We start from the raw sequence: 55,662 nt of genomic DNA, 5'->3' as shown, positions 1-55,662 counted from the left end.
CGAATTCCTGACGGAGACAGCCATGCAGCCATCCACGCTGGGTCCCGCCGCCGTGCGCGACCTGACCCTCGCCCAGCGCCCGCTCTCGGTCGTCGTGCTCGGCGCCGGCAAGATCGGCCGCGTCATCGCCACGATGCTGGCCGACACCGGCGACTACCGCGTCTGCCTGGTCGACCATGACGCCCACCGGCTGGACGGCCTGCCGCGCGGCATCGCGGTGCGCGCGGGCGATCCGACCGAGCCGGGCACCTGCGCCGCGCTGCTGGCCGGCGCCGACGCGGTGCTCAACGCGCTGCCGTTCCACGCGGCCATCCACGTGGCGACGGTGGCCGCGCGGCTGGGCGTGCACTACTTCGACCTGACCGAGGACGTGGCGGCCACCCACACCATCCGCGCGCTGGCGGCCAACGCGCGGTCGGTGCTGATGCCGCAGTGCGGGCTGGCGCCGGGGTTCATCGGCGTGGTGGGGCATGACCTCGCGCAGCGCTTCCTGCAGGGCGGCGGCGAGCTGCTGGACCTGCGCATGCGCGTGGGCGCGCTGCCGCGCTATCCCAGCAACGCGCTCAAGTACAACCTGACGTGGAGCACCGAGGGGCTGATCAACGAGTACTGCAACCCGTGCGAGGCCATCGTCGACGGCCGGCGCGTGGAACTGCCCGCGCTGGAGGGGCAGGAGACGTTTGCGCTGGACGGCGTCGAGTACGAAGCCTTTAATACATCGGGCGGCCTGGGCACGTTGCCGGACACGCTGGCGGGCCGCGCGCGGCAGGTGGACTACAAGTCGATCCGCTACCCGGGCCACTGCGCGCAGATGAAGCTGCTGCTGAACGACCTGCGGCTGCGCGAGCGGCGCGACTGGCTGCGCGAGATCTTCGAGCACGCCATTCCCGTGACCGCACAGGACGTGGTGGTCGTGTTCGCCAGCGCCACGGGCCACCCGCCCGGCGTGCGCGGCGAAGGCCGGCGCGGGCCGCTGACGCAGGCGTCGTTCTCGGCCCGGATTGGCGGCGTCGACAACTTTGCCGGCATCGGCCACGTGAACGCGATCCAGCTCACCACGGCGGCCGGCATCTGCACCGCGCTGGACCTCGTGGCCACTGGCGTGCTGCCGCAGGCCGGCTTTGTCCGGCAGGAAGCCATGCCGCTGGACCGCTTCCTGGCCAACCGCTTCGGCCAGCATTACGCCCGGCACCCGCTACAGGAGACGCTTGCATGAACGCGCAACCCTTTGCATCGACATTCGCCGCCTGCTGGCAGGACCTGGGCCTGGCCGCGCCGCCGTGGACCGCCGCCGCGCCGGGCGGGGCCGGCACGCTGGCCGTGCGCTCGCCCATCGACGGCGAGGTCTTCGGCCAGTTGCCGGTCTGTTCGCCAGCCGATGCCGACGCGCGCATCGCCCGCGCCCACGCGGCGCAAAGCCTCTGGGCGCTGACGCCGGCGCCGGCGCGCGGCGAGCTGGTGCGCCGGCTTGGCGAGGCGCTGCGCACGCACAAGGCCGCGCTGGGGCGGCTGGTGTCGATGGAGGCCGGCAAGATCCTGCAGGAAGGGTTGGGCGAGGTGCAGGAGATGATCGACATCTGTGACTTCGCGGTGGGGCTGTCGCGGCAACTGCATGGGCTGACGATCGCGTCCGAGCGGCCGTCGCATGCGATGCGCGAGACCTGGCATCCGTACGGCCTGTGCGGGGTGATTTCCGCGTTCAACTTCCCGGTGGCCGTGTGGGCGTGGAACGCCGCGCTGGCGCTGGTCTGCGGCAATGGCGTGGTGTGGAAGCCGTCGGAGAAGACCCCGCTCTGCGCGCTGGCCGTGCAGGGCCTGCTCGATCGCGTGATCGCCGACCATGCGCCGCAGTTTGCCGGGCTGGCCTGCGTGCTGACCGGCGGGCGGCAACTGGGCCAGGCGCTGGTCCAGCATCCGTCGGTGCGGCTGGTCAGCGCCACCGGCTCCACGCGCATGGGCCGCGAGGTGGGCATGGCCTGCGCCGCGCATTTCAAGCGGACGATCCTGGAACTGGGCGGCAACAACGCGGCCATCGTGGCGCCGTCGGCCGACCTGGAGTTGACGATCCGCGCGATGACGTTCGCGGCGGCCGGCACGGCGGGCCAGCGCTGCACCACGCTGCGCCGCGCGTTCGTCCACGCGGACCGGATCGAGACCGTCGCGCAGCGGCTGCGGCAGGTGTATGCGCGGCTGCCGGTGGGCGATCCGCTGCAGGACGGCACGCTGGTCGGGCCGCTGATCGACGCGGCCGCCGGTGATGCCATGGCCAACGCGCTGGCCAGTTGCCGCGCGCAGGGCAACGTCGTGCACGGCGGCGAACGGCTGCTGGCCGACCGCTTTCCGCGCGCCTGCTACGTGCGGCCGGCGCTGGTGCTGACCGACACCCAGCACGACACGATGCTGACCGAAACCTTCGCGCCGATCCTCTACCTGATGCCGTACACGTCGCTGGACGAGGCCATCGCGCTGAACAACGCGGCGTCGCATGGGCTGTCGTCGTGCATCTTCACCGAATCGCTGCGCGAGGCCGAGCGGTTCCTGTCGGCGGCGGGCAGCGACTGCGGCATCGCCAACGTCAACATCGGCACCAGCGGCGCCGAGATCGGCGGCGCGTTCGGCGGGGAAAAGGCCACCGGCGGCGGGCGGGAATCGGGCTCCGATGCGTGGAAGGGCTACATGCGGCGCGCCACCAATACCGTCAACTACGGCGACACGCTGCCGCTGGCGCAAGGCATCCGTTTCGACGTCTGAGCGGCCGGCCGACTTACATCCACGCAGGCGTTGCGAATCGTAACAAGGGTTACAGCGCCTTGACGCTGTATTACCAGACCCGCCCGTATAACGTTCTCAAGAACAGTGCATTGCCAGCGTCAATGCCGAACAAGGAAACTGCAATGAGAACGAGATCGATTGTCCTGGGTCTGGCCGTGACCGGCGCCGCCATGCTGGGCGGCTGCGCGGTCTACCCCACGCCATACGGCCCCGCCGTGGCCCCCGCGCCCGTCGCCGTGGCCCCGGCCCCGGTCTACGTGCCGCCGCCCACCGTGGTGGTGCGGCCGGCGTACGGGTACTACGGCGGGTACTACGGCCGGCGGTATTACAGGCATTGGTGAGGGGGAGCGGGAGAGCCAAGGCGCGCAGCAAAGAGCCGCGGGGCAGCGCGCGCCCCAAACTGGCTCCCCTCTCCCGCTGGCGGGAGAGGGGTTGGGGGAGAGGGCGATGCGGTTCAAATTGCGGCAAGTCGCCGTTTGGCCGCCGGCCCTCTCCCCCCGGCCCCTCTCCCGCTGCGCGGGAGAGGGGAACTTTCTGCTGGGAGCGTCGGTTCAGTTCCCACCCCCATTCAACCCCATCCACCCCGGCGCCAGCCGTTCGCCCACGTCGCGCAGGTCCACCAGGTCGAGCACGCGGCCGATCGTGTGGTCGACCAGTTCGTCGATGGTCTGCGGTTTCTGGTAGAAGCCCGGGACGGGCGGGAAGACGATGCCGCCCATCTCGGTGACGGCGGTCATGTTGCGCAGGTGGGCCAGGTTCAGCGGGGTTTCGCGGACCATCAGCACCAGCTTGCGGCGCTCCTTGAGCGTGACATCGGCGGCGCGCGTGATCAGGTTGTCCGAGAGGCCGTGGGCCACGGCGGCCAGGGTGCGCATGGAGCAGGGCGCCACGATCATTGCGTCGGCGCGGAACGACCCGCTGGCAATCGTCGCGCCGATGTCGCGCACGTTGTGCACCACGTCGGCCAGCGCTTCCACGTCCGCGCGGCCGACGTCGAGTTCGTGCTGCAGGTTCATGACGCCGGCGGGCGACATCAGCAGGTGCGTTTCCACCGTCGCCACGTCGCGCAGCACCTGCAGCAGCCGGACGCCGTAGATGGCGCCGGTGGCGCCCGTGATGGCGACGATCAGCCGTTGCGGCGCGCCGCCCTGGTTCACAGGCATGATGGGTCCGGCCGTGTTCAGGCCTTGAGCAGCGACTGCAGTTCGCCGTTCTGGTACATCTCCATCATGATGTCCGAGCCGCCGATGAACTCGCCGTTCACGTAGAGCTGCGGAATCGTCGGCCAGTTGGCGTATTCCTTGATGCCCTGGCGGATGCCCTCGTCCTCGAGCACGTTGACCGTGGTCGGCGCGTCCACGCCGCAGGCCTTCAGGATCTGGATCGCGCGGCCCGAGAAACCGCACATCGGGAACTGCGCGGTGCCCTTCATGAACAGCACCACGGGGCTGCCCTTCACGATCTGGTCGATCTTCTGTTGTACGTCACTCATGATGAAAACGTTCCGGTTGCATGGGGATGGGCGGATTTTACCGGAATCGCGCCCCGGCATCAGGGCGCGGCTCAGGCCGGCAGCCGGCCGCCGCTGCACCGCTCGTTGCCGCCCAGATCGCGTGCGGTAAAGACCTCGGCAAAGCCGGCCGACGTCAGCAGGTGCCGCGTGGCGTAGCCCTGGTCGTAGCCGTGCTCCATCAGCAGCCAGCCGCCCGGCACCAGGTGCGCCGGGGCGCCGGCCACCAGGGTGCGCAGGTCGGCCAGGCCGTCTTCGTGGTCGGTCAGCGCGTCGATGGGCTCGAAGCGCAGGTCGCCTTCGGCCAGATGGGGATCGCCCGCGGCGATGTACGGCGGGTTGCTGACGATCAGGTGGAAGTGCTGCGCCGGTGGCAGCCCCTGGTACCAGTCGGATACCAGGAAGCGGATGTTGTCGGCCTGCAGCGCGCGCGCGTTGTCCTGCGCCACCATCAGCGCGCCGCGCGAGATGTCGGTGGCCCAGACCTCGGCGTCGGGCCGCTCGCGGGCGATGGTCACGGCCAGCACGCCCGAACCGGTGCCCATGTCCAGCACGCGCGGCCCCGGCACGCCGGCCAGCCGGGCCAGCGCGGCCTCGGCGGCCACCTCGGTGTCGGGGCGGGGAATCAGCACGTCGGGCGTCACGCGGAACGTGCGGCCGAAGAATTCGCGCTCGCCCAGCAGGTAGGCCATCGGCTCGCCCGACAGCCGCCGCGCCAGCAGCGTGGAGAATGCATCACGTTGTGCGTCATTGAGGTGCTCTGCGTCGCGCGTGATCAACTGCGTGCGCGTGTAGCCGGTGACGTGGGACAGCAGCATGCGGCCCTCCAGCATCGGCAGGCCGGCCATCGCAGCCAGCGACAGCGCCTCGCGCAGCGTGGGAGTGGAGGGGAGGGGCGGCGGGTCGCCCGGTGCATTCGAGGACATCGGCGGTACTGGCGGTACGTCTGGGATTTCCGGCCATTCGCAAAAAACCCCGCCGGGCGGGAGCCAGACGGGGTTCTTGCGCGGCGCTGCATTCAGGCGCCAGTGTAAGCCGTTTTCAGCGGCCGGCGCTGGCGCGCGAGCGATTACTTGTTGACGGCGTCCTTGGCCTTGTCGGCCGTGGTGTTGACGGCGTCCTTGGTCGCTTCCTTGGCGTTGGCCATGGCGTTGCCGGCGTCGATGCGGGCCTTCTCGGCGGCGGCCGAGACGTCCGAGGCGACACCGCTGGCGGCGGCCTTGGCGGCGTCGGCGGCATTCGCGGCGGCGGCAGCGGCGTCGCTGGCGGCGGCCTTGGCCGATTCGGCGGCGCTTTGCATCGCGCTGTCGGCATTGGTTTGCGGAGCCTCTTCCTTCTTGCCGCAGGCGGCGACGGAAATGGCGGCGGTGAGCATCAGCACGGCGAGCAGCTTGTTCATGATTTCATCCTTAGTGTCTGTTGGAGGAGTGGACATCCAATCCAGACTTCGAGGCCCCCGGGCGTCCGACACCGGAAAGTGACGTATCGGGGTGGTCTGGTCGAAATCGATTATAGACAGCGCGTCATGGCAGGCCAGTGCTGTTTCAAGCATTTACCTCGGTTACAAAGTCGCCCGTTCAGCCCTCGTCGCCCAGCGCGGCAAGCTGGTCGGCCTGGTGCTCGGCGGCCAGCGTAGACACCAGTTCGTCGAGATCGCCGTCCATGATCATGTCGATCTTGTACAGCGTCAGGTTGATGCGATGGTCGGTCACGCGGCCCTGCGGGAAGTTGTACGTGCGGATGCGGTCGCTGCGGTCGCCCGAGCCGATCAGGTTGCGCCGCGTGCTGGCCTCCTTGGCCTGCGCCGCGCGAAGCTGCCCGTCCTTGATGCGCGCGGCCAGCACCTTCATGGCCTTTTCCTTGTTGCGATGCTGGCTGCGGTCGTCCTGGCATTCGACGACGATGCCGGTCGGCAGGTGGGTCAGGCGCACGGCCGAATCGGTCTTGTTGACGTGCTGCCCGCCGGCGCCGGACGCGCGGAAGGTGTCGACGCGCAGGTCCGACGGATTGATCTCCACCTCGCCCACCTCGTCGGCCTCGGGCATCACGGCCACGGTGCAGGCCGACGTATGGATGCGGCCCTGCGCCTCGGTGGCCGGCACGCGCTGCACGCGGTGGCCGCCCGATTCGAACTTGAGCTTCGAGAACGCGGCGGCGCCGGCAATGCGGACGATCACCTCCTTGTAGCCGCCCAGGTCCGAGCCCGATTCGCTCATGATTTCCACCTGCCAGCGCTGGCGTTCCGCATACCGCGTGTACATGCGCAGCAGGTCGGCCGCGAACAGCGCGCTTTCCTCGCCGCCGGTGCCGGCGCGGATTTCCAGCAGCAGGTTGCGGTCGTCGTTGGGGTCTTTGGGCAGCAGCAGCGTCTGCAGCGACGTTTCCAGCGTCTCCAGCCGGGCGCGCGCGGCGCCGATCTCGTCGGCTGCGAAGTCTTTCATTTCGGGGTCATCCAGCAGCGCCTGCGCGGTGGCCAGGTCTTCCTGCGCCTGGCGATACTGGCCGTACTGCTCGGCCACCGGCGACAGCTCGGCATGCTCGCGCGACAGCCGGCGGTACTGGCCCATGTCCGACGCCGCCTTTTCGCTGGCGAGCAGGGCGCTGACTTCGTCGAGTCGCTCGGCCAACTGGTCGAGCTTGTGGAGCATGCTGGGTTTCATCGGTAGCGGAATCGGGATGCTGGGGCGCCGGTGGCGGGGCCGGGGCGCCGGAACGGGGGACGGGCGGAGACGACAGCCCGGCGCTGGCAGGCCAGCGCGGCAGCGACGGCGCGGCTAGCGCTCGGAGTGGCTGCTGTGGCGGAACAGACCGGGCACCAGGCGCAGCAGCGCCTCGCGGTCTTCGCCCTGGGTGTGGTTCAGCGCGTGCGTGGGGCCGTGCAGGAACTTGCGCGTCAGCGCGCCGGACAGCGCCTCCAGCACGGCGGCGGGGTCGTCGCCCCGGGCCAGCATTTTGCGTGCGCGTTCCAGCTCGGCCTGGCGGATGGCCTCGCCGCTGGACTGCAGTTCGCGGATCACCGGCACCACGCTGCGCGTTTCCAGCCAGTGCATGAAGTTCTGCACGCGCGATTCGATGATGGCCTCGGCCTGGGCCACGGCGGCCTGGCGCAGCGCGTTGCCCTCGCGGACCACGGCGCCGAGGTCGTCGACGGTGTACAGGAAGACGTCGTTCAGCCGGGCGACTTCGGGCTCCACGTCGCGCGGCACGGCCAGGTCGACCATCATGATCGGGCGGTGCTTGCGGCGCTTGACCGCGCGCTCCACGGCGCCCAGGCCGATGATCGGCAGCGAACTGGCCGTGCACGACACGACGATGTCGAACTCGTGCAGCCGCTCGCCCAGGTCCTGCAGGCGGATGGCCTGCGTGGTCAGGCCCTGCTCGGCCAGTTGTTCCGCCAGTTTCTCGCCGCGTTCGACGGTGCGGTTGGCCACCACCACCTGGCGCGGCTTCTGCGCGGCAAAATGCGTGGCGCACAGCTCGATCATCTCGCCGGCGCCGATGAACAGCACCCGCTGCGTGGACACGCTTTCGAAAATCCGCTGCGCCAGCCGGACCGCCGCGGCGGCCATCGACACCGAATGCGCGCCGATCTCGGTCTGGCCGCGCACTTCCTTGGCCACCGCGAACGTGCGCTGGAAGAGCTGGTTCAGGTACGTGCCCAGCGCGCCGGCCTCGCCAGCGGTGCGCACGGCGTCCTTCAACTGGCCGAGAATCTGGGTTTCGCCCAGCACCATCGAGTCGAGCCCGCTGGCTACGCGGAACGCATGGCGCACGGCTTCGGACTGGGGCAGGGCGTACAAATGCGGGGCCAGTTCACCGGCAGGCACGTTGTGATGCTGGGCCAGCCAGCGCAGCGTGTGCTCGAAACCGTCCTGGCCCGGCTGCAGCACGTCGGTGGCGCAGTAGATCTCGGTACGGTTGCAGGTGGACAGGATGGCGGCCTCGGTGCCGCTGCGGCCCGCCAGATGGGTACGCAGCGTACCCAGGGCCGGTTTGATCTGCTCAAGCGGAAACGCCACACGTTCGCGGAGCGAGACGGGTGCCGTGGTGTGATTGATACCGATCGCGAGCAGTTGCATTTGTGGGGTTGGGTTGCCATCCGGAACGGTGCCGGAAGCGATGGCCATTATACCGCCCCGTTACAAAGTTGCAGGGAACCGCGGCACCCGGAGCGCGGTGCAGTATCGTTACGACCGGTCCACATTTGCGGTGGATCAAACGACACGGGAGGAAGGATGTTCGGATTGGTTTTTGTCGGCGCCGTGGTGGGCCTGGCCGGCCGATGGTTGCACCCGGCCGGCCGCGTCGTGACCGTGCCGGCCGCGCTGGGCCTGGGGATCGGCGGCGCGGTGGTCGCGTTCTACGCCGGGCGCACGGCCCATCTGTTCACCGACGGCCAGATCGTCGGATGGGGCGCGGCCATTGCCGGCGCGGCGCTGGCCGTGGGCATCTACGGCGTTGTGCGGCCGCGACGGTAACGGCAAAACTGCATAAAAATCAGCAATCTGCGATGCGCCGGCGCGCCTGATCGTCGAGGAATCGCGCCAGGATCGCGCTGGAATAGTGGCTGGCGATGTCCCGAAGGAAGGCCGGGAAGTCGACGTGTGCCGTATCGTCCGCCCGGTCGGACACGGTGCGCAGCAGCGCATAGGGCACGCCGTATTCGTGGCAGATCTGCGCCAGTGCCGCGCCTTCCATCTCCACGGCCTGCACGCCAGGCAGCGCCTGCCGCAGCGCGGCCACCTCGGACGGGCAATCGATGAACTGGTCGCCGCTGGCGATCATCCCGACATGCAGCCGGGGCGTCTCGATGCCGAAGCGGGCCAGCACGCTGGCCGGCACCTCGGTGGCCAGGTCGTCACGCAGGAAATCGGCCGCCGCTGTCTGCAGGGTGGCCGTCAGGGCCGGGTCGGCCGGAAACGTGGCGCGGCCCAGCAGCGGCACCTCGTGGCGCGGAAACAGCGGCCGGGCGTCCATGTCGTGCTGGATGGCCTGGTCGGCCACGACGATGTCGCCGACCCGCACGCCGTCGCCGACGCCACCGGCCAGCCCGGTGAAGACAATCCCATCCACCCCGAACTCGCGGATCAGCGTCACCGTGGTGGCCGCCGCGGCCACCTTGCCCACGCGCGACAGCACCAGCACCACCGGCTGGCCGTGCAGCGTGCCGCGGTAGTAGTCGCGCATGCCGATGGTGGTGCAGGTGGCGCGGGCGTCTTCATGGCGCATGGCGGCGATCAGGCCGTCCACTTCGTCGTGCAGCGCGGCAAGGATGCCAAGGGTCATGGTGCTGGGGGCGGGATGCGGAAAGGCCGCCAGCATACCGGCGCGCCGGGCGCGGCGAAAGTCGGCCGCCACTGTGGGAAACGCGCGACAGATTACTTACAACCGTGACCAATTGTGTTGTCAGCAATACAAGACGCTACAATCTCGCTCTTTATTGAAATGCGAGTCATTCGCATTCCCGTTTCCAAAAGCAAGAGAGAGAAGAGATCCATGTCTGTCCGCGCCCGGGGCCGCATCCGCCGCTCGCACGCCATTCCGTTGACCACGCTCGTCCTGAGCCTGCAAGCCGCCAGCCTGGCCAGCGCCCAGGAACAGCCGCCCGCCGGCGAGGCCGCCCACCACAGCCTGCCGGTGGTCACGGTCAGCGGCAGCAATGCGCCGGAATCGCCCACCGGGCCGGTCCATGGCTTTGTCGCCCGGCAGGCCGTGACGGCCACCAAGACCGACACGCCGATCGTCGAGACGCCGCAGTCCATCACGGTCATCACGCGCGACCGCATCGAGATGCTGGGCGCGCAGTCGGTGGCGCAGGCGTCCGGCTACACGGCTGGCGTGACGACGGCCGGGTTTGCCAACGACAACCGGACCGACACGATCAAGATTCGCGGCACCGATTCCACCCAGTACCTGGACGGCCTGCTCAACGCCGTGAGCTTCTACAACAACACGCGCCCCGACCCGTACTCGCTGGAGCGCATGGAAATCCTGAAGGGCCCGTCCGGCATGCTGTACGGGCAGGGCGCGGTGGGCGGCATCGTGAACCTCGTGTCCAAGCGCCCGCAGGCCGAGGCGGCGCGCGAGATCGGCGTGAGCTTTGGCAACTACAACCGCAAGCAGATCCAGGCCGACTTCACGGGCCCGATCGACGCCGACGGCAAGTGGCTGTACCGCTTCGTGGCGATGGCGCGCGACAGCGACACCTCGGTGGACTACGCCAAGGACAACCGCTACTTCATCGCCCCGTCGCTGACCTACCGGCCCAACGCCGACACGTCGTTCACGCTGCTGGCCAACTTCCAGAAGGACGACAGCAACACGATGATCGGCTTCTTTCCGTGGCGCGGCACGCTGCTGGGCAACCCGGCCGGCCAGATCCCGCAGAGCTTCTTCGTGAGCGAGCCGGGCTTTGACAAGTACACGGCCGAGCAGCACGCCATCGGCTACCAGTTCTCGCACCAGTTCAACGACACCTTCACGGTGCGCCAGAACCTGCGCTACTCGCACAGCAGCGTCGACTACCGCAGCATCTACACCACCGGCTTCACCGGCGCCACGCACGGCTGGGTGCCCGGCAGCGACACGCTGCTGCGCCGCGTGGTCTACCTGAACCAGCCGACGCTGAACCAGCTTGCCATCGATACCCAGGGCCAGGCCAAGTTCCGGACCGGCACGGTCGGCCACACGCTGCTGGCCGGCTTCGACTATCAGAACAACGAGATCACCGGCCGCACCGGCGTGGGCGGCGTGGCCGCGCCGATCAACGTGTTCAACCCGGTGTACGGCAACTACACGGCGCCCGCGTCCACGCGCGACCTGGACCCGGCCAAGCAGATCCAGACCGGCATCTACCTGCAGGACCAGCTCGAATGGAACAAGTGGCTGCTGATGCTGGGCCTGCGCTACGACTGGTCGCGCGCGTCGCAGGACAACCAGCCGCAGGGATCGCGCGACGACAACCAGCTCACCAAGCGCTTCGGGCTGATGTACCGCACGGACATGGGCCTGAACCCGTACGTCAGCTATGCCGAGTCGTTCCAGGGCCAGGCGGGCTTCAACAACGCCGGCCAGGCGTTCAAGCCGCTGGAAGGCAAGCAGTGGGAAGTGGGCGTCAAGTACCAGCCGCCCGGCAAGAACATGACGCTGACGGCCGCGCTGTTCGACATGCGCGAGCAGAACCGCAAGGTGGCCGGCGTGGTCAATGGCCGCCCGGACACCGTGCAGGCCGGTGAAGCCCGCACGCGCGGCGCCGAACTGGAGGCGCTGGTGTCGCTGGGCCGGCTGGACCTGATCGCCGCGTACACGTTCCTGAACGCCAAGGTCATCGAGGGCTCGCCGGCCGAGCAGGGCCAGCGGCTGGCCAGCATCCCGACCAACACGGCGTCGCTGTGGGCCAACTACCGCTTCAGCCTGTTCGAGATCCCCGGCTTCCTGGCCGGCGCGGGCATGCGCTACAACGGCCCCAGCACCGACGGCACCGGCAACAACCGCGTGGGCGGCTTCACCGTGTTCGACGCCGTGCTGGCCTACGACCGCGGCCCGGTGCGCGTGTCGCTGAACGTCAACAACCTGTTCGGCAAGGAATACGTCTATAGCTGCATCGCGCGCGGCGACTGCTTCTTCGGCACGGCGCGGACGATCGTCGGCAACGTGACCTACCGCTTCTGACCGGCGCGATCCGGCCGGCGCGATCCGGCCGGCGGATGCCCGGGGAGACTTTGGCGCACCGGTTTGCTAGCATGCAGGCCATGCCGATTACCCCGGGGGAACGCTGGTTGGACACCTTCACTTCTCGCCGCACCATCCAGCAGGCGCTGGCCGACTGGCGCAGCCGGGGCCGGCTCGGCGCCGACGACCTGCTGGCCGCCTGGGCCCCCACGCTGCCCGGGCGCGCGCACTGGCACCACTGGCTGGACCGCGCGCTGCTGATCCTCGGCACGGCGCTGCTCTGCGCCGGCGTGATCGTCTTCTTCGCCTTCAACTGGGCGGCCCTGCACAAGTTCACGAAATTCGGCCTCGTCGGCGGTCTGCTGACGGGGCTGGCGGCGCTGGCGCTGCTGCGGCCGGCCGGCGACGCCATCGGGCGCGCCGCGCTGGCCGGCGCGCAGATCGTGTCTGGCGTGCTGATGGCCGTGATCGGCCAGACCTACCAGACCGGCGCCGACGCGTGGCAGCTCTTCGCGCTGTGGACGCTGCTGGCGGTGCCGTGGGCGCTGGCGGCGCGCGCGGCGCCGCACTGGTGGATCGTGCTGGTCGTCGGCAACGTGGCGCTGCTGCGTTACTGCAGCGTGCAGCTTGGCATCGGCGGCATGCTGGACCTGCTGTTCTCGGGCCGGGATGCGCGCGCGACGGTGCTGTTCCTGCTGGCGATGTCGATCGTCCAGCTTGCGGCGTGGTATGTGCTGGCCGCGCGCGCGGGCCGCTGGGGCTTTGCCGGCGTGGCCGGGCCGCGGCTGATCGGCCTTATGGCCTGCGGCTACGCGGGCTGGCTGGGCGTGATGAGCGTGCTGACGTCGCAGCCCAGCGTGCCGGTGCTGCTGGCCAGTTGCGTGGCACTGGCGGGCCTGGGCGCGTGGTTCCGCTGGCGCGCGTTCGATATCGTGGTGCTGAGCCTGGCCTGCCTGACCGGCATCGGTGTCATCGTCACGGCGGCCGGGCGCTGGCTGGCCGACCTGCATGGGGACTTTGGCACCTTCCTGCTGCTGGCCCTGCTGACCATCGGGCTGGCCGTGGCGGCGGCCACCTGGCTGCTGCGCGCGTGGCGGTCGACGTCGGGGAGCGCGGCATGAATCCGGACCAGATCGAACGCTCGCTCTGGCAGCGGCTGGCCGCGCGCGGCGCGGTGCAGGGCGATTTCACGCCAACGCTGCGCACGCCGTGGCCCATCCGCCTGCTGATGGGCGGCGCGGGCTGGCTGGGCGCGCTGTTCTTCCAGATGTTCCTGATCGGCACCGTGTTTGCCGCCGCGCGCGGCAACGGGCCGGCCATGGCCATCACCGGGCTGGTGATGATCGGCATCGCCATCGTGCTGTACCGCCTGACCGCGCGCGACGGCGGCCGCATTGCGCTGGGACAGTTCGCGCTGGCGCTGAGCCTGGGCGGGCAGGGCCTGGCGATTGCCGGCGTGGGCGAGGCCATCGGCTTTCACAGCTTCCTGCAGGTGGCGCCGTTCTGGCTCGGCATCGCCGTGTTCGAGGCGGTGCTGTTCGCGGCCGTGCCGGACCGGCTGCACCGCTTTCTGGCCGCGCTGGGGGCCTGGGTGGCGCTGGCCGTGGCCGCGTGCATCGGGCTGGGCGACGTCGTCGCGCCGCGCTGGACGGCGGTACCGATTGCGCTGGCGCCGCTGTCGGCCGCTGCGTTCTCGCTGGTGCTGGCGTTCGTGCTGCGCGAGGACGCCATCGCGGCGCGCGGCCGCCACGACCTCTGGGAACCGGCCGCCGACGCCACGCTGCTGGGCGCGCTGGCCGCCGCGCTGGTAGTCACCGGGCTCGCGCATCCGGCCGACCTGCTGTTCGGCACCAGCACGGTCTGGCGCGGCCACGGCGCGTGGCTGGCTGGCGCGCTGCTGGGCGCCGTGCTCGTGTCGCTGGTATTGATCGAATGCAAGCGGCTGGCCTGCGCGCCGCCGCTGTGCGCCGCGCTGCTGGGGCTGGCCATCGCGTTCAGCGCGCTGATGGTTTACGCGCCGGCCGTCACGGCCGGGGTGCTGGCGCTGGCCCTGGCGCTGCGGCGCGGGTCCCGGCCGTGGCTCGGCCTGGCCATCGCCACGGTGCTGATCGGCTTTGCCTGGTACTACGGCACGCTGCACTGGACGCTGCTGGCCAAGTCCATCACGCTGGCGGCGGCCGGGGCGCTGCTGCTGGCCGCCCGGGCCGCGCTGACCCGCCTGCCGCGCAAGGAGACCGCCGCATGAAACGCTGGATCATCGTCGGATGGCTGCTGGCCATGGGCGTGGCGCTGGCCGGCATCGTCGGCAAGGAACGCCTGATGGCGCGCGGCGAGGTGGTCTACCTGCGGCTGGCGCCGGTGGACCCGCGCTCGCTGATGCAGGGCGACTACATGGCGCTCCACTTCTCGGTGGCCGACGCGGTGCGCGTGGCACACGGCTCCGAACAGACCCGGCTGGCGCGCGAGGAACGCATCGTGATCCGCCGCGACGACCGCCAGGAGGGCCACTTCGTCCGGCTGGACAAGGGCGAGCCGCTGGCGCCCGGCGAACTGCTGCTGCGCGTGCAGAACGTGCCGACGCGCTGGGGCGGCAACGGCGTGCAGGTATCGACCGATGCATGGTTCTTCCAGGAAGGCCAGGCCGACCGCTACGCCCGCGCCCGCTTCGGCGAATTCCGCGTGGACGCCAGCGGCCAGGCGCTGCTGGTGGGAATGCGGGACGAGCGGCTGGCGCCGATGTAGGCGCGCCGGCCGCCAGCGCGACGCAAAAGAAAAATGCCCGGGGAGACCGGGCATTCTTGCTGGCGCGGAGTGCGGCGCGGATCAGACGTTGAACAGGAAGTTCATCACGTCGCCGTCGTGCACGACGTATTCCTTGCCTTCGGCGCGCATCTTGCCGGCTTCCTTGGCGCCGTTTTCGCCCTTGTACTGGATGTAGTCGTCGTAGGCGATGGTCTGGGCGCGGATGAAGCCGCGTTCGAAGTCGGTGTGGATGACGCCGGCCGCCTTCGGGGCGGTGTCGCCCACGTGGATGGTCCAGGCGCGCACTTCCTTCACGCCGGCCGTGAAGTACGTCTGCAGGCCCAGCAGCTTGAAGCCGGCGCGGATCACGCGGTCCAGGCCCGGCTCTTCCATGCCCAGGTCGGCCAGGAATTCGGCCTTGTCGGCGTCGTCCAGGTCGGCGATCTCGGCCTCGATGGCGGCGCAGACGGCCACCACGGGCGAGCCGGTGGTCTTGGCGTGCTCGCGCACGGCGTCCAGGTGCGGGTTGTTCTCGAAGCCGTCCTCGCGCACGTTGGCCACGTACATCGTCGGCTTGGCGGTGATCAGGCAGAACGGGCGCAGGGCGTCCCATTCCTCGGGCGCCAGGTCCAGCGTGCGCACGGCCTTGGCCTGGTCCAGCACCGACTGTGCCTTTTCCAGCACGGCCACCAGGCGCTGGGCTTCCTTGTCGCCGGCGCGGGCCGGCTTGATGTAGCGGGCCAGCGCCTTCTCCACGGTGGCGAGGTCGGCCAGCGCCAGTTCGGTGTTGATGACCTCGATGTCGGACAGCGGGTCGACCTTGCCGGCCACGTGGATCACATTGTCATCCTCGAAGCAGCGCACCACGTGCGTGATGGCGTCGGTCTCGCGGATGTTGGCCAGGAACTGGTTGCCCAGCCCTTCGCCCTTGGACGCGCCGGCCACCAGGCCCGCGATGTCGACGAACTCGACCGTCGCCGGCAGGATGCGCTCGGGCTTGACGATCTCGGCCAGCCTGGCAAGCCTCGGATCCGGCACTTCCACCACGCCCACGTTGGGCTCGATGGTGCAGAACGGATAGTTTTCGGCGGCGATGCCGGCTTTCGTCAGGGCATTGAACAGCGTGGACTTGCCGACGTTGGGCAGGCCGACGATGCCGCATTTGAGGCTCATGGTGTCAGGCGGGAAATGGCGAAACCCGTATTCTAGCGGATGGGCGGCGCCGGCCGAGGCCGCGATGCACGCCGGCGCGCCCGGCCGGGGCCCCCGAAGGCCCGGGGGCAGCGCGGCCGATGCCGCGGCGGTCACGTCGCTATAATCCAGCCATCCGCACCCGCCGCGCCGTCGCCCAAGCGACGCCGCCATATCGATGTCGTCGAATCCTTCCTCCCGCTTCCAGATCGCCGTGGTCGGCGGTGGCATTGTCGGCAAGGCCTGCGCGCTGCTGCTGGCGCAGCAGGGCATGCAGGTGGCGCTGGTGGCGCCCCGGCCCGCCGCCGACACCGCCCGCACCGGCGACGACGACTGGGACAGCCGCATCTACGCCTTCTCCGCCAGCTCGCAGGCCCTGCTGGACCGCCTGCGCGTGTGGGAGGCGCTGGACCCCGCCCGCGTGCAGCCGGTGCGCGACATGCGCGTGTTCGGCGACCAAAGCGCGTCGGAGTCAGACCCCTCGCCCGATGGCGACCTCCATTTCTCGGCCTACGCCGCCGCCGTGCCGCAACTGGCCTGGATCGTCGAATCGGGCCATGTCGAGCGGGTGCTGGACACCGCGCTGCGCTTCCAGCACCAGGTGACGTGGTTCGACGACACCGCCGAACGACTCGACCGCGACCTCGACGGCGTGACGCTGACGCTGGCCGATGGCCGCCGCGTGCGCGCCAGCTGCCTGGTCGGCGCCGACGGGGCGCGGTCCTGGGTGCGCCAGCAGTGCCATATCGGCACCACCCAGCGGCGCTACCGCCAGCTTGGCGTGGTGGCCAACTTCCGCTGCGAACTGCCGCACCAGGAAACCGCCTGGCAGTGGTTCCTGGGCGCCCCGGAAAAGCTGATGGCCGACGAGGAACCCGCCAACGGCGAGATCCTGGCCATGCTGCCGCTGCCCGGCAACCGCGTGTCGATGGTCTGGTCCGCCGACGAGGCCCACGCCCGCGACCTGCTGGCGCTGGCGCCCGAGGCGCTGGCCGCCACGGTGGCGCAGGTGGCCAGCGGCGCCGTGGGCGCCCGCTTCGGCACCCTGCGCTGCATCACGCCGGCGCAGGGCTTTCCGCTGGTGCTGCAACGGGCCGATCACTTCGCCCAGCCGCACGTGGCGCTGGTGGGCGACGCGGCGCACGTCGTGCATCCGCTGGCCGGGCAGGGCATGAACCTGGGCCTGCGCGACGTGGTGGAGCTGGGCCGCGTGATGGCCGACAAGGAGCCGTTCCGCCACGAGGGCGACCTGCGGCTGCTGCGCCGCTACGAGCGCGCGCGCGCCACCGACCTGCTGTCGCTGACGGCCGCCACGGACGGCCTGCACCGGTTGTTCTCGCTGCCGGGCACGCCGGCCCGCATGGTGCGCAACCTCGGCATGCGCGCCGTGGGCGGCCAGGGGCTGCTCAAGCGGCTGCTGATCAGCCGCGCGCTGGGCTAGGCCGCCGATGCCCACAATTGCGCGTTCCACGATTTACCGATGACATCGCCGCCGGCACACTGACCGGCAAACCGCTACCTGGAGTCAATATGTTGCAACTGTTCCGCCGCCGACCCGCCCGCCTTGCCGCGATCGTCGCCTGCGTCGGCGGCCTGGGCGCCGCCGGCTACGCCCTGCACGCGCTGGCCGCGGACGAGCCGGGCACGGACAAGATCAAGGCGTCGATCCAGCGCATGCTGGGCAGCCGCGCCGAGGTGAAGAGCGTGACCAAGGCGCCGGTGCCGGGGCTGTACGAGGTCAACGTCGGCGGCCAGCTCGTCTACACCGATGCCACGGGCCGCTACATCCTCAATGGAGAGCTGATCGACACCAGGACGAACACCAACCTGACCGAGGAACGGCTGGCCGAGATCAACAAGATCAAGTGGTCGGACCTGCCGCTGTCGCGCGCCATCAAGTGGACCAAGGGCGACGGCAGCCGCACCGTGGCGGTGTTCTCGGACCCGAACTGCGGCTACTGCAAGAAGATCGAGCAGACGTTCCAGCAAATGGACAACATCACGGTCTACACCTTCCTGTACCCGGTGCTGTCGCCGGACTCGGCGGTCAAGTCCAGGCAGGTCTGGTGCGCCACCGACCGCACCAAGGCGTGGCGCGACTGGATGCTCAGCCACACGGCGCTGACCGGCAACGGCAGCTGCAAGACGCCGGTGGACGAGAACCTGGCGCTGGGCCAGAGCCTGAACATCACGGGCACGCCGGCCGTCTTCTTTACCGACGGCACGCGCATTCCGGGCGCGGCGGACGCCGCCACGCTGGAACGCAAGCTCGCCAGTCTCAAGAAATAACGACGACGCCGGACCCCGCCGGCTGACGCGAACGGCCGGCCCAGTCCGGCCGTTTTGCATGGCCGGATCGACCTACGACAATCGGGAGACACCCCATCATGACCTTCCAGGCGCTGCTGCTGACCCAGGCCGACGACAAATCCACGCAGGCGCGGATCGCCCAGCTCGACGAGAGCCAGTTGCCCGCCGACGGCAACGTGCTGGTGGCCGTGGACTATTCGACGATCAACTTCAAGGACGGGCTGGCCATCACGGGCCGCTCGCCGGTGGTGCGCAAGTGGCCGATGGTGGCCGGCATCGACGGCGCGGGCACCGTGCTCGATTCCGGCGACCCGCGCTGGAAGACCGGCGACCGCGTGGTGCTGAACGGCCACGGCGTGGGCGAGACGCACTGGGGCTGCCTGGCGCAGCGCGCGCGGCTCAAGGGCGAATGGCTGGTCAAGGTGCCCGATGCGTTCACGACGCGGCAGGCCATGGCGATCGGCACGGCTGGCTACACGGCCATGCTGTCGGTGCTGGCGCTGGAACGCGGCGGCGTGAACGGTCCGGTGCGGCCCGGCGATGGCGATGTGCTGGTGACCGGCGCGTCGGGCGGCGTGGGGTCGGTGGCCATCGCCATCCTGTCCAAGCTGGGCTACCGCGTGACGGCGTCCACGGGCAAGACGGCCGAGGCCGACTTCCTGCGCGCGCTGGGCGCGGCCGACGTGATCGACCGCGCCGAACTGGGCGCGCCGGGCAAGCCGCTGCAGAAGGAACGCTGGGCCGCCGTGGTGGATTCGGTCGGCTCCCACACGCTGGTCAACGCCTGCGCCCAGGTGCGCTACGGCGGCGTGGTCACGGCGTGCGGGCTGGCGCAGGGCATGGATTTCCCGGCGTCGGTGGCCCCGTTCATCCTGCGCGGCGTGACGCTGGCCGGCATCGACAGCGTGATGGCCGCGATGCCGCTGCGCGAGACGGCCTGGAAGCGGCTGGCGCAGGACCTGGCGCCAGACCGGCTGCAGGCCATCACGCAGGAGATCCGGCTGGGCGATGCCATCGACGCCGGCCGGCGCATCGTGGAAGGGGGCATGCGCGGCCGCGTGGTCGTCGACGTGAACGGCTGACCCGGCGGCCGGCCGCACCGCCCGTCCCCGGGCGCCCCGGGGCGTGACGCTACAATCGAGACCATGACGCCGATCCGCTACGCCATCGCCCCGCTTCAACCGGAAGCCCACCTGTTCGCCGTGACCGTGACGGTGGACGTCCCCGACCCGGCCGGCCAGGTCTTCACGCTGCCCGCGTGGATCCCGGGCAGCTACATGATCAGAGATTTCGCACGCAATATCGTCCGCATCCGCGCCGATGCCGGCCGCGTGCGCGTGCCGCTGACCAAGCTGGACAAGCAGACCTGGCTGGCCGCGCCGTTGCCGGCCGACGCCGGCCCGCTGACACTGAGCTACGAGGTCTATGCGTGGGACCTGTCCGTGCGCAGCGCGCACCTGGACACCACGCACGGCTTCTTCAACGGCAGCTCGGTGTTCCTGCGCGTGGTGGGGCAGGACGACCGGCCGTGCCTGGTCGATATCCACCCGCCGGCCGGCGACGCCTATGCCGGCTGGCGCGTGGCCACGGCGCTGCCCGAGGCGCGCGGCCCCGGCGGCGCGCGCCGCTACGGCTTTGGCCGCTACCAGGCCAGCGACTACGACGAGCTGATCGACCATCCCGTGGAAATGGGCACGTTCGCGCTGGGCAGCTTCCGCGCCTGTGGCGTGCAGCACGACGTGGTGTTCACGGGCCGCGTGCCGCAGCTCGACATGGCGCGCATCTGCCGCGACCTCAAGCGCATCTGCGAGGCGCAGATCCGGCTGTTCGAGCCCCGCTCGGCCCGCGCGCCGTTCCTGGACAGCAACCGCCGCTACGTCTTCATGACGATGGTCACGACCGACGGCTACGGCGGGCTGGAACACCGCGCCAGCACCGCGCTGATGTGCGCGCGCAGCGACCTGCCCGTGCGCGGCAACGCCGAGACCAGCGAGGGCTACCGCACGTTCCTGGGCCTGTGCAGCCACGAGTATTTCCACACCTGGAACGTCAAGCGCATCAAGCCGGCCGCGTTCGTGCCGTACCGGCTGGAGGCGGAAAGCTACACGCCGCTGCTGTGGCTGTTCGAGGGCTTCACCAGCTACTACGACGACCTGATCCTGGTGCGCACCGGGCTGGTCACCGAGCAGCAGTACGTCGACATGCTGGCCAAGACCTGGAACGGCGTGCTGCGCGGCACGGGCCGCACCAAGCAGAGCGTGGCCGACAGCGCGTTCGATGCCTGGACCAAGTACTACCGCCAGGACGAGAACGCGCCGAACGCCATCGTCAGTTACTACACCAAGGGGTCGCTGGTGGCGCTGGCGCTGGACCTGACCATCCGCGAGAAGACCCGCGGCCGCCGCTCGCTGGACGACGTCATGCGCGCGCTGTGGCAGCGCTACGGGCGCGACTTCTACGCGCCGGGCGCCACGCAGCGGGGCGTGACCGAGGCCGAGGTGTACGCGCTGATCGACGAGGTCAGCGGCCTGAAGCTGGGCGGCCTGCTGCGCGCGCTGACCGAGGGCACGGGCGAGATCGGCCTGCCGGCGCTGTTCCGCGGCGTGGGGCTGGTGGCCGAGCCGCAGAAGCCGAACGGCGCCGCCGCGCTGGGCATCAAGACCCGTGGCGACGATGGCTGGGTACGCGTGAGCCAGGTGCTGGACGGCGGGGCCGGGCAGCGCGCGGGGCTGTCGGCCGGCGACCTGATCGCCGCCGTGGATGGCCTGCGCGTGGCGCCGGGGCAGCTCGACAAGCTGCTGGCCCGCTACCGCCCCGGCGACCGGGCCGAGCTGCACGTGTTCCGCCGCGACGAACTGCAGGTGCTGCCCGTGACGCTGGCGCGCGAACCGGCCACGCAGTACAAGGTCAAGGTCGAGGCCGGCAGGCATGCCGGGCGGGCGCGCTGGCTCGGCCAGTAGCCGCCCCGTCACCGCGCCGTGGCCATGATGGCGACGGCGCCGCCGCCTCTCCACCCGCCCCCATCGCCCCATGGAATACGCGCACGACCCCCGCACATTCCTGTTTTCGCACTACATCTACCGTGGCCTGCGCTCGGCCACGGGCGTGATCGGCCTGACGCTGCTGGCCATGCCGTTCATGGACCTGCCCAGCGCCATGGTGGTGTCCGTGGGCGCGCTGTGCACGAGCCTGATGGACCTGCCGAGCCCGCTGCCGCACAAGTTCAACGAGATGCTGGCGAGCGTGCTGCTGTGCACCGCCGTCACGGCCATCGTGGCGCTGGCCACGCCGTTCCCGCAGGTGCAGCCGTTCGTGCTGGTGCTGGTCACGTTCCTGGCCGGCATGATGACGGTCTACGGCAACAAGACCATGCCGCTGCAGTTCTCGATGCTGTTCGTCATGACACTGACGATCAACGAGGAATTCGTGGTGCGCAAGGCGCTGTCGCACGCCGCGCTGTTCGGCATCGGCGCGTTCGGCTACCTGGTCTACGCGATGGCCGTGAGCTGGCTGATGGAGCGCCGCACGCGGCAGCAGATCCTGGCCGAATCGCTCTACGAGATGGCCGGCTACCTGGAGATCAAGGCCGCCTTCTACGACGCCGGCACCGACTACGACGAGCAGTTCAACCGGCTGGTGCGCCAGCAGATCGTGGTGGCAGAGCGCCAGCAGGCCGCCCGCGACATGGTGCTGCGCGGCAGCAAGACCCCGCACGACGGCCTGCTGGTGCAGGTGCACCTGCGCATGCTGGACCTCTACGAGTACCTGCTGTCGACCAACACCGAGTACGCGCTGCTGCGCCAGACGTTCGGCGGCACGCCGGTGCTGGACGGCCTGCGCCGGCTGGTGCTGGGCCTGGGCAAGGACCTGGAGGAGATTGCCTACGACGTGACGCGCGGCAGGCCGTCGTACAGCGCGTTCGACTACAGGCCCGACCTGAAGAAGGTGGAGGACGAGATCGACCAGCTTCGCCACCATCACGTCTCGCCGGCGGCCATGAACGCGCTGCGCGACACGCTGGAGATGATCCGCGGCGCCATCACGCTGGTCGGCCAGTTGCACGAGGCGTCGCGCACGCCGGTGGAGCCGGCCAAGGTGCTGCCCGGTTCGGACATGACGCCGTTCCTGACGCGCCAGAAGTACGAGTTCGCCGTGGTGCGCGACAACCTGCACTGGCGTTCGCCGGCGTTCCGCTTCGCGCTGCGGATCACGCTGGCCGTGGCCGTGGGGCTCTGGATCGGCGACCGCCTGCCGTATGCGTCGCACAGCTACTGGATACTGCTGACCATCGTCGTGATCCTGAAGCCGAACTTCAGCATGACCAAGCAGCGCTACAACGACCGCCTGATCGGCACGCTGATCGGCTGCATCATCAGCGTGGGTATCCTGCGCTGGGTGCACGAGCCGCTGGCGCTGATCGCCATCCTGTACCTGGCGCTGGTGGCCAGCGCCGCGTTCGTGACCATCAAGTACCGCTACACGGCCATCGCCGCGTGCGTCCAGGTGCTGATCCAGATTAATCTGCTGATCCCGGGCAGCCAGACCGTGGTGGGCGAGCGGCTGGTGGACACGGTCATCGGCGGCATCATCGCGTCGATCTTCAGCTTCGTGCTGCCGAGCTGGGAGTACCGGTCGATCCCCAAGCTGGTGGAGAACGTGCTGCAGGCCAACCGCCGCTACATCGCCGCCACGCGCGACCTGCTGACGCGCAAGGCATCGGACGACTTTGCCTACCGCGTGCAGCGCAAGCAGTTCATGGACAACCTGTCGGCGCTGATCGGGTCGTTCCAGCGCATGCTCGACGAACCGCGCAGCCGGCACCGCGCCGTGGACAACCTGAGCCGCTTCATCGTCCAGAACTACCTGGTGGCCGCCCACGTGGCCGCCGCGCGCATCCAGGTGCGGCAGCACTATGGCGAGCTGGATGTGCCCGCGGCCGAGGCCGCCATCGACCAGGCCACAGACGCCGCGCTGCGCTCGCTGACGCTGGCCAGCGAACGCCTGGCCGGCGAGGAGCGCCACGGCCCGCGCGGGGCAGGCTTCATCCGCACCCCGGTGGAGGCCGCCGTGGCGGGCGTGGAACTGGCCCCCGAGCCGGCCACGGCGGAGAAGCCCGAGGCAACCGCGCCAGCCGAAGAGGACGCCAGCGAACGCCGCGCCCGCATCGCCGACTCGGCCGACCGCCGCAAGGCCGACGTCCTGGCCCAGGCCGCCGCCGCCGGCGAGATAGGCGCCAACGAACCGCTGCAGAAATCGCAGGACCAGCACGCCGCCACATCGGCCAGCGCCTCGGGCCGCCCCGCCAACGCCCTGCTGGAAAGGCGCCTGCGCGCGCTACGCGAAGACGCAGCCAAGATCGCGCTGCGCACCGGGGCAATCGGACGGGCCGTGCGGATGCCGTTGAAGGGGTGATGGCGTACGGATTGGCTGGGGGTTTGCAATCCAGCGGGCCGCCTGAGCCATCGCGCGGTTTGGCGGAGCAAACCAGCGGGGACGCCTCAGCCATCGCACTGTTTTCGCTCCCCTCTCCCACAACGTGGGAGAGGGGCTGGGGGAGAGGGCGTTGAGGATCTGCTTGCCGACTACGTCGCAATTAGAGCCGCCGGCCCTCACCCCCGACCCCTCTCCCGCAGGCGGGAGAGGGGAGCAAACCGGCAGGGATGCCTGAGCCATCGCACGGTTTTCGCTCCCCTCTCCCACAACGTGGGAGAGGGGCTGGGGGAGAGGGCGTTGAGGATCTGCTTGCCGACGAGGTCGCAATTAGAGCCGCCGGCCCTCTCCCCCAACCCCTCTCCCGCAAGCGGGAGAGGGGAGAAAACCAGCGCGGACGCCTGAGCCATCGCTCGGTTTGGCGGAGCAAACCAGCAGCGACGCCTGAGCCATCGCTCGGTTTAGGGAAGCAAACCAGCAGGGCCGCCTGAGCCATCGCAGGCTTTAGCGGAACAAACCATCACCCCGCCTCCATCCCCTCCGGCAGCGTCAGCATGCCGCTGTGAAACGAGTACCCGTACACCTCGCCATAGCGTCCCCAGTCGATGGCGATCTTGAGCACGCGGGTGGCTTCGTCCGGTTTCAGGAAGGCTTCCAGTTCGCGCAGGATCGCTTCCTCGCCGATTTCGCCGTCGGGGCTGCGTTCCAGTTCGCGGCGGATCTGGGCGGACAGGGCGATGTGGGTCAGGAGCTGGTGGCCGAACAGGACCTTGCGCTCGGGCGGCGCGGTCTCGTAGTAGCGGCGGCCCAGCGGCGTGGCGGAGATGTCGCCGCCGGCGATCTGGGCCAGGCCCAGCAGCTGCATGGCCTCGCAGGCGGGCAGCAGGTCGTCGTCGGTCAGGCCCGCCTCGCTGGCCAGGTGGGGCAGGTCGGCGCGGCCGAAGAACGGGGATTCGTGCAGCAGGTCCAGCACGGCTTCCATCTGGCCGATGTCGGCGTCGGGCAGCCGGTAGCCAATCTGCTGCGCGGCGGCCATGGCGGGCACGCGCGGGCCCAGCGCGGCCGGCGATGTCATCAGCGCGTAGACCTCGTCCACCAGCGCCCGCACCTGTGGGTCGTCGCGGTTGCGCGGGCGCGGGAACGGCACGGGCACCTCGGCGCGCACGCGGCCCGGGTCGCTCGACAGGATCACGATCCGGTCGGCCATCATCACGGCTTCCTCGATGTTGTGCGACACGATCAGGATGCTGCGGATGTTGGCGCGGCCCGATTCCCACAGGGCCAGCATCTCGTCGCGCAGCGTCTCGCCGGTCAGCACGTCCAGCGCGGAGAACGCCTCGTCCATCAGCAGCAGGTCCGGCTCGGTCACCAGCGCCCGCGCAATGCCCACGCGCTGGCGCATGCCGCCCGACAGCTCGCGTGGCAGCGCGCTGTTGAAGCCCGACAGGCCGATCATGTCGATGGCCGACTCTGCCCGGCGCGCGCGCTCGGCGCGGCCCACGCCCTGCGCTTCCAGCCCCAGCTCCACGTTCTGCTGCACCGTCAGCCACGGAAACAGCGCGAACGACTGGAACACCATCGCGATGCCCTCGGCCGTGCCGGTCAGCGGCCGGCCCCGGAAGCGCACCTCGCCACGGTCGGCGCCGACCAGGCCGGCCATGATCCGCAGCAGCGTGGACTTGCCCGAGCCGGACTTGCCCAGCATCGCCACGATCTCGCCCGCGCGCAGCGTCAGGTCCACGCCCTCCAGCACGGCGCGGTCGGTATGGTCGGCGGTGCGGAACATCTTGCCCACGCCGCGCAGGTCGATCACCGGGGTGGTGTCTTGCGGTGTCATCGTCATTTCCTTAAAGCCGCGTGCGCGACTGCGCCAGGTCATAGAGCCGGTTCCAGAGCAGCCGGTTGCAGCCCACCACGAACAGCGCCATCACGGCGATGCCCAGCGCGATGCGCGGAAAGTCGCCGCGCGCGGTCATCTCGGCGATGTAGCTGCCCAGGCCCGTGGCCACCAGCGTGCGGTCGCCCCAGGTCACGTATTCAGACACGATGCTGGCATTCCACGACCCGCCCGCCGCCGTGACCAGCCCGGTCAGCAGGCTCGGGAACACGGCCGGCACCAGAAAGCGCCGCCACAGCAGCCAGCCGCGCAGCCCCATGTTGCGCGCCGCCAGCCGCAGTTCCATGGGGATGCCCGACGCGCCGGCCACCACGTTGAACAGGATGTACCACTGCGTGCCCAGGATCATCAGCGGGCTGAGCCAGATTTCCGGGTTCAGCCCGAACCGGGCAATCGCCATCACGGCCAGCGGGAACATCAGGTTGGCCGGAAACGCGGCCAGGAACTGGGCGATGGGCTGCGCCACGCGCGCGGCGGCCGGGTTCAGGCCGATGCGGATGCCGATCGGCACCCAGACCAGCGCGGCCAGCGCGATCAGCACCATCACGCGTGCCATCGTCAGCGTGCCGAGCCAGAGCACGTGGGCCGCCTCGGCCCAGCCCACCTCGCCATGCACGAAGTGGAACACGCGATAGAGGGCGGCCAGCGCCACGGCCACGATCAGCGCGTCGCGCAGGCGGTCTGGCCACGGCGCCCAGCGCGCCGGCGCGGCCGGCAGCGCCACGGTGCCGCGATGGCGGGCGCTCCAGGCCAGCGTGCGGCCGGCCAGCGCGGCGGCGTGGCCCAGCAGCGCGTGCACCCACGCCGAGCGGCGCAGCAGGGCCAGCAGCCACGACTGCGGCACGGCGTCCTGCGCGAGCGTGTCGAAGCGGAAGCGGTCGGCCCACGCCACCAGCGGGCGGAACAGCAACTGGTCGTAGAGCACGATGCCGGCCAGCATCGCCAGGATCGCCCAGCCGATGGCCGCCAGGTCCTGCTGCTGGATGGCAAGCGCGATGTACGAGCCGATGCCGGGCAGCCGGATGTCCTGCCCGGAGACCGAGATGGCCTCGGACGCCACGACGAAAAACCAGCCGCCCGACATCGACATCATCATGTTCCAGAGCAGCCCCGGCATGGCGTACGGTACTTCCAGCCGCCAGAACCGCTGCCATGGCGACAGCCGGAACATGGCGGCCGCTTCCAGCAGGTCGCCCGGGATGGTGCGGAACGACTGGTACAGGCTGAACGCCATGTTCCACGCCTGCGACGTGAAGATGGCGAAGATGGCCGCGCATTCCACGCCGGCCAGGCTGCCCGGGAACAGTGCGATGAAGCCGGTGACCGTGATCGACAAAAAGCCCAGGACGGGGATCGACTGGAGGATGTCCAGCGCCGGCACCATGACCTTCTCGGCCGTGCGGCTGCGCGACGCCAGCGCCGCGAACGCGAACGAGAACACCAGCGACGCGGCCAGCGCGGCCAGCATGCGGATGCTGGTGCGCATCAGGTAGTAGGGCAGCCAGGCCGGGTCCAGGTGGATGGCCAGCGCCTGGCCGGGCTGGTACGGCACGTCCATCTGCCGCGCGGCGTAGGCCACGGTGACGATGACGGCCAGGATGATCGGCAGCAGCGCCAGGTCGAACCGGTTCGGCGGCGCGGTCAGCAGCGGCGCGGCGTAGCCCGGTGCTTGCCGGGTGTCTGGCGTTGGTGGCATGGCACGGGCTCCCGGTCGTCGTATGCTGACGTGCTAACGCCCGACCGGGCTAGGTAGTTTACCTAGGTGAGAGGAAAACCATGACAGCTTCGACCGAAACCTGGCGCCTCGTGGCCCATGGCCGCGTGCAGGGCGTGGGCTACCGGGGCGCGTGTGCCGACAAGGCCATGGCGCTGGGCCTGACGGGGTGGGTCCGCAACCGGATGGATGGGACGGTGGAGGTCATCGCCACCGGCTCGCGCGAGCACCTTGAGACGCTGCGGCAGTGGATGGAGCAAGGGCCGCCGGCCGCGCAGGTGTCGCGGGTCGACATGGCGCCGGCGCCGCCCGAGACGTTCGACAGCTTTGCCTGGCGCCCGACGGCCTAGGTCCGCTAGGTCCGTTGCCAGTCGATGCCGGGCCGGCCGTGGCGTTCCAGCCAGTCGTTGGCCGCCCGGAAGTGCCCGCAGCCAAGAAAGCCGCGATGCGCCGACAGCGGCGACGGATGCGGCGCTTCGAGCACACAGTGGGTCTGGCCCTCCAGCAGCGCGCGCTTGGCCTGGGCGTGGCTGCCCCAGAGCATGAAGACGAGGTTCGGGCGCGACATGGCCAGCGCGTGGATCAGGCAGTCGGTCACGGCCTCCCAGCCGCGCCGGGCGTGGCTGGCGGCGCTGCCCTGTTCGACGGTCAGCACCGTGTTCAGCAGCAGCACGCCCTGGCGCGCCCAGCCTTCCAGGTTGCCCGACGCGCGCACCGGTGCCACGCCGTATTCGGCGCCGATTTCCTTGAAGATGTTGCGCAGGCTTGGCGGCACCTTGACGCCGTCCGGCACCGAGAACGCCAGCCCATGCGCCTGCGGCACCTCCACGCCGCCGACCACGCCCGTGCCGTGGTACGGGTCCTGACCCAGGATGACAACCTGCACCGCGTGGGGCGGCGTCAGGTGCAGCGCGTGGAACACCGCGTGCGGAAACACCGGCTTGCCGGCGGCGCGCTCGCCATCGACAAAGTCGCACAGCGACGCCCAGTCGGCATTGCCCAGGCACGGCTGGAGCAGGGTGCGCCAGGCGGCGGGCAGGGCGTCGACCTGGGTTTGCAGGCAGTCGATGGCGGGCGCGGCGGCCGCGGTGCTGGCGGTGTCGGTGGCGAACAGGTCGGATTGCATCAGTCGAAGCGGGTCAGTCGGTAGCCGCGCGCGGCCTTGCTGAGGTCGGAGGGTTGCAGCGGCGCCACATGGCCGATGCGTGCCGCAAACGCGCGCAGGGCCGCTTCGGCCACCGCTTCGTCGGCGTGGCTGCCGGGCAGCCATTCGAGTTCGAGTTCCTGGATGCGCTCGGTGCGGGCCGTGCCGGGCGCGCGGATCGTGCCGGTGTCGAGCGCGGCCTCGATGCGCTCGCCGTCCTGCTCGACGATCCACGTGCGGCGCACGAAATCGGTCCGGAACACCGGCGCAAGGCGGTCGGCCAGCGGCGCCAGCACCGCGCGGGCATCGGCGTCGAAGCGGTCAAGCTCGATGGCTTCGCCCGCCACTTCCACCTCCCACTCGTGGCGCGCCGCCAGCCCGCCGGCGCTGCGGCCGGCCGTCTTCAGCGTCTGCAGCCACTGGTTGCCGCGCTGGCGCAGCCGCAGCGCCGAGCGGGCCGCGGCCAGGTCGCGCGCCGGGGTGTCCAGGTAGATGTTCAGCAGCGTGGTCTCGCCGCGCGGCGCGCCATGGGCGTCGAGCCAGGCGGCCACGGCCGCCAGCGCGGCGTCCGGCACGGCCAGCTTCAGTTCGATTTCCTTGGCCATGGCGGCTCCTTTCAGTCAGCCGAACAGGCGCGCCAGTTCCACGCCGGGCTCGGGCGCGCGCATGAACGCCTCGCCCACCAGGAAGGCGTGGACGTTGGCGTCGCGCATGCGCTGCACGTCGGCCGGGCCCAGGATGCCCGATTCGGTCACCACCAGGCGGTCGGCCGGCATGCGCGGCAGCAGGTCCAGCGTGTTGTCCAGCGACACCTCGAAGGTGCGCAGGTTGCGGTTGTTCACGCCCACCAGCGGCGTCTTGAGCTTCAGCGCGGCGTCCAGTTCGTCGGCGCCATGCACTTCCACGAGCACGTCCATGCCAAGTTCCAGCGCGCAGGCTTCCAGCTCGGCCATCAGACCGTGGTCCAGCGCGGCCACGATCAGCAGGATGCAGTCGGCGCCCCAGGTGCGGGCCTCGTAGACCTGGTACAGGTCCATCATGAAGTCCTTGCGCAGCGCCGGCAGGTCGCAGGCGGCGCGGGCGCGCTTCAGGTAGTCGGCATGGCCCTGGAAGAAATGGACGTCGGTCAGCACCGACAGGCAGGCCGCGCCGTGCGACGCGTAGCTCTCGGCGATGGCCTCCGGCACGAAGTGCTCGCGCAGCACGCCCTTGGACGGCGACGCCTTCTTGACCTCGGCGATCACCCCGGCGTGGCCGGCGGCGATCTTGGCGCGCAGCGCCTGGGCAAAGCCGCGCGGGGCCAGGCCGGGCTCGGTGCGCAGGCTTTCGGCCTCGGCACGCAGGCTGGGCAGGTCGCGCTGCTTGCGCGCCGCGTTCACTTCGTCGGCCTTGACGGCCAGAATCTTCTCAAGAATGTCTGACATGGCGATTTACTTGAATTGCTGCGTGGCGCGCACGAACTGGTCCAGCTTCTGGCGGGCGGCGCCGCTGGCGATGGCCTCGCGGGCGCGGGCGATGCCGTCCTCGATGGAGCTGGCGACGTTGGCCGCGTAGAGCGCCGTGCCGGCGTTCAGCGAGACGATCTCGCGCGGCGTGCCCGGCACGTTGTCCAGCGCTTCGAGCAGCATCTCCTTCGATTCGGCCGCATCGGCCACCTTCAGGCCCCGGTTCGAGATCATCGACAGGCCAAAGTCCTCGGGATGGATCTCGTACTCGCGCACCTCGCCGTCCTTGAGCTCGCCGACCAGCGTGGCGGCGCCCAGCGACACCTCGTCCATGCCATCCTTGCCGTAGACCACGATGGCGTGCCGGGCGCCCAGCCGCTGCATCACGCGCACCTGGATGCCCACGAGGTCAGGGTGGAACACGCCCATCAGGATGTTCGGGGCGTCGGCCGGGTTGGTCAGCGGGCCCAGGATGTTGAAGATCGTCCGCACGCCCATTTCCTTGCGGATCGGCGCCACGTTCTTCATGGCCGGATGGTGGGTGGGCGCGAACATGAAGCCGATGCCGGTCTGCGCGATGCATTCGCCCACCTGGTCCGGCGTCAGCATGATGTTCACGCCAAGCGCCTCCAGCACGTCGGCGCTGCCCGATTTGGACGAAACGCCACGGTTGCCGTGCTTGGCGATCTTGGCGCCGGCGGCGGCCGCCACGAACATCGACGCCGTGGAGATATTGAACGTGTGCGAGCCGTCGCCGCCGGTGCCGACGATGTCGACAAAGTGCTCGCGGTCGGCCACGGTCACGTGGTTGGCAAACTCGCGCATGACCTGGGCCGCCGCCGAGATCTCGCCAATCGTCTCCTTCTTCACGCGCAGCCCGGTCAGGATGGCCGCGGCCATCACGGGGCTGATCTGGGCCTGCATGATCTGCCGCATCAGGTGCAGCATCTCGTCGTGAAAGATCTCGCGGTGCTCGATGCAGCGGGTCAGCGCTTCCTGGGGCGTGATGGACATGGCGGATTCTTTGGTGTCGGGGGCGGGGGCGGCGTAGGCGGTAAAGTCGGCGCGCCTCATCGCGGCGCCTTGATGAAATTGGCCAGCAGCGCGTGGCCGTGCTCGGACAGGATCGATTCCGGGTGGAACTGCACGCCCTCGACGTTCAGCGTCTTGTGGCGCACCCCCATGATCTCGCCGTCCGGCGTCCAGGCCGTGACTTCCAGGCAGTCGGGCAGCGTCTCGCGCTCGATGGCCAGCGAATGATAGCGCGTCACGTCGAAGTGCTTCGGCAGGTCGGCGAACACGCCCGACTGGGTGGTCTCGATCGTGCTGACCTTGCCGTGCATCACCTGCTTGGCGCGGATCACCTTGCCGCCGAACGCCTCGCCGATGGCCTGGTGGCCCAGGCACACGCCCAGCAGCGGCTTGCGGCCGGCGAAGTGCTTGAGCACTTCCACGGAGATGCCGGCCTCGCGCGGGCTGCACGGGCCGGGCGACACACAGATGTGGTCCGGGTTCAGTTCCTCGATCTGGTCGATCGTGATCTCGTCGTTGCGGTAGGTGCGCACGTCGGCGCCGAGTTCCCCGAAGTACTGGACGAGGTTGTAGGTGAACGAGTCGTAGTTGTCGATCATCAGCAGCATGTCATCTCTCCCGGGGGCTCAGAGGTCGGCGTCCAGGCCGTCCTGGACCTGCTCCGCGGCGCGGATCACGGCGCGCGCCTTCGCCTCGGTTTCCTTCCATTCGGCCTCGGGGTCGGAGTCCGCGACGATGCCGGCGGCGGCCTGCACGTAGAGGTTGCCGTCCTTGATCACGCCGGTGCGGATGGCGATGGCCAGGTCCATCTCGCCGCCGAACGACAGGTAGCCCACCGCGCCGCCGTAGATGCCGCGCTTGCGCGGCTCCAGCTCGTCGATGATCTCCATCGCATGCACCTTGGGCGCGCCCGACAGCGTGCCGGCCGGAAACGTGGCGCGCAGCACGTCGAGGTTGGTCATGCCGTCGCGCAGCGTGCCTTCCACGGAGCTGACGATGTGCTGCACGTGCGAGTACTTCTCGATCACCATCTTGTCGGTGACCTTGACCGAGCCGGTCTCGGCAATGCGGCCGATGTCGTTGCGCGCCAGGTCGATCAGCATCACGTGCTCGGCAATCTCCTTCGGGTCGTTCAGCAGCTCGGTGGCCAGCTGGGCGTCGCGCTCGGGCGTGCTGCCGCGCGGGCGGGTGCCGGCCAGCGGGCGGATGGTGACGATGCGGGCCGTGTCCGGCTCGCCGTTGCCGGCCCCGGCGGCGCCCACCTTGCGGGTTTCCTGCCGCACCAGGATCTCTGGCGAGGCGCCCACCACCTGGAAATCGCCAAAATTGTAGAAATACATGTACGGCGACGGGTTCAGCGACCGCAGCGCGCGGTACAGCGACAGCGGCGAGTCGCGGTACGGCTTCACCAGGCGCTGGCCGATCTGCACCTGCATCATGTCGCCGGCCATGATGTATTCCTTGGCCTTGTGTACGGCGGCCAGGTAGTCGGCCTTGGCGAATTCGCGGTAGACCTCGGTCTGCACCGACGGGCTCGTCACGGGCACGTCCACCGGCTGGCGCAGCTTCATGCGCAGCTCGCGCAGGCGCTGGCGGGCGCGGGAGTAGGCTTCGGGCAGGGTCGGGTCGGCGTAGACAATCAGGTACAGCTTGCCGGACAGGTTGTCGATGACCGCCAGTTCCTCGCACAGCAGCAGCTGGATGTCGGGCAGGCCCAGGTCGTCGGGCATCTGTGTGTCGGCCAGCTTCTTCTCGATGTAGCGCACGGCGTCGTAGCCGAAGTACCCGGCCAGGCCGCCGCAGAAGCGCGGCAGGCCCGGGCGCAGCGCCACCTTGAAGCGGGTCTCGAACGCGGCGATGAAGTCCAGCGGGTTGCCTTCGTGGGTTTCCACGACCTTGCCGTCGGTCACCACATCGGCGCGCTGGCCGTAGGCGCGGATCAGCGTGCGGGCGTGCAGGCCGATGAACGAGTAGCGGCCAAAGCGCTCGCCGCCGACCACCGATTCCAGCAGGAACGTGTTCACGCCGCGCGTCTGCGACTGGGCCAGCTTCAGGTACAGCGACAGCGGCGTTTCCAGGTCGGCCAGCGCCTCGGCGATGATCGGAATGCGGTTGTAGCCCTGGTCGGCCAGCGATTTGAATTCCAGTTCGGTCATGTCGATCCTCTTCTTGCTCTGCGGCGCCGGCCAGTGCGGTCGGGTCGGGGCGGCACCATGATGGACGTCGGCATGAGGCGGGGGACAACCTGCGTCAACCCGCCCCGGCCCGTTCGTTGGGGCGGACCGTGGTGCACACGCGCAATTGGGGCAGGGCAGCACACGGCCGGGTGGCGCGTGGTGCGTTCTCGAGGCTAACCGTAGCACAGGCGCAAGCGGGAGCAACCGGAACTACGGCGCTGGCGGAAGGATCTGCCGGGGAGGCCGGTCGACAGGAAGCCTGGACCGGTCCGGCGGAGCTTGGGGGGCGGGGGATCGGCGGAAGACCGCGCGGATCGGGTGCCCCGGCAAGCCCGTCAGGAAACTCGCGAACGCACTTTACGCCTGTTCAGAGGCGCGCCAGCGACGCCAGGGCCAGGCCTGCCGATCACTGCCAAAAAAGTTGCGTTTGCGGTTGAGGAACATTGAAAAGTGTTCTGCTGGAAGTCAGCGGGGAATTGGCCGGTGGTCGGCAAGCAGGGCCGCCACGCGGGCAATGTCGGCGACTATACCATCGGCGTCGACGCCTTGTACAGGGTTCCCATGGTTGTAGCCATAGGGCATCAGCAGCACACCCATGCCCGCCGCGCGCGCCGCGCGGGCGTCGTTTTCCGAGTCGCCGATGGCCAGCACGGCCGACGGCTCCACCCGGAACGCCTCGGCCACCCGCAGCAGCGGATAGGGGTCGGGCTTGCGCAGCGCAAAGGCGTCGCCGCCGTAGACCAGCTCGAAATACTGCGCCAGGCCGGTCTTGGCCAGCAGCGGCTCGGTGAAGTTCCAGGGCTTGTTGGTCACGCACGCCATGCGCAGTCCAAGCCGCTTGAGCGCCGCCAGGCCCTCGCGCACGTTGGGGTACACGTCCGAGAACTGGCCGTTGATGCGCACGTACTCGCGGTCGTACAGCGCGTAGGCATCGGCAAACAGGCCGTTGGCGTGCAGTGGGCTGAAGCGGGCGTCCAGCACGCGGCGGATCAGGTTTTCCGACCCCTTGCCGACGAAGCCGACGATCTCCCCGGCCGACATCGGCTGGACCGGCCCCAGGTCAGGATGCTGGTGCGCCAGCGCCAGCAGCATCGCGTTGACGGCCGCGTGGAAGTCGCCGGCGGTGTCGACCATGGTGCCGTCCAGGTCGACGATGACCGCCTCGATGCCGCGCCAGTCGGTGCGGCGCAGGATTTCCGTCGTCATCTGGCCGTCCTTACTGGCCGACCGTCGCGAGCTTGTCGCGGAACGTCTGGATGATGCCGCGGTAGCCGCCGTCGGCATCCGGCTTGCCGAACACGGCCGATCCGGCCACGAAGGTGTCGGCGCCCGCGGCGGCGATCTCGGCGATGTTGTCCGGCTTCACGCCGCCGTCCACCTCCAGCAGGATCTGGCGGCCGGTGCGGGCCGTGTAGGCGTCGATCCGGGCGCGCACGGCGCGCAGCTTGTTCAGCGTCTCGGGGATGAACGACTGGCCGCCGAAGCCCGGGTTGACGCTCATCAGCAGGATCACGTCCAGGCGGTCCATCACGTGGTCCAGGTGGTGCAGCGGCGTGGCGGGGTTGAACACCAGCCCGGCCTGGCAGCCGTTGTCGCGGATCAGCGCCAGCGAGCGGTCGATGTGGTCGCTGGCTTCCGGGTGGAACGTGATGATGTTGGCGCCGGCCTTGGCAAAGTCCGGGATGATGCGGTCCACCGGGCGCACCATCAGGTGCACGTCGATCGGGGCCGTCACGTGCGGGCGGATGGCCTCGCAGACCAGCGGGCCCACGGTCAGGTTGGGCACGTAGTGGTTGTCCATCACGTCGAAGTGGATCCAGTCGGCGCCGGCCTCGGTGACGCGGCGCACTTCCTCGCCCAGGCGGGCGAAGTCGGCGGACAGGATGGACGGGGCGATGCGGTAGGTGGGCTGGCTCATGGCAGGGCTCTGGCGCGAAAGTGGGGCTCTGAAGGCGGCGGATGCGGGGTCGATCCGCGAGATTGGCGCGTATTTTACGCCGGTTGGCCCGGCCGGCGCCGACAACGCGCCCGCTTGCCGCTGCCCGGGGCTTGACGCACAATGCGACACACCCGGCCGCGCCCCCATGGGCGGGCGCCGGCCTGCCGACCATCCTCATCCGTCGAACAATGAGCGAGTACGCTTTTTCCGTGGCCGTGCGCACCCAGTACATGGCCGACCAGTCGGACCCCGACCGCGGGCGCTACGCGTTTGCCTACACTATCACCATCCACAACACCGGCGAGGTGGCCGCGCAGCTGATCTCGCGCCACTGGATTATCACGGACAGCGACAACGCCACGCAGGAAGTGGCGGGGCTGGGCGTGGTGGGCCACCAGCCGCTGCTCAAGCCGGGCGAGCACTTCGAGTATTCGAGCTGGGCGACGATCTCGACGCCGGTCGGGTCGATGAAGGGCGAGTACTTCTGCGTGGCCGAGGACGGGCACCGCTTCGAGGTGCCGATTCCGGAATTCGCGCTGGTGCTGCCGCGCATGCTCCATTGACGGCCCGGCGCGGGCTGGCCGGGAACCTAGGCGTCCGGCGCCCGGTCGGTGTCCTGCGGGGCCTGGCCGGTGCGCGACGGGTGGTCTTCAGGGGCGCGCGTGGGCCGCGGATGCTTGCGCGCCGTGCCCATCGTCCAGACCACGATGAAGATCAGCAGCAACAGCGCCACGCCGGCCTCGGCGGCCAGCAGCAGGGTGGGGTGGTTTTCGAAGAACTGGCTCATCGCGATTTTGGGGGCGCCCGCGCCGGACGCGGCGGGCAGTCGACGGATCGGTTGAGATTGTAGGCATAGAACGAACGAGATGGCATATCAGTATTCCCTGCGTGCGCCTGGCGCGCGCCTGTCCGGCTGGCTGGGGCTGGCCGCCGCCACGCTGGGCGCGGCCCTGCTGGCCGGCTGCATGAGCGGCGGCCCGGTGCGGGTGCAGCCCGGCAGCACGGCCGGCACCACCCCGGCGCCTTCCACGTCGCCCGCGGCGGGCCGGCTGCAACCAGCCGCCTGGACCGAAATCGGCGGCTGGAGCCAGGACGACGTCCGCGCGGCCTGGCCGGCGCTGCAAGCCAGTTGCCAGGCGCTGAAGAAGAAGCCGGAGTGGAACCGCGTGTGCGCGGTGGGCCTGATGGTCGACGCCGGCGACCTCGTCGCCATGCGCACCTACTTCGAGACCCACTTCCAGCCGTACCGCGTGGTCAACACCGACGGCACCGACAGCGGCCTGATCACCGGCTACTACGAGCCGATCCTGCACGGTTCGCGCACGCGCCAGGGCCCGTACCAGGTGCCGCTGTACCGCCGCCCGCCGCAGTTGCGCGGCGCGTTGCCGGCGCGCGGCGAGCTGCTGCAGATGCCGGCGATGCGCGGCAACGAGATCGTCTACGTGGACGACGCGGTGGAGGCGGCCTTCCTGCAGATCCAGGGCTCGGGCCGCATCCGGCTGCCCGACGGCACGATCATGCGCGTGGGCTTTGGGGGCACCAACGACCAGCCGTTCCGATCGTTCGGCAAATGGCTGCTCGACCGCGGCGAGATCACGCCGGCCCAGGCGACCATGCAGGGCATCAAGGCGTGGGCGCGCAACAACCCGGCGCGCGTGGAGGAAATGCTCAACGTGAATCCGCGCTTCGTGTTCTTCCGCGAACTGCCGCCCAACAACGACGGCCCGGTAGGCGCGCTGGGCGTGCCGCTGACCGCCGAACGCTCGATCGCCGTGGACCCGGCCACGATCCCGCTGGGCGTGCCCGTGTTCCTGTCGACCACGCGCCCGCTGTCCACCGAACCGATCCAGCGCCTGATGTTCGCCCAGGACACCGGCTCCGCCATCAAGGGCGGCGTGCGCGCCGACTTCTTCTGGGGCGCCGGCGACGCCGCCGGAGAGACGGCCGGCCGCATGAAGCAGGGTGGCCGCATGTGGGTGCTGATGCCGAAGAGTTGACGGAAGGCTGGTCTGTTTGTCTTGTCGGTTTGCTCCCCTCTCCCGCAGCGCGGGAGAGGGGCCGGGGGAGAGGGCCGGCGGTGCAATCCGCGCGGGTCGGCAAGCAGAGCCGCCATGCCCTCTCCCCCAACCCCTCTCCCACAGGTGGGAGAGGGGAGCGACGTCCGCGATCGCGCTACCGCCCCCCATACCCTCTCCCCCCGCAAGGTCTTTCCCCTTCCCGCGTCCTCCATTTGCGTTTCTCCAACGCGCCAGCGCCATTCCGTCACGCTGTGAGGTAACTGCCCGAACGAGTTCCGTGTGAACTCTGCGCGGCTTGACTGCCATCAATCCCCGGCCATCGCAATTTCACGATGATGGGCACATCCGACGTGCCAGAGCACGCCACCGCATTCCCCACTCTCGCTGAGCAGAGACATGAAGGCGACACCCAGGATGTTCCCCGCGCTGGCGGCCTTGCCGCTCCTCGTCTGGATGGCCCATGGCCACGCGGACACCGCCCCGCCGGCGCAGCCGGTGCCGGCGTTGAGCGCCGATGAATTCAACCATGCCCGACAGATCTACTTCGAGCGCTGCGCCGGTTGCCACGGCGTGCTGCGCAAGGGCGCCACGGGCAAGGCGCTGACGCCAGACATCACGCGGGCGCGCGGCACCGAATACCTGAAGACCTTCATCAAGTACGGCAGCCCGGCCGGCATGCCGAACTGGGGCACGTCGGGCGACCTGTCCGACGCCGAGGTGGACCTGATGGCCCGCTACGTCCAGCTGGAGCCGCCCACGCCGCCTGAATTCTCGCTGGCCGACATCGAGAAATCGCGCAAGGACATCGTGCCCGTGGCCAAGCGGCCGACGCGCAAGATGAATAACTACAACCTCGACAACCTGTTCTCGGTGACGCTGCGCGATTCTGGCGAGGTGGCGCTGATCGACGGCGATTCCAAGCAGATCATCAACATCGTCAAGACCGGCTACGCGGTGCATATCTCGCGCATGTCGGCGTCCGGGCGCTACCTGTACGTGATCGGGCGCGACGCGCGGCTGAACCTGATCGACCTGTGGATGCCCAAGCCCGACAACGTGGCCGAGGTCAAGATCGGCCTGGAGGCGCGCTCGGTGGAGACGTCGAAGTACAAGGGCTACGAGGACCGCTACGCGGTGGCCGGCTCCTACTGGCCGCCGCAGTACGTAATCATGGAAGGCGACACGCTCAAGCCACTCAAGGTGGTGTCCACGCGGGGCATGACCGTCGACAACGAGTACCACCCCGAGCCGCGCGTGGCGTCCATCGTGGCCAGCCACTTCCGACCCGAATTCGTCATCAATGCCAAGGAGACCGGCAAGATCCTGATGGTCGACTACTCGGACCTCAAGAACCTGAAGACCACGACCATCGACGCGGCCAAGTTCCTGCATGACGGCGGGTTCGATTCCACGGGCCGCTACTTCCTGGTGGCGGCCAATGCGTCGGACAAGATCGCCGTGGTCGACACCAAGGAAGACCGGCTGGCCGCGCTGGTGGACGTCGGCAAGACGCCGCACCCGGGCCGGGGCGCCAACTTCGTCCATCCGAAGTTCGGCCCGGTCTGGGCCACCAGCCACCTGGGCGACGAAACGGTCAGCCTGATCGGCACGGACCCGGTCAGGCACAAGGCCCACGCCTGGAAGGTGGTGCAGACGCTCAAGGGCCAGGGCGGCGGGTCGCTGTTCATCAAGACGCATCCGACGTCGCGCAACCTCTGGGTCGATACGCCGTTCCACCCCGATGCCAAGCTGAACCAGTCGGTGGCCGTGTTCGATACGCGCAAGCTGGACGCCGGCTTCGAGGTGCTGCCGATTGCCCAGTGGGCCAACCTCAAGGGCGACGGCGCCAAGCGCGTGGTGCAGGCCGAGTACAACAAGGCCGGCGACGAGGTCTGGTTCTCGGTCTGGGGCACCAAGGACCAGGAGTCCGCGCTGGTGGTGGTCGACGACCGGACGCGCAAGCTCAAGGCCGTCATCAAGGACCCGCGCCTGATCACCCCGACCGGCAAGTTCAACACCCATAACACCCAGCACGACGTCTATTGACGTCAGGGCGCGGCCGACGCTCCGGCGCTGGCCGCGCCGTCCCCCATCCCTTCAGGAGAATCTCTATGCATCCCGCAACTGTGCTCGGCGCCATGGTCATGGCCGCCGTGCTGCCCGTCGCCGCCCACGCCAGCGCTGACCTGGCCAAGGCCAAGAACTGCATGGCGTGCCATGGCGTCGACAAGAAGCTGGTGGGCCCCGCGTTCAAGGACGTGGCCGCCAAGTACAAGGGCGACAAGGGCGCCGCCGCCAAGCTGTCGCAAAGCATCGTCAAGGGCAGCAGCGGCACCTGGGGCCCGATCCCGATGCCGCCCAACGCGATCAGCGAGGCCGATGCCAGCGCGCTGGCCAAGTGGGTGCTGGCCCTCTGATTGCCTGACCCCTGACCCCCTGATCCCCTGACCCTCCCATCCCCACGGACCATGGCCCGGTATTTCGTGATGCCCCTGGCGCTGGCCGGCCTGCTTGCCACGGCGGGCGCGCCGGCGCAGGCCGCTGCGGCCGAGCCCCCGGCGGCGCGCCAGGCGCAGCTTGCCCGCTGGCTGCGCGACGACTGCGGCGCCTGCCACGGCATGACGCTGCAGGGCGGGCTTGGCTCGCCGCTGACGGCGCAGGCGCTGGCCGGCAAGCCGCGCGACGGGCTGGTGGCCACCGTGCTGCACGGCCGGCCCGGCACCGCAATGCCGCCATGGCAACCGTTCATGACGCAGGAAGAAGCGCAATGGCTGATCGATCGACTCCAGGCGGGCAAGCCGCCCCCCGTGACCCCCGCACCGTCTGGCAGCGCCTGGGCCGACTGACCCGGCGCGCGGCGGTGGCCGTGGGCGCGGCGTGGCTGGCCGCGGCCTGTACCGGCCTGCCGGAGGCGTCGGTGCGCGGCACCGGCGACCTTGGCGTCGTGATCGAGCGGGCCAGCGGCCGGGTGCAGATCGTGGAAACCACGGGCATGACGCGGCTTGGCGCCATCGACGGGCTGGGCGACCTGTCGCACGCGAGCGTGGTGTTTGCGCGCGACGGCCGCCATGCCTACGTGTTCGGGCGCGACGGCGGCCTGACGCGGCTGGACCTGCTGGCGCAGCGCATCACCCATCGCGTGAAGCAGGCCGGCAACAGCATCGGCGGCGCGGTGCTGCAGGACGGCAAGGTCGTGGCCGCGCAGAACTACGCGCCCGGCGGCATCAAGCTGTTCGATGCCGGGACGCTGGAGTTGCTGGCCGACATCCCGGCCATCGGGCGCGACGGCCGGCGCTCGAAGGTGGTCGGGCTGGCCGACCTGCCGGGCCAGCGGCTGGCCGCGAGCCTGTTCGAATCGGGCGAGATATGGATCATCGACGCCACCAACCCGCGCCAGCCCGCGGTGACCCGGCTGCCGGCCGGCCGCGAGCCGTACGACGGGCTGGTGACGCCCGACGGCCGCTGGTACCTGGCCGGCCTGTTCGGCGAGGACGGCCTGTCGCTGGTCGACCTGTGGCAGACGCCGCCCGCCGCGCGGCGCGTGCTGGCCGGCTACGGGCGCGGCCAGGCCCCGCTGCCGGTGTACAAGATGCCGCACCTGCGCGGCTGGGCGATGGCGCAGGGCCAGGCGTGGCTGCCGGCCATCGGCCGCCATGAACTGCTGGTGGCAGACCCCGCGCGCGACTGGCAGGAGCAGGCGCGCGTGGCCGTGGCCGGCCAGCCCGTGTTCGCGATGGCGCGGCCCGACGGGCGGCAGGTATGGGTCAACTTTGCGTTTCCGCGCAACGACACGGTGCAGGTCGTCGACACCGCCACGCGGCAGGTGGTCAGGACGATGACGCCGTGCCGGGGCGTGCTGCACATGGAATTCACGCCCAAGGGCGAGGCGCTGTGGCTGTCGTGCCGCGACGACAACCGCGTGGAGGTCTACGACACGGCCACGCTGCGGCGCATTGCCACCCTGCCGGCCGAGCAGCCCAGCGGCATCTTCTTCACGGCGCGCGCGCAGCGCTTCGGCATGTGACGGCCATGTTCGACGAACAACGTTTCTACGACGGCATCCAGCGCGACTTTCCGATCGTGCCGCGCCCATACCAGCACGCCGGCGCGGCGCTGGACATGAACGAGCACGCGGTGCTGACCCGGCTGGCGCGCGACGTGGGCGCCGGGCGCGTGAGCCGCGTCGGCGCCGTGTTCGCCCCGAACGTGATCGGCGCCAGCACGCTGGCCGCGCTGTCCGTGCCGCTGGACGCGCTGGCCGACGCGGCCGCGCGCGTCAACGCCCATGCGGCGGTCAGCCACAACTACGCGCGCACCGGCCATCCGTACAACCTCTGGTTCGTGGCCGGCGCGCGCGACCGCGTCGCGCTGGACGCGGTGCTGGCCGGCATCGGCGAAGACCTGGGGCAGGCGCCGCTGGACCTGCCGATGGAGCGCGAGTACCACATCGACCTGGGTTTCCCGATGGCCGGCCCGTGCGCGACGCCGCGCGGCCGGCGCCAGCCGGCGCCCGCGCCCGTGGCGCTGGACGACGACGACTGGCGGCTGGTGGCCGCGCTGGAAGGCGGGCTGCCGCTGACGCCGCAGCCGTTCCACGCGCTGGCGCGGCACAGCGGCGTGCCGCTGCATCGCGTGCTGGCCCGCATCGCGCAGTGGCAGGCCAGCGGGGTGATCCGCCGGTTCGGTGTGATCTTGCATCACCGGCGCTTTGGCTATCGCCACAACGCGATGTGCGTGTGGGACGTGCCCGACAACCGTGTCGATGCTATCGGCACGCGGCTGGCGCGCGTGGCGCCGGTGTCGCTGTGCTACCGCCGCGCGCGCCGGCTGCCGGCGTGGCCGTACAACCTGTTCGCGATGGTGCACGCGCGCAGCGAGGCGGAACTGCACGCGGCGCTGGACCACTTCGCGCGCCGCGCGGGCATGGCGGAGCTGCCGGGCCGGGTGCTGCGCAGCGGCACCTGCTTCAAGCAGTGCGGCACCCGCTATAGCTGGGAGGCGCCGCAGCCATGACCGCGCCCGACACCGCCCCGGCCGAGCTCGACCCTCTGGACCGGCGCATCGTCAACGCGCTGCAGCGCGGGCTGCCGCTGGTGCCACGGCCCTACGCCGAGGCCGCCGCCGCGCTGGGCATCGACGAAGCGACGCTGCTCGGCCGGCTGCAGGCGCTGCTGGCGCGCGGCGTGCTGACGCGCTTCGGGCCGCTGTTCCAGATCGAGCGGGCCGGCGGGCAGTTCGTGCTGTGCGCCTGCCACGCGCCGCCGGAGCGCGAGGCGGCCGTCATCGCCGCGATCAACGCCTACCCCGAGGTGGCGCATCACTACGCGCGCACCCATCGGCTGAACCTGTGGTTCGTGCTGGCCGTGCCCGATGCCGCCGACGTGCCGGCGGTGCTCGCCCGCATCGCCGCCGACGCCGGCGTCGAGATCCTGCCGTTCCCGAAGCAGCGCGAATTCTTCGTCAACCTCTTTCTGCCGGTGTAGCAGCCATGCCCGACGCCCCACCATCCCTCGACCCGATCGACCGGGCGCTGATCCAGGCCACGCAGGCCGGCCTGCCGCTGGTGCCGGCGCCGTGGCAGGCGCTGGGCGACGCGCTGGGCCTGGACGAAGCCGCCGTGCTGGCCCGGTTTGCGGCGCTGCGCGCGCGCGGCGTGCTGCGGCGCGTGGCGGCCGTGCCGAATCACTACGCGCTGGGCTACCGCGCCAACGGCATGACCGTGTGGGACGTGGACGACGCCCATGTGGCGGAACTGGGCGCGCGCATCGGCGCCTTGCCCGGCGTGAGCCACTGCTACCAGCGCCCGCGCCACCGGCCGGACTGGCCCTACAACCTGTTTGCGATGGTCCACGCGCGCACGCGCGACGAGGCGGCGCCGCAGATCGCCCGCATCCGCGCGCTGCTGGGCCCGGCCTGCCGCGCGCACGACGTGCTCTGGTCCACCCGCATCCTCAAGAAAACCGGCCTGCGCCTGCAGGCGCCAGGAGATTGATCCATGTTCAGAGTGTCCCGCTTCATGGAAGCGCTGCGCGATGGCGGCCCGGTGCCGCCGCCACGCCGTGCCGCCGGCCCCGTCGTCATCTGGAACCTCGTGCGGCGCTGCAACCTCAACTGCAAGCACTGCTACTCGACGTCGGCCGATACCGACTTCAAGGGCGAGCTGTCGACGGCGGAGGCCGTTGCCGTGCTCGACCAGCTCAAGGCGGCGCACGTGCCCGCGCTGATCCTGTCCGGCGGCGAGCCGCTGCTGCGGCCGGACCTGTACGAGCTTGCCGCGCACGCCAAGCGGCTGGGCTTCCACCTGTCGCTGTCGTCCAATGGCACGCTGCTCGACAACCGGCACGCGGCCCGGCTGCTGCTGGCCGGGTTTGACTACGTCGGCGTCAGCCTGGACGGCCTGCGCGCCACGCACGACCGCTTCCGGCGCTGTGCGGGCGCGTTCGATCAGGCGCTGGACGGGCTGCGCGTGGCGCGGCAGGCCGGGCTGCGCGTGGGCGTGCGGATGACGCTGACCGAGGCCAACGCCGACGAGCTGCCCGACGTGGTGGCGCTGACCGAGGCGGAAGGCATCGACAAGTTCTACCTGTCGCACTTCAACTACGCCGGCCGGGGCAGCAGCCACCGGGGCGACGACGCCCGCCATGCGCACACGCGCGTGGCGGTGGACTGGCTGTTCGACCATGTCTGGGAGCGCGCGCGGCGCGGCAGCGCCGGGGACTTCGTGACCGGCAACAACGATGCCGACGGCGTGAGCCTGCTGTACTGGATCGCCCGGCGGCAGCCCGAGCGGCTGGCCGACATGCGGCAGCGGCTGGTCAACTGGGGCGGCAACGCCACGGGCGTGGGCGTGGCCAATATCGACAACCTCGGCAATGTGCATCCGGACACGATGTGGTGGCACGTGTCGCTGGGCAACGTCCGGGAGCGGCCGTTCGCCGAGATCTGGGCCGACCGCAGCCACCCGCTGATGCGCGGGCTGAAGGCACGCCCCCGGCCGCTGGAGGGCCGCTGCGCCACGTGCGCCCATCGCGACATCTGCAATGGCAACACCCGCGTGCGCGCGCATGCGGTGAGCGGCAATCCGTGGGCCGAGGACCCGGGCTGCTACCTGTCCGATGCCGAGATCGCCGAGCCGATCGGCCGGGAGGCCATCGCATGAGACGGCGGCTGGCGGGGATGGTGGCGGCGGCGTGGGTCGGCATTGTGGCGTCGATGCCGGCGTGGGCGGGCGGGCCGGCTGGTTCCGTTTCCGATGTGGCGACGGACTACGTCCAGCACTGCGCGGTGTGCCACGGCGCCGACCGGCTAGGCGGCATGGGGCCGGCGCTGCTGCCAGAGAGCCTGGAGCGGCTCAAGCCCGACGCGATGCGCGACCTGCTGCGCAACGGCCGCGCCGCGACGCAGATGCCCGGCTTTGCCGGCCAGTTGCCCGAGGCCACGCTGGACCGGCTGGCCGCGTGGCTGCGCACGGCGCCGGCGGTGGCGCCGCACTGGGAGGCGGCCGACATCCGCGCGTCGCGCGTGGTGCACCACGCGCCGGGCAGCCTGCCGGACCGGCCCGTGTTCCAGGCCGATCCGTCCAACCTGTTCCTGGTCGTGGAATCGGGCAGCCATCACCTGAGCGTGCTCGACGGCGACGCACTGGCGCCAATCCACCGCTTCCAGACCCGCTTCGCGCTGCACGGCGGGCCCAAGTTCAGCCGCGACGGCCGTTACGTCTTTGTGGCGAGCCGGGACGGGTGGGTCAGCAAGTACGACCTCTGGAACCTGGCGCTGGTGGCCGAGGTGCGGGTAGGGCTGAACACGCGCAACGTGGCCGTGAGCGACGACGGCCGCTGGGTGATGGCCGGCAACACGCTGCCGCGCACGCTGGTGTTGTTGCGCGCGGACGACCTGTCGCTGGCGCGCGTCTACCCGGTGGCCGGGGCGGACGGCCGGGCGTCGCGTGTGTCGGCGGTCTACGACGCGGCGCCGCGCCAGTCGTTCATCGCCGCGCTGCGCGACATCCCGGCGGTCTGGGAGATTCCGTACGCGACGCTGGAGCCGCGCGTGATCGCGCTGGACGACGTGCTCGACGACTTCTTCTTCGACCAGCCGTACCGCCATATCCTGGGCGCGTCGCGGGCCGGGGCGGGCCAGGTGATCGACCTCGACGCCGGGCGCAAGGTGGCCGACCTGGCGCTGACCGGCATGCCGCACCTGGGCAGCGGCATCACGTGGCGGCGTGGCGGGCGGGAGGTGATGGCGTCGCCCAATCTCAGGCAGGGCACGCTGTCCGTGATCGACATGCAGACCTGGCAGACCGTGGCGACGATCCCGACCAACGGGCCGGGCTTCTTCCTGCGCAGCCACGAGGCCACGCCGTACGCCTGGACCGACGCGATGATGAGCCCGCGCCGCGACACGCTGCAGGTCATCGACAAGCAGACGCTGGCCGTGGTGGGCAGCGTCACGCCAAGCCCCGGGCGCACGGCCGCGCACGTGGAATTCACGCGCGACGGCCGCTACGCGCTGGTCAGCCTGATGGAGCCGGACGGCGCCATCGTGGTCTACGACGCGGCGACGCTGCGCGAGGTCAAGCGCCTGCCGATGGACCGGCCGGTCGGCAAGTACAACGTGTTCAACAAGACCACGCGGTCGTCGGGCACGAGCCATTGAATCGGACAACGACATGAAGCATTCGCGAAGCACTGGAAAGGTATGGCTGGTGGGCGTGGGCCCCGGAGACCCCGACCTCGTGACCGTCAAGGCCGCCCGGGCCCTGGCCCAGGCGCAGGTCTGGCTGATCGACGACCTGGTGCCGGAGGCGATGGCGTGCCACGCCAGCCCCGGCACGCAGATCATTCCGGTCGGCAAGCGCGGCGGGCGGTGCTCGGTCAGCCAGGCCAGCATCCACGCCCAGACGCTGGCCCACGCGCTGGCAGGCCGCTGCGTGGCCCGCGTGAAGGGCGGCGACCCGCTGATGTTCGGCCGGGGCGGCGAGGAAGCCGCGTTCCTGAGCGGGCACGGGCTGGAGGTGGAAGTGGTCAACGGCATCAGCAGCGGGCTGGCGGCGGCGCAGGCGCTGGGCATCGCGCTGACGCACCGGGCGCACTGCCACGGCGTGACCTTCGTCACCGCCCACACCCGCGGCGACGGCGAACCGGACTGGCGCGCACTGGCCGCCAGCGGCACGACGTTGGTCATCTACATGGGCATGCACCGCATCGCGGCAATCCAGGCGTCCTTGCTGGCGGCCGGCATGCGCGCCGACATGCCGGCCGGGGTGGTCATGCATGCAAGCTGCCCCGACCAGCGCTGCTGGACCGGCACTCTCGACACACTGACCGCCGCAGCCACCGCCGGTCTGGCCAGCCCATCGATCATCGTGGTGGGAGAAGTGGTGGGAAGGCAGGCCAGGGGCGCGTGGCTGGTCGAGGGTTCAGCAGACCAGGACGCCCGGGCCGACAGGACAAGCTGCGATGTAGTGGCCTGAATCGCTGTTTCCTGCTGGGTTTTGCTCCCCTCTCCCGCGCGCGGGAGAGGGCTGGGGGTGAGGGCCAACGGCTCAAAATTCGACGTGGATCGGCAAGCAGATCCTCCACGCCCTCACCCCCGACCCCTCTCCCGCCTTGCGGGAGAGGGGAGAAAACCTGCCGCAGCTGGCCGCGTTACATCATCCCGCGACGTTTTTCGCCCCCCTCTCCCGCGAGCGGGAGAGGGGCTGGGGGTGAGGGCCGGCGGCTCAAATTGCGACGTGGATCGGCAAGCAGATCCTCCACGCCCTCACCCCCGACCCCTCTCCCGCCTTGCGGGAGAGGGGAGAAAGCCTGCCGCAGCCGACGGCGTCAGCAGCCGGCTCCATCCATCACTGCCCCACCAGCCGGCCCTCTGGCACTTCCCGTGCCCGGTTGCCGTCCAGCAGGCCCAACACCACCTGCAGTGCGAATGTCAGCGCGCCCACCAGGAACACCACGTCGCCAAAGGTGCGGACCCAGCGCAGCGTCTGCAGGATTGGCTGCTGGACGAACGCCTCGCTGCGGGCGTACCAGAGCCCTTCGCTGATGCTGGCCAGTGCCTGGATGATGCCCACCGGCAGCAGGCTGGTGCCGATCATCAGCGCCAGGCCGCCGTTCAGGCCCCAGAACGCGATCCACATCAGGCGGGGGCTCAGCCGGTAGGCTGGCCGCACGTAGCGCAGCACCAGCAGCGTGAAGCCGAGCGCCAGGAAGCCGTAGACGCCGAACAGTGCCGCGTGGGCGTGGACCGGCGTGGTATTGAGCCCCTGCACGTAGTACAGCGAGATTGGCGGGTTGATCATGAAGCCGAACACGCCGGCGCCGAGCATGTTCCAGAACGCCACGGCCGTGAAGCACATCACCGGCCAGCGCAGGTTGTCCATCCACGGGGCACGGGTCTTGAGGCGCCAGTTTTCCCACGCTTCATGGCCCAGCACGATCAGCGGCATCACCTCCAGCGCCGAGAACGTGGCGCCGATGGCCATCACCGGGGTGGTGGTGCCGGCGAAGTACAGGTGGTGGAACGTGCCCGGAATGCCGCCGAGCATGAACAGCGACGCCGACGCCAGGCTGGCCGCCGTGGCCATCGGGCGCGACACCAGGCCCAGCGTGGAGAAGATGAAGGCCAGCGCGGTGGTGGCGAAGACCTCGAAGAAGCCCTCCACCCACAGGTGGACGACCCACCAGCGCCAGTACTCCATCACCGTCAGGCTGGTGCGCTCGCCGTAGAACAGGCCGGCGCCGTAGAACAGGCCGATGGCGACCACGGACGACGTCAGCAGCGCCAGCAGGTTCTTGTCGCCGCCGTCACGCGCCCGGAAGGCCGGGGCGATGCCGCGCAGCATCAGCACGAGCCAGATCACGATGCCGGCGAACTTGCCGATCTGCCACAGGCGTCCCAGGTCCACATACTCGTAGCCCTGGTGGCCCAGCCAGAAGTTCAGGTGGGCGGGCAGCTTCTGGGCGATGGCGAGGTAGTTGCCGGCAAACGAGCCGACCACGACCACCACCAGCGCCCAGAACAGCACGTCGACGCCGAGCCGCTGATACTTGGGGTCCTTGCCGCCGTTGATCAGCGGCGCCAGGAACAGCCCGGCCGCCAGGAACCCGGTGGCAATCCAGAACAGCGCGCTCTGGATGTGCCAGGTGCGCACCAGCGTGTACGGGAACCACTGCGACACGTCGATCCCGTAGAACTTCTGGCCTTCGACCGTGTAGTGGGCGGTAAAGCCGCCGATCAGCACCTGGAACGCGAACAGCGCCACCACCAGGAACACGTACTTGCCCAGCGCCCGTTGCGACGGCGTGAGCGCGAACGTCGACAGCGGGTCGCGCGCGGGCGGAGGCGGCAGCGGCGACTCCTGGCCGCGCAGGAACGCCCAGGCCCAGATCAGCAGCCCCACGCCGGCCAGCAGCACGACCACGCTGGCCACGGACCAGACCACGTTTTCGGCGGTGGGACGATTGTCGATCAGCGGCTCGTGCGGCCAGTTGTTGGTGTAGGTGGCGGTGTGTCCCGGGCGGTCGGTCGCGGCGGCCCAGGCGGTCCAGAAGAAGAAATGCGTGAGCTGCACGCGACGCTCGGCCGACGGCAGCGTGTTTTCCTTCATCGCAAAGCTCTCGCGGCTGCGGCGGAGCTCCGGGGCGTCGGCAAACAGCCGCTGGTAGTAGTCGGCCGTGATCTCCATGGCCTTGGCGCGGCGGGGCGACACGGTCAGCACGTTGTGGGCGTCCACCTGGTTGCCGCGATATTCGGCCTTCAGATGGGCGCGCAGCGCGGCCTGCTGGCCGGCGTCGAGCGCGGCGAAATCCTGGCCGTGGCGCTCGCGGGCGGCCAGGTCCAGCCAGGCGGTGAGCTCGCGGTGCAGCCAGTCGGCGGTCCAGTCGGGCGCCTGGTAGGCGCCGTGGCCCCAGATCGAGCCGAGCTGCATGCCGCCCACCGATTGCCAGGCGGTCTGGCCGTCGAGGATGTCGTCGGCGGTGAACAGCGGGGTGCCGTCGGCAGCCACCACCTGTGCCGGGATCGGCGGCTGCTGCCGGTAGACCTCGGCACCGTAGTAGCCAAGCAGTGCGAACGTGACCGCCAGCACGGCGATCAGCGTGAACCATAGTTTCTTGTAGGGACCCATGATGAAAGCGCGGCAGGGCGCGTGATGAGGGTGTTGATGGTGTGGATGGGGTGCCGGGCGGCGCGGCTCAGTGGCCGCCTGCGGCCCCGCCGCGCACGGCGTTGTCGAACAGCACGTTGTTTTCCAGATGGATGTGTTCCATCAGGTCTTCGCGGAACGTGCGCAGGCCCAGGTAAAGCGCGCGCCAGGTGTTGCAGGCGGCGCGCGGCAGCGTGATGTCGCCGGTCAGTTCGGCCAGCCGCTCCAGCGCGACGCCGTGGTCGTCGTGCTCCATCCGCATGACCGTGATCGGCGCGCCGGCCATTGCATTCATGCCGCGCGCGAGCATCGGGAACAGCACCTGTTCCTCCTTCTGCATATGGCTCAGCAGCTCCTGATGCATGACGCCCAGGTGATCGGCCAGGCCCACGGGGCAGTCGGGACGGTCGCCATGGACTTCCTCCACCCGGCGCGCCAGCCGGATCAACTCGGGCAACTGCTCGCGATGGCGCTCGTGGAAGCGGGACAGGATGTGGGCGATCAGCGCGTCGGCGGGGGCGTCGCCCCAGTCCTGGCCGTCGGCCGGTGCCTCGGCCTGCAGCGCCTGAAGCCGCGCCTCGATGGCGGCGGCGTCCAGCCCCCTGGCCTGGGCGGCGTCGCGCAGCGTGTGGGCGCCACCACAGCAGAAGTCGAGCTGGTAGTCGTGGAAGATCTTCGTCGCACCGGGGATGCGGCGGGCCAGTTGGCCCAGGGACTGGTCTTGCATGCTCATGGTTTGCTCCTTCTCAATAGATGCAAGCGTTCCCTGTGCGATTCTCGTGCCCATCGCAAAACTTCAAAGATTCAACGATTTACGTTTCGGTCGGGTATTTGTGACCCCGGCCAGACGTGGTGAATCGAACCTGACGAGGGTGTTTTTAACCATGATCGGCGAGCTACTTCTGGCGGACCTGTGCGCGGACCTGCCGCAGGCCGTGCGGATGCAACGGCTGGTGGGCAGCCTGCGCGCGCATTTCCGCTGCGGCGCGGTGGCGCTGCTGCGGCTGGAGGAAGACCAGTTGCGGCCGGTGGCGGTGGACGGGCTGGTGCGCGACGCGCTGGGGCGCCGCTTTGCCGTGAGCCTGCATCCGCGGCTGGCGGCCATCCTGGCCCGGCGCGGCGTGACTTGCTTTCACCACGACAGCGCGCTGCCCGATCCGTACGACGGGCTGATCGACGCGCACGTGGGCGAGCCGCTGCCGGTGCACGACTGCATGGGCGTGAGCCTGGAGGCCGAAGGCCAGCCGTGGGGCGTGCTGACGCTCGACGCGCTGCAGGTGGGCACCTTTACCGATGCTGCGCAGGTGGACCTGCAGCGGCTGACGCCGCTGGTGGAGGCGGCCATTCGCCTGACGCGGCTTGAGGCCGAGATCCGGGCGCTGCGGCAGGGGCGCATCGACGCGCCGGCCGGCGAGGTGGGGCGTGACGAGGGCGAGATCATCGGCCAGAGCCAGGCCATCGCCCATCTGCTGCACGAGCTGCGCGTGGTGGCCGATTCGGAACTGCCGGTGCTGCTGCTGGGCGAGACCGGCGTGGGCAAGGAACTGTTTGCGCACCGGCTGCACCGGCTGTCGCGCCGGCGCAACCGGCCGCTAATTCACGTCAATTGCGCGGCGCTGCCTGAATCACTGGCCGAGAGCGAACTGTTCGGCCATGCGCGCGGTGCGTTCTCGGGCGCCACGGGCGAGCGGCCGGGGCGGTTCGAGGCCGCCGATGGCGGCACGCTGTTCCTGGACGAGGTGGGCGAACTGCCGCTGTCGATCCAGGCCAAGCTGCTGCGCACGCTGCAGAACGGCGAGATCCAGCGGCTGGGCAGCGACCGGCCGCGCCGCGTGGACGTGCGCGTGATCGCGGCGACCAACCGCCACCTGCGCGAGCACGTGCGCGACGGGTCGTTCCGGGCCGACCTCTATCACCGGCTGTCGGTCTATCCGATCCCGATCCCGCCGCTGCGCGAGCGCGACAACGACGTGCTGCTGCTGGCCGGCCACTTTCTGGAGCTGAATCGGGCCCGGCTGGGGCTGCGCAGCCTGCGGCTGTCCGCCGCCGCACAGGACGCGCTGCGCCGCTATCCGTGGCCCGGCAACGTGCGCGAGCTGGAACACGTGATCAGCCGCGCGGCGCTCAAGCGCGTGAGCCGCGGGGCGGACCGCAACGACATCCTGACGCTCGATGCCGACCTGTTCGGCGACCTGTTCGATGTGTCGGACCTGTCGGACCCTGCCCAGCGCGGCGGCTGGGCGCCGTCCGGGCCGGCCGAAGGGCCGCTGGCGCCCGTGGTGGTGCCGGAACTGACGCTGCGCCAGGCCGTGGATTCGTGCCAGCGCCGGTGCATCGAACAGGCGCTGCTGGCGCAGGACGGCAACTGGACGCAGGCCGCGCGGCAGCTTGGCGTGGATGCCAGCAACCTGCACAAGCTGGCGCGCCGGCTCGGGTTCAAGCGGGACGACCGGCGGCGCGCGGCCGCCTTGCCGGCGCCGGCGCGCGCCGGGGGCCGGCGCTAGCGCGGGCGGTTGTCGACGATGCGGCGCGCCTTGCCCACCGAGCGCTCGACGCCGCCTTCGCCCAGGATCTCGATCCCGGCCGTCACGCCGATGTACGCCTTGATGTCGTGCGCCAGCTGCTCGCGCGCCTGGCCGGCCGCCGCCGGATCGGCGCCGTGGGCGCATTCCACGCGCACGGTCAGCGTGTCCAGCGGGCCTTCCTTGCCCAGCACGCACTGGTAGTGCGGCGCCAGCCCGCTGTGCTTGAGGATCAGTTCCTCGATCTGGGACGGAAATACGTTGACGCCGCGCACGATCATCATGTCGTCGGTGCGGCCCGTGATCTTCTCCATGCGGCGGAACGCGGCGCGCGCGGTGCCGGGCAGCAGCCGCGTGAGGTCGCGCGTGCGGTAGCGCACCACCGGCATCGCTTCCTTGGTCAGCGACGTGAACACCAGTTCGCCGAATTCGCCGTCGGGCAGCACCTCGCCGGTGTCGGGGTCGATGATCTCGGGATAGAAATGGTCTTCCCAGATGGTCGGGCCGTCCTTGGTCTCGGCGCACTCGTTGGCCACGCCGGGGCCCATGACCTCGGACAGGCCGTAGATGTCGACGGCCGAGATGCCCATGCGCTTCTCGATGGCCAGCCGCATCTCGGGCGTCCACGGCTCGGCGCCGAAGATGCCGATGCGCAGTGACGTCGATGCCGGGTCGATGCCCTGGCGCTCCAGCTCGTCGGCAATCGCCAGCATGTAGCTGGGCGTCACCATGATGATCTCCGGCCTGAAGTCCTGGATGAGCTGCACCTGCCGCTCGGTCTGGCCGCCGCCGAACGGGATGGCCGTCAGCCCGGCCTTTTCCACGCCGTAGTGGGCGCCCAGCCCGCCCGTGAACAGTCCGTAGCCGTAGCTGATGTGGACCTTGTCGCCGCGGCGGGCGCCTGACGCCCGGATCGAGCGGGCCATGACCGTGGCCCAGGTGTCGATGTCCTGCAGCGTATAGCCCACCACCGTGGGCTTGCCCGTGGTGCCCGACGAGGCATGGATGCGGGCGATCCGGTCCTGCGGCACGGCGAACATGCCGAACGGGTAGTTGTCGCGCAGGTCCTGCTTGGTCGTGAACGGAAAGCGCGCCAGGTCGGCCAGCGACTGGACCTGGTCCGGATGCACGCCGGCCTGGTCGAACTTGCGCCGGTAGACGGGCGAATGGTCGTAGGCATGGCGCAGCGACCATTTCAGGCGCTCGAGCTGCAGGGTTTGCAGCGTCTGCCGGCTGGCGGTCTCGATCGGCTCCAGCGGCAGATCGGTCAGGGGCGTACTCATGCGTGTCTCCACGTTTCCGGGATGGTTGCGCTACGTTGGCGCGGGAACGGCGGGGTGCCGGGCGTCAGCCTTCGGCGGGCGGGATCACGTGCCCCTTGATCTGCGCCGACTTGCCGCGGAACATCGCCACGGGCTCGCCGGCGCGGTTGGTCACCTTGATGTCGTACACGCCGTGGCGGCCGGACAGAATCTGCTCCACGGCCTCGGCGGTCAGCACGTCGCCGCCCTGCACGGGCCGCAGGAATTCGATCGCGCAGCCCGACGCCACGGTGTTGATGTTGCGGCTGTTGCAGGCGAACGCGAAGGCCGAATCGGCCAGCGTGAACATCAGCCCGCCGTGGCAGATGGCGTGGCCGTTCAGGAATTCGGGCCGTACGGGCATCGACAGGCGCGCGTAGCCGGGCCGCACTTCCTCGATCACCATGCCCAGCCAGCGGCTGCAGGCGTCGGATTCGTACATCGCGTGGGCGGTGGCCTGCGCCAGCGCCTGGGGATCTTGCGTCAAGCGGATCTCCTGGTTGCGGGGGACGGGATCAGGCGCCCTTGAAATGGGGCGCGCGCTTTTGCAGGAAGGCGTTCACGCCTTCCGAGTAATCGTGGGACTGGCCGAGATCGCGCTGCAGGTCGCGCTCCAGGTCTAGCTGGGCGTCGAACGTGTTGGTGGCGCTGGCGTGCATGGCGCGCTTGATGGCGGCCAGCGCGCGGGTGGGCTGGCCGGCCAGGTGCGTGGCGATCGCCATGGCCTGCTCGGGCAGCAGCGGGTCGTCCATCGCTTCCCAGATCAGGCCCCACTTCTCGGCCTCGTCGGCGCTGAGCTTGTCGCCGGTCATCGCCAGGCCAAGGGCCCGGGCCATGCCCAGGCGCTTGGGCAGCAGCCACGTGCCGCCGGAATCGGGCACGAGACCGATCTTGACGAACGCCTGGATGAAGCTGGCGGAGCGGGCGGCCAGCACGATGTCGCACGCCAGCGCCAGGTTGGCGCCCGCGCCGGCGGCCGTGCCGTTGACGGCGGCAATCACGGGCAGCGGCAGCGCCTGGAGCCGGCGGACCAGCGGGTTGAACCAGGTATCGATCAGCTCGCCGAGGTCGGTGGCGTGGCCGGGCGTGAAATCGAGATCGGCAAGATCCTGGCCCGCGCAGAAACCGCGGCCGGCGCCGGTCAGCAGCAGCGCGCGGGCCGCGCCGGCTTCGACGTGGTCCAGCGCCTGCACCAGCGCGCGGTGCATGTCGCGCGTGAAACTGTTGAGCTTGTCGGGGCGATTCAGCGTCACGACGGCCACGTCGCCCTGCCAGCGCAGCAGGATCGGGCCGGCTTCGAGCGTGGTGCGCACGGCGGCTTGCGCCGGGGTCGGGGGCATGGGGGTCTCCTGCGCCATGTTGGGTCTCCTGGTCCGAGGTGTGGATCGACTGCCACGCGGGGTACTTCGCACATTGTAGATAGCGTGCGGTGCCCGTTAAATTAACCGACCAGTCGGTCGGCAAATGGTAGTGGGGAAGAGGGCGCGGCGCAAGAGGTGTCGGCCCGCCTTGACCGTGGCAGGGTGGCGGGCGAGTATCGACCCGCTGATCGGCCCGTCGCATCGCCGGGCCGCTTCCATTCATCGCAAGGAGAAGACATGTCGTACGAGAACATCCTGGTGGAGACCCGCGGCCGGGTGGGGCTGGTGTCGCTGAACCGGCCCAAGGCGCTCAACGCGCTCAACGACGCGCTGATGGACGAACTGGGCGCCGCGCTGACGGCGTTCGACCAGGACGACGGGATCGGCTGCATCGTCATCACCGGCAGCGAGCGGGCGTTCGCGGCGGGGGCCGATATCGGCATGATGGCCAGGTACTCTTATATGGATGTCTACAAGGGCGACTACATTACGCGCAACTGGGAGACCATCCGCCGCATCCGCAAGCCCGTGATTGCCGCGGTGGGCGGCTACGCGCTGGGCGGCGGCTGCGAGCTGGCGATGATGTGCGACATCGTGATCGCGGCCGAGAGCGCAAAGTTCGGCCAGCCTGAGGTGAAGCTGGGCACCATGCCCGGCGCCGGTGGCACACAGCGGCTGCCGCGCGCGGTATCCAAGGCCAAGGCGATGGACCTGTGCCTGACCGCCCGGATGATGGACGCGGCCGAGGCCGAGCGGGCGGGACTGGTATCGCGCGTGGTGCCGGCGGACAAGCTGGTGGACGAAGCGGTCGCCGCGGCGGAGACCATCGCCGGCTATTCACTGCCTGTGGTGATGATGATCAAGGAATCGGTCAACGCGGCCTATGAGACCACGCTGAACGAAGGCGTGCGATTCGAGCGTCGGCTGTTCCATTCCACCTTCGCCACCGAGGACCAGAAGGAGGGGATGGCTGCGTTTGTGGAGAAACGCGCACCCAACTTCGCCCATCGGTAATAGTTGAGTCAGGGAATACCCGAGGATAGCGCGTGGGTATTATGCGGCCCGACAAATGTTTGTCGGGCCGATTTTTCCTTATCGATCAAGGGTTTGAATGAGGGCGCGAAAAATCTCCGCCACAGGTTCGTGACATACGTGTTGCAAAGCGCGCCGATCGGGCCTAATATTCGCCCCCTCGCAACACAAAGCGCGCTGCAAACGCAGCAGCGACAAGGGTTGCGGGGTCGATGGGGGGTGGAGTTGGCAAGGTTTGCCAGCGCCGGCCGGCAGAAAAAAGTTCTGCGAAACCTGTTGACGAAACGTTGAATGCTCTGCATAATCTCG

General features: G+C 69.9%; 52 protein-coding genes. 28 read left to right on the top strand and 24 right to left on the bottom strand.

The genetic code is table 11. The features are described from left to right. The first annotated feature begins 22 nt into the window (after nucleotides 1-22). The 3 genes from QTN24_RS23605 to QTN24_RS23595 all read left to right on the top strand — a co-directional run bounded on the left by QTN24_RS23605 (nucleotide 23) and on the right by QTN24_RS23595 (nucleotide 3,113). Nucleotides 23-1,216: a saccharopine dehydrogenase C-terminal domain-containing protein gene (locus QTN24_RS23605; RefSeq protein WP_313840070.1), complete on the top strand. Its 1,194-nt coding sequence runs from the start codon at nucleotides 23-25 to the stop codon at nucleotides 1,214-1,216. Beyond that, the gene (locus tag QTN24_RS23600; RefSeq protein ID WP_124683128.1) at nucleotides 1,213-2,751 is read left to right on the top strand and encodes an aldehyde dehydrogenase family protein; all 1,539 of its coding nucleotides are present in this window, start codon (nucleotides 1,213-1,215) and stop codon (nucleotides 2,749-2,751) included. Before QTN24_RS23605 ends, QTN24_RS23600 begins: the two co-directional genes overlap by 4 nt. Before the next feature lie 143 nt (nucleotides 2,752-2,894). Next, on the top strand, nucleotides 2,895-3,113 hold the full coding sequence (locus QTN24_RS23595) for a hypothetical protein (protein WP_172966025.1): 219 nt from the start codon (nucleotides 2,895-2,897) through the stop codon (nucleotides 3,111-3,113). 210 nt (nucleotides 3,114-3,323) lie between these two features. On the opposite strand, the gene QTN24_RS23590 is transcribed toward QTN24_RS23595, so the two are convergent. From QTN24_RS23590 to hemA, 6 genes are all read right to left on the bottom strand, one after another. After that, nucleotides 3,324-3,935 carry a UbiX family flavin prenyltransferase gene (locus tag QTN24_RS23590; RefSeq protein ID WP_313840069.1) on the bottom strand — a complete coding sequence of 204 codons (612 nt, stop codon included), beginning with the start codon at nucleotides 3,933-3,935 and terminating at the stop codon, nucleotides 3,324-3,326. A gap of 17 nt (nucleotides 3,936-3,952) precedes the next feature. Beyond that, entirely contained in the window at nucleotides 3,953-4,264 is a 312-nt protein-coding gene (gene grxD / locus QTN24_RS23585; protein WP_008650878.1) for a Grx4 family monothiol glutaredoxin, read from the bottom strand. A 71-nt stretch (nucleotides 4,265-4,335) separates the two neighbouring features. Continuing rightward, nucleotides 4,336-5,208: a peptide chain release factor N(5)-glutamine methyltransferase gene (gene prmC, locus QTN24_RS23580; RefSeq protein WP_124683131.1), complete on the bottom strand. Its 873-nt coding sequence runs from the start codon at nucleotides 5,206-5,208 to the stop codon at nucleotides 4,336-4,338. Nucleotides 5,209-5,351: 143 nt separating this feature from the next. Continuing rightward, on the bottom strand, nucleotides 5,352-5,681 hold the full coding sequence (locus QTN24_RS23575) for a hypothetical protein (RefSeq protein WP_124683132.1): 330 nt from the start codon (nucleotides 5,679-5,681) through the stop codon (nucleotides 5,352-5,354). Nucleotides 5,682-5,859: 178 nt separating this feature from the next. Further along, the gene (gene prfA, locus QTN24_RS23570; RefSeq protein WP_313840068.1) at nucleotides 5,860-6,942 is read right to left on the bottom strand and encodes a peptide chain release factor 1; all 1,083 of its coding nucleotides are present in this window, start codon (nucleotides 6,940-6,942) and stop codon (nucleotides 5,860-5,862) included. Nucleotides 6,943-7,056: 114 nt separating this feature from the next. Further along, nucleotides 7,057-8,361 (bottom strand): glutamyl-tRNA reductase, encoded by a 1,305-nt coding sequence (hemA, locus tag QTN24_RS23565; RefSeq protein ID WP_124683134.1) that lies wholly within the window; start codon nucleotides 8,359-8,361, stop codon nucleotides 7,057-7,059. 156 nt (nucleotides 8,362-8,517) lie between these two features. Here hemA and QTN24_RS23560 point away from each other — a divergent pair, with 156 nt between their 5' ends. Then, a complete protein-coding gene (locus QTN24_RS23560) occupies nucleotides 8,518-8,760 on the top strand; it encodes a hypothetical protein (protein ID WP_313840067.1) in 243 nt (80 codons plus the stop codon). A gap of 19 nt (nucleotides 8,761-8,779) precedes the next feature. Here QTN24_RS23560 and QTN24_RS23555 read toward each other — a convergent pair whose 3' ends face one another. Beyond that, on the bottom strand, nucleotides 8,780-9,568 hold the full coding sequence (locus QTN24_RS23555; RefSeq protein ID WP_313840066.1) for a 5'-methylthioadenosine/adenosylhomocysteine nucleosidase: 789 nt from the start codon (nucleotides 9,566-9,568) through the stop codon (nucleotides 8,780-8,782). A 210-nt stretch (nucleotides 9,569-9,778) separates the two neighbouring features. Between QTN24_RS23555 and QTN24_RS23550 the strand changes: the two genes are divergently transcribed. From QTN24_RS23550 to QTN24_RS23535, 4 genes are all read left to right on the top strand, one after another. Further along, nucleotides 9,779-11,953: a TonB-dependent siderophore receptor gene (locus tag QTN24_RS23550; RefSeq protein WP_124683137.1), complete on the top strand. Its 2,175-nt coding sequence runs from the start codon at nucleotides 9,779-9,781 to the stop codon at nucleotides 11,951-11,953. Between the two features lie 107 nt (nucleotides 11,954-12,060). Further along, the gene (locus QTN24_RS23545; RefSeq protein ID WP_313840065.1) at nucleotides 12,061-13,074 is read left to right on the top strand and encodes a DUF2157 domain-containing protein; all 1,014 of its coding nucleotides are present in this window, start codon (nucleotides 12,061-12,063) and stop codon (nucleotides 13,072-13,074) included. Continuing rightward, a complete protein-coding gene (locus tag QTN24_RS23540) occupies nucleotides 13,071-14,198 on the top strand; it encodes a DUF4401 domain-containing protein (protein WP_313840064.1) in 1,128 nt (375 codons plus the stop codon). The genes QTN24_RS23545 and QTN24_RS23540 overlap by 4 nt, the downstream gene beginning before the upstream one ends. Beyond that, nucleotides 14,195-14,695, top strand: a complete 501-nt coding sequence (locus QTN24_RS23535; protein ID WP_313840063.1) for a GDYXXLXY domain-containing protein — start codon at nucleotides 14,195-14,197, stop codon at nucleotides 14,693-14,695. The genes QTN24_RS23540 and QTN24_RS23535 overlap by 4 nt, the downstream gene beginning before the upstream one ends. Before the next feature lie 81 nt (nucleotides 14,696-14,776). Here the strand turns inward: QTN24_RS23535 and ychF are convergent, their stop codons facing one another. Beyond that, the gene (gene ychF / locus QTN24_RS23530) at nucleotides 14,777-15,868 is read right to left on the bottom strand and encodes a redox-regulated ATPase YchF (RefSeq protein ID WP_313840062.1); all 1,092 of its coding nucleotides are present in this window, start codon (nucleotides 15,866-15,868) and stop codon (nucleotides 14,777-14,779) included. 196 nt (nucleotides 15,869-16,064) lie between these two features. On the opposite strand from ychF, the gene QTN24_RS23525 reads away from it, so the two are divergent. From QTN24_RS23525 to QTN24_RS23505, 5 genes are all read left to right on the top strand, one after another. Then, a complete protein-coding gene (locus QTN24_RS23525) occupies nucleotides 16,065-17,327 on the top strand; it encodes a UbiH/UbiF family hydroxylase (protein WP_313840061.1) in 1,263 nt (420 codons plus the stop codon). A gap of 89 nt (nucleotides 17,328-17,416) precedes the next feature. Then, entirely contained in the window at nucleotides 17,417-18,175 is a 759-nt protein-coding gene (locus tag QTN24_RS23520) for a DsbC family protein (protein WP_313840060.1), read from the top strand. Nucleotides 18,176-18,273: 98 nt separating this feature from the next. Next, nucleotides 18,274-19,278, top strand: coding sequence for an MDR family oxidoreductase (locus QTN24_RS23515; protein WP_313840059.1), 1,005 nt, complete (start codon nucleotides 18,274-18,276; stop codon nucleotides 19,276-19,278). A 63-nt stretch (nucleotides 19,279-19,341) separates the two neighbouring features. Continuing rightward, a complete protein-coding gene (locus QTN24_RS23510; RefSeq protein WP_313840058.1) occupies nucleotides 19,342-21,156 on the top strand; it encodes a M61 family metallopeptidase in 1,815 nt (604 codons plus the stop codon). Nucleotides 21,157-21,226: 70 nt separating this feature from the next. Then, complete coding sequence (locus QTN24_RS23505) at nucleotides 21,227-23,608, top strand: FUSC family protein (RefSeq protein ID WP_313840057.1); 2,382 nt, start codon at nucleotides 21,227-21,229, stop codon at nucleotides 23,606-23,608. Nucleotides 23,609-24,146: 538 nt separating this feature from the next. Here the strand turns inward: QTN24_RS23505 and QTN24_RS23500 are convergent. Together QTN24_RS23500 and QTN24_RS23495 are read right to left on the bottom strand one after the other, a co-directional pair. Beyond that, on the bottom strand, nucleotides 24,147-25,463 hold the full coding sequence (locus tag QTN24_RS23500) for an ATP-binding cassette domain-containing protein (protein WP_313840056.1): 1,317 nt from the start codon (nucleotides 25,461-25,463) through the stop codon (nucleotides 24,147-24,149). Between the two features lie 10 nt (nucleotides 25,464-25,473). Then, nucleotides 25,474-27,219: an ABC transporter permease subunit gene (locus tag QTN24_RS23495; RefSeq protein WP_313840055.1), complete on the bottom strand. Its 1,746-nt coding sequence runs from the start codon at nucleotides 27,217-27,219 to the stop codon at nucleotides 25,474-25,476. Between the two features lie 80 nt (nucleotides 27,220-27,299). Between QTN24_RS23495 and QTN24_RS23490 the strand changes: the two genes are divergently transcribed. Then, entirely contained in the window at nucleotides 27,300-27,587 is a 288-nt protein-coding gene (locus tag QTN24_RS23490) for an acylphosphatase (RefSeq protein WP_313840054.1), read from the top strand. Nucleotides 27,588-27,592: 5 nt separating this feature from the next. Here QTN24_RS23490 and QTN24_RS23485 read toward each other — a convergent pair whose 3' ends face one another. The 8 genes from QTN24_RS23485 to rpe form a co-directional block, all read right to left on the bottom strand. After that, entirely contained in the window at nucleotides 27,593-28,363 is a 771-nt protein-coding gene (locus tag QTN24_RS23485) for a uracil-DNA glycosylase (RefSeq protein WP_313840053.1), read from the bottom strand. Beyond that, entirely contained in the window at nucleotides 28,363-28,986 is a 624-nt protein-coding gene (locus QTN24_RS23480; RefSeq protein ID WP_124683150.1) for a CYTH domain-containing protein, read from the bottom strand. Before QTN24_RS23480 ends, QTN24_RS23485 begins: the two co-directional genes overlap by 1 nt. Before the next feature lie 15 nt (nucleotides 28,987-29,001). After that, nucleotides 29,002-29,805 (bottom strand): indole-3-glycerol phosphate synthase TrpC, encoded by an 804-nt coding sequence (gene trpC / locus QTN24_RS23475; protein ID WP_124683151.1) that lies wholly within the window; start codon nucleotides 29,803-29,805, stop codon nucleotides 29,002-29,004. Between the two features lie 6 nt (nucleotides 29,806-29,811). Beyond that, nucleotides 29,812-30,840 carry an anthranilate phosphoribosyltransferase gene (gene trpD / locus QTN24_RS23470; RefSeq protein WP_124683152.1) on the bottom strand — a complete coding sequence of 343 codons (1,029 nt, stop codon included), beginning with the start codon at nucleotides 30,838-30,840 and terminating at the stop codon, nucleotides 29,812-29,814. Between the two features lie 56 nt (nucleotides 30,841-30,896). Beyond that, nucleotides 30,897-31,466: an aminodeoxychorismate/anthranilate synthase component II gene (locus tag QTN24_RS23465; RefSeq protein WP_313840052.1), complete on the bottom strand. Its 570-nt coding sequence runs from the start codon at nucleotides 31,464-31,466 to the stop codon at nucleotides 30,897-30,899. 18 nt (nucleotides 31,467-31,484) lie between these two features. After that, complete coding sequence (gene trpE / locus QTN24_RS23460) at nucleotides 31,485-33,014, bottom strand: anthranilate synthase component I (RefSeq protein WP_313840051.1); 1,530 nt, start codon at nucleotides 33,012-33,014, stop codon at nucleotides 31,485-31,487. 486 nt (nucleotides 33,015-33,500) lie between these two features. Beyond that, nucleotides 33,501-34,241: a phosphoglycolate phosphatase gene (gene gph, locus QTN24_RS23455; protein ID WP_124683155.1), complete on the bottom strand. Its 741-nt coding sequence runs from the start codon at nucleotides 34,239-34,241 to the stop codon at nucleotides 33,501-33,503. Nucleotides 34,242-34,251: 10 nt separating this feature from the next. Further along, nucleotides 34,252-34,953 carry a ribulose-phosphate 3-epimerase gene (rpe, locus tag QTN24_RS23450; RefSeq protein WP_124683156.1) on the bottom strand — a complete coding sequence of 234 codons (702 nt, stop codon included), beginning with the start codon at nucleotides 34,951-34,953 and terminating at the stop codon, nucleotides 34,252-34,254. A gap of 209 nt (nucleotides 34,954-35,162) precedes the next feature. Between rpe and apaG the strand changes: the two genes are divergently transcribed. Further along, complete coding sequence (gene apaG / locus QTN24_RS23445) at nucleotides 35,163-35,537, top strand: Co2+/Mg2+ efflux protein ApaG (RefSeq protein ID WP_124683157.1); 375 nt, start codon at nucleotides 35,163-35,165, stop codon at nucleotides 35,535-35,537. A gap of 26 nt (nucleotides 35,538-35,563) precedes the next feature. Here the strand turns inward: apaG and QTN24_RS23440 are convergent, their stop codons facing one another. Continuing rightward, complete coding sequence (locus QTN24_RS23440) at nucleotides 35,564-35,761, bottom strand: hypothetical protein (protein WP_124683158.1); 198 nt, start codon at nucleotides 35,759-35,761, stop codon at nucleotides 35,564-35,566. A 79-nt stretch (nucleotides 35,762-35,840) separates the two neighbouring features. Between QTN24_RS23440 and QTN24_RS23435 the strand changes: the two genes are divergently transcribed. The 11 genes from QTN24_RS23435 (at nucleotide 35,841) to cobA (ending at nucleotide 46,467) form a co-directional block, all read left to right on the top strand. After that, complete coding sequence (locus QTN24_RS23435; protein WP_313840050.1) at nucleotides 35,841-36,971, top strand: MltA domain-containing protein; 1,131 nt, start codon at nucleotides 35,841-35,843, stop codon at nucleotides 36,969-36,971. A gap of 435 nt (nucleotides 36,972-37,406) precedes the next feature. Next, nucleotides 37,407-39,038, top strand: a complete 1,632-nt coding sequence (locus tag QTN24_RS23430; protein ID WP_409559079.1) for a cytochrome D1 domain-containing protein — start codon at nucleotides 37,407-37,409, stop codon at nucleotides 39,036-39,038. Between the two features lie 65 nt (nucleotides 39,039-39,103). Further along, nucleotides 39,104-39,409: a c-type cytochrome gene (locus tag QTN24_RS23425; RefSeq protein WP_124683161.1), complete on the top strand. Its 306-nt coding sequence runs from the start codon at nucleotides 39,104-39,106 to the stop codon at nucleotides 39,407-39,409. Nucleotides 39,410-39,478: 69 nt separating this feature from the next. Then, nucleotides 39,479-39,838: a cytochrome c gene (locus QTN24_RS23420; RefSeq protein ID WP_313840049.1), complete on the top strand. Its 360-nt coding sequence runs from the start codon at nucleotides 39,479-39,481 to the stop codon at nucleotides 39,836-39,838. Further along, nucleotides 39,835-41,016 carry a cytochrome D1 domain-containing protein gene (locus QTN24_RS23415; RefSeq protein WP_409559078.1) on the top strand — a complete coding sequence of 394 codons (1,182 nt, stop codon included), beginning with the start codon at nucleotides 39,835-39,837 and terminating at the stop codon, nucleotides 41,014-41,016. Before QTN24_RS23420 ends, QTN24_RS23415 begins: the two co-directional genes overlap by 4 nt. Nucleotides 41,017-41,021: 5 nt before the next feature. Beyond that, complete coding sequence (locus tag QTN24_RS23410; protein WP_313840047.1) at nucleotides 41,022-42,005, top strand: Lrp/AsnC family transcriptional regulator; 984 nt, start codon at nucleotides 41,022-41,024, stop codon at nucleotides 42,003-42,005. Beyond that, entirely contained in the window at nucleotides 42,002-42,475 is a 474-nt protein-coding gene (locus tag QTN24_RS23405; RefSeq protein ID WP_313840046.1) for an Lrp/AsnC family transcriptional regulator, read from the top strand. Before QTN24_RS23410 ends, QTN24_RS23405 begins: the two co-directional genes overlap by 4 nt. A 5-nt stretch (nucleotides 42,476-42,480) precedes the next feature. Further along, entirely contained in the window at nucleotides 42,481-42,984 is a 504-nt protein-coding gene (locus QTN24_RS23400) for an AsnC family transcriptional regulator (protein WP_313840045.1), read from the top strand. A gap of 3 nt (nucleotides 42,985-42,987) precedes the next feature. Continuing rightward, a complete protein-coding gene (gene nirJ, locus QTN24_RS23395; protein ID WP_313840044.1) occupies nucleotides 42,988-44,151 on the top strand; it encodes a heme d1 biosynthesis radical SAM protein NirJ in 1,164 nt (387 codons plus the stop codon). Between the two features lie 53 nt (nucleotides 44,152-44,204). After that, nucleotides 44,205-45,650 carry a cytochrome D1 domain-containing protein gene (locus tag QTN24_RS23390; RefSeq protein WP_313840075.1) on the top strand — a complete coding sequence of 482 codons (1,446 nt, stop codon included), beginning with the start codon at nucleotides 44,205-44,207 and terminating at the stop codon, nucleotides 45,648-45,650. A gap of 13 nt (nucleotides 45,651-45,663) precedes the next feature. Beyond that, a complete protein-coding gene (gene cobA / locus QTN24_RS23385) occupies nucleotides 45,664-46,467 on the top strand; it encodes a uroporphyrinogen-III C-methyltransferase (protein WP_313840043.1) in 804 nt (267 codons plus the stop codon). Between the two features lie 372 nt (nucleotides 46,468-46,839). On the opposite strand, the gene QTN24_RS23380 is transcribed toward cobA, so the two are convergent. Beyond that, a complete protein-coding gene (locus QTN24_RS23380; RefSeq protein ID WP_313840042.1) occupies nucleotides 46,840-49,119 on the bottom strand; it encodes a nitric-oxide reductase large subunit in 2,280 nt (759 codons plus the stop codon). A gap of 67 nt (nucleotides 49,120-49,186) precedes the next feature. Continuing rightward, complete coding sequence (ytfE, locus tag QTN24_RS23375) at nucleotides 49,187-49,870, bottom strand: iron-sulfur cluster repair protein YtfE (RefSeq protein ID WP_313840041.1); 684 nt, start codon at nucleotides 49,868-49,870, stop codon at nucleotides 49,187-49,189. 151 nt (nucleotides 49,871-50,021) lie between these two features. On the opposite strand from ytfE, the gene norR reads away from it, so the two are divergent. Then, nucleotides 50,022-51,641, top strand: coding sequence for a nitric oxide reductase transcriptional regulator NorR (norR, locus tag QTN24_RS23370; RefSeq protein WP_313840040.1), 1,620 nt, complete (start codon nucleotides 50,022-50,024; stop codon nucleotides 51,639-51,641). Here the strand turns inward: norR and paaK are convergent. The 3 genes from paaK to paaG form a co-directional block, all read right to left on the bottom strand. Then, complete coding sequence (paaK, locus tag QTN24_RS23365) at nucleotides 51,638-52,942, bottom strand: phenylacetate--CoA ligase PaaK (RefSeq protein WP_124683172.1); 1,305 nt, start codon at nucleotides 52,940-52,942, stop codon at nucleotides 51,638-51,640. The two genes, norR and paaK, sit on opposite strands and share 4 nt — an antisense overlap. 64 nt (nucleotides 52,943-53,006) lie before the next feature. After that, nucleotides 53,007-53,447, bottom strand: a complete 441-nt coding sequence (paaI, locus tag QTN24_RS23360) for a hydroxyphenylacetyl-CoA thioesterase PaaI (RefSeq protein ID WP_313840039.1) — start codon at nucleotides 53,445-53,447, stop codon at nucleotides 53,007-53,009. A 28-nt stretch (nucleotides 53,448-53,475) separates the two neighbouring features. Then, complete coding sequence (paaG, locus tag QTN24_RS23355) at nucleotides 53,476-54,318, bottom strand: 2-(1,2-epoxy-1,2-dihydrophenyl)acetyl-CoA isomerase PaaG (RefSeq protein WP_313840038.1); 843 nt, start codon at nucleotides 54,316-54,318, stop codon at nucleotides 53,476-53,478. Between the two features lie 240 nt (nucleotides 54,319-54,558). Between paaG and QTN24_RS23350 the strand changes: the two genes are divergently transcribed. Next, on the top strand, nucleotides 54,559-55,335 hold the full coding sequence (locus tag QTN24_RS23350) for an enoyl-CoA hydratase (RefSeq protein ID WP_313840037.1): 777 nt from the start codon (nucleotides 54,559-54,561) through the stop codon (nucleotides 55,333-55,335). The last annotated feature ends 327 nt before the right edge of the window (nucleotides 55,336-55,662 follow it).

The organism is Cupriavidus sp. SZY C1 (assembly GCF_032190535.1).
Taxonomy (GTDB): domain Bacteria; phylum Pseudomonadota; class Gammaproteobacteria; order Burkholderiales; family Burkholderiaceae; genus Cupriavidus; species Cupriavidus pauculus_C.
This window is presented reverse-complemented; position numbering and strand designations above follow the sequence as displayed.

Bases quoted from the DNA above. Each gene is read 5' to 3' on its own strand.
- QTN24_RS23605 (WP_313840070.1), top strand. From the start codon at position 23: ATGCAGCCATCCACGCTGGGTCCCGCCGCCGTGCGCGACCTGACCCTC.
- QTN24_RS23600 (WP_124683128.1), top strand. From the start codon at position 1,213: ATGAACGCGCAACCCTTTGCATCGACATTCGCCGCCTGCTGGCAGGAC.
- QTN24_RS23595 (WP_172966025.1), top strand. From the start codon at position 2,895: ATGAGAACGAGATCGATTGTCCTGGGTCTGGCCGTGACCGGCGCCGCC.
- QTN24_RS23590 (WP_313840069.1), bottom strand. From the start codon at position 3,935: ATGCCTGTGAACCAGGGCGGCGCGCCGCAACGGCTGATCGTCGCCATC.
- grxD (WP_008650878.1), bottom strand. From the start codon at position 4,264: ATGAGTGACGTACAACAGAAGATCGACCAGATCGTGAAGGGCAGCCCC.
- prmC (WP_124683131.1), bottom strand. From the start codon at position 5,208: ATGTCCTCGAATGCACCGGGCGACCCGCCGCCCCTCCCCTCCACTCCC.
- QTN24_RS23575 (WP_124683132.1), bottom strand. From the start codon at position 5,681: ATGAACAAGCTGCTCGCCGTGCTGATGCTCACCGCCGCCATTTCCGTC.
- prfA (WP_313840068.1), bottom strand. From the start codon at position 6,942: ATGAAACCCAGCATGCTCCACAAGCTCGACCAGTTGGCCGAGCGACTC.
- hemA (WP_124683134.1), bottom strand. From the start codon at position 8,361: ATGCAACTGCTCGCGATCGGTATCAATCACACCACGGCACCCGTCTCG.
- QTN24_RS23560 (WP_313840067.1), top strand. From the start codon at position 8,518: ATGTTCGGATTGGTTTTTGTCGGCGCCGTGGTGGGCCTGGCCGGCCGA.
- QTN24_RS23555 (WP_313840066.1), bottom strand. From the start codon at position 9,568: ATGACCCTTGGCATCCTTGCCGCGCTGCACGACGAAGTGGACGGCCTG.
- QTN24_RS23550 (WP_124683137.1), top strand. From the start codon at position 9,779: ATGTCTGTCCGCGCCCGGGGCCGCATCCGCCGCTCGCACGCCATTCCG.
- QTN24_RS23540 (WP_313840064.1), top strand. From the start codon at position 13,071: ATGAATCCGGACCAGATCGAACGCTCGCTCTGGCAGCGGCTGGCCGCG.
- QTN24_RS23535 (WP_313840063.1), top strand. From the start codon at position 14,195: ATGAAACGCTGGATCATCGTCGGATGGCTGCTGGCCATGGGCGTGGCG.
- ychF (WP_313840062.1), bottom strand. From the start codon at position 15,868: ATGAGCCTCAAATGCGGCATCGTCGGCCTGCCCAACGTCGGCAAGTCC.
- QTN24_RS23525 (WP_313840061.1), top strand. From the start codon at position 16,065: ATGTCGTCGAATCCTTCCTCCCGCTTCCAGATCGCCGTGGTCGGCGGT.
- QTN24_RS23520 (WP_313840060.1), top strand. From the start codon at position 17,417: ATGTTGCAACTGTTCCGCCGCCGACCCGCCCGCCTTGCCGCGATCGTC.
- QTN24_RS23515 (WP_313840059.1), top strand. From the start codon at position 18,274: ATGACCTTCCAGGCGCTGCTGCTGACCCAGGCCGACGACAAATCCACG.
- QTN24_RS23510 (WP_313840058.1), top strand. From the start codon at position 19,342: ATGACGCCGATCCGCTACGCCATCGCCCCGCTTCAACCGGAAGCCCAC.
- QTN24_RS23505 (WP_313840057.1), top strand. From the start codon at position 21,227: ATGGAATACGCGCACGACCCCCGCACATTCCTGTTTTCGCACTACATC.
- QTN24_RS23500 (WP_313840056.1), bottom strand. From the start codon at position 25,463: ATGACACCGCAAGACACCACCCCGGTGATCGACCTGCGCGGCGTGGGC.
- QTN24_RS23495 (WP_313840055.1), bottom strand. From the start codon at position 27,219: ATGCCACCAACGCCAGACACCCGGCAAGCACCGGGCTACGCCGCGCCG.
- QTN24_RS23490 (WP_313840054.1), top strand. From the start codon at position 27,300: ATGACAGCTTCGACCGAAACCTGGCGCCTCGTGGCCCATGGCCGCGTG.
- QTN24_RS23485 (WP_313840053.1), bottom strand. From the start codon at position 28,363: ATGCAATCCGACCTGTTCGCCACCGACACCGCCAGCACCGCGGCCGCC.
- QTN24_RS23480 (WP_124683150.1), bottom strand. From the start codon at position 28,986: ATGGCCAAGGAAATCGAACTGAAGCTGGCCGTGCCGGACGCCGCGCTG.
- trpC (WP_124683151.1), bottom strand. From the start codon at position 29,805: ATGTCAGACATTCTTGAGAAGATTCTGGCCGTCAAGGCCGACGAAGTG.
- trpD (WP_124683152.1), bottom strand. From the start codon at position 30,840: ATGTCCATCACGCCCCAGGAAGCGCTGACCCGCTGCATCGAGCACCGC.
- QTN24_RS23465 (WP_313840052.1), bottom strand. From the start codon at position 31,466: ATGCTGCTGATGATCGACAACTACGACTCGTTCACCTACAACCTCGTC.
- trpE (WP_313840051.1), bottom strand. From the start codon at position 33,014: ATGACCGAACTGGAATTCAAATCGCTGGCCGACCAGGGCTACAACCGC.
- gph (WP_124683155.1), bottom strand. From the start codon at position 34,241: ATGACGACGGAAATCCTGCGCCGCACCGACTGGCGCGGCATCGAGGCG.
- rpe (WP_124683156.1), bottom strand. From the start codon at position 34,953: ATGAGCCAGCCCACCTACCGCATCGCCCCGTCCATCCTGTCCGCCGAC.
- apaG (WP_124683157.1), top strand. From the start codon at position 35,163: ATGAGCGAGTACGCTTTTTCCGTGGCCGTGCGCACCCAGTACATGGCC.
- QTN24_RS23440 (WP_124683158.1), bottom strand. From the start codon at position 35,761: ATGAGCCAGTTCTTCGAAAACCACCCCACCCTGCTGCTGGCCGCCGAG.
- QTN24_RS23435 (WP_313840050.1), top strand. From the start codon at position 35,841: ATGGCATATCAGTATTCCCTGCGTGCGCCTGGCGCGCGCCTGTCCGGC.
- QTN24_RS23430 (WP_409559079.1), top strand. From the start codon at position 37,407: ATGTTCCCCGCGCTGGCGGCCTTGCCGCTCCTCGTCTGGATGGCCCAT.
- QTN24_RS23425 (WP_124683161.1), top strand. From the start codon at position 39,104: ATGCATCCCGCAACTGTGCTCGGCGCCATGGTCATGGCCGCCGTGCTG.
- QTN24_RS23420 (WP_313840049.1), top strand. From the start codon at position 39,479: ATGCCCCTGGCGCTGGCCGGCCTGCTTGCCACGGCGGGCGCGCCGGCG.
- QTN24_RS23410 (WP_313840047.1), top strand. From the start codon at position 41,022: ATGTTCGACGAACAACGTTTCTACGACGGCATCCAGCGCGACTTTCCG.
- QTN24_RS23405 (WP_313840046.1), top strand. From the start codon at position 42,002: ATGACCGCGCCCGACACCGCCCCGGCCGAGCTCGACCCTCTGGACCGG.
- QTN24_RS23400 (WP_313840045.1), top strand. From the start codon at position 42,481: ATGCCCGACGCCCCACCATCCCTCGACCCGATCGACCGGGCGCTGATC.
- nirJ (WP_313840044.1), top strand. From the start codon at position 42,988: ATGTTCAGAGTGTCCCGCTTCATGGAAGCGCTGCGCGATGGCGGCCCG.
- QTN24_RS23390 (WP_313840075.1), top strand. From the start codon at position 44,205: ATGCCGGCGTGGGCGGGCGGGCCGGCTGGTTCCGTTTCCGATGTGGCG.
- cobA (WP_313840043.1), top strand. From the start codon at position 45,664: ATGAAGCATTCGCGAAGCACTGGAAAGGTATGGCTGGTGGGCGTGGGC.
- QTN24_RS23380 (WP_313840042.1), bottom strand. From the start codon at position 49,119: ATGGGTCCCTACAAGAAACTATGGTTCACGCTGATCGCCGTGCTGGCG.
- ytfE (WP_313840041.1), bottom strand. From the start codon at position 49,870: ATGAGCATGCAAGACCAGTCCCTGGGCCAACTGGCCCGCCGCATCCCC.
- norR (WP_313840040.1), top strand. From the start codon at position 50,022: ATGATCGGCGAGCTACTTCTGGCGGACCTGTGCGCGGACCTGCCGCAG.
- paaK (WP_124683172.1), bottom strand. From the start codon at position 52,942: ATGAGTACGCCCCTGACCGATCTGCCGCTGGAGCCGATCGAGACCGCC.
- paaG (WP_313840038.1), bottom strand. From the start codon at position 54,318: ATGGCGCAGGAGACCCCCATGCCCCCGACCCCGGCGCAAGCCGCCGTG.
- QTN24_RS23350 (WP_313840037.1), top strand. From the start codon at position 54,559: ATGTCGTACGAGAACATCCTGGTGGAGACCCGCGGCCGGGTGGGGCTG.